The following is a 57,436-nucleotide window of genomic DNA, read 5'->3' as shown; positions in this document are numbered from 1 at the left end:
AAATATTTGTAATATAAATGTTAATAGAAGTCCAATAAGTGTTTTTATCAATATTCTTTTTACTTTTCCTTTTTGCAACCTTCAAAAAGTTATCTTCTCTTTTTTTCTTGCATTCTGCAATTAATTTAGTTACAATTACCTGGTTTTAAATTTAATAATCAAAATCAAATTGATAATATAATCTGTCTGCAGGTCTATTTGCAATTAAAGTCACTTAAGCATTTTCATCTGTATTCTTGTTTAAATATGAATCCACTTCTTCCATAATCACTTTCCCTAGACCATTGCGTTGATAATCAGGATCTACCATAATATCAGAAACAACATATGTAATGCCTTGATCACCGACAATTCTTCCAAAACCAATTAATGATATGTTTTTTGAGATATGCTATAATCAAGTAAAATTCATCTGCCCTCATTGTAATAGTGAAACTGTATCAAGAAGCGGAAAATATAAAGATAAGCAAAGATATATTTGCAAATCCTGCAATAAAGCTTTTACCGACTTCACAAACTCTGCTACTTATAACAGCAAGAAACCATTAGATAAATGGCTTAAATATGCTAAATGTATGATAGCAGGTTATTCTATTAGAAAGAGTGCTGAAATTGTAGGAATCAACATTGCAACAAGTTTCTTTTGGAGGCATAAAATACTTGATTGTATAAAGTCATTTTTCGGTGTAGGCTCTGTTGAAGGTTTAATTGAGGCTGACGAAGTATTCTTCGCAGAAAGTTTCAAAGGTACAAAACCTTCAAAAATGACAAGAAAACCTCGTAAAAGAGGTAAACAAGTTAAAAAGAGAGGAATATCTAACGAGCAAGTGTGTATTGCCACTGCTATTGATAGACAAGGCAATTTAATTATGGAATTGCTATGTAAAGGCAGAATGACACACCAAGAGTTAGAAAGGCTCTATGAAGGTCGTATAGGTGATAACTCTATACTTTGTACTGATAGTCATAAGAGTTATATTCAACTTACTAAAGATTTTTCATTAGACCATAAGCGTATAAAAAGAGGAAAACATAAAGAAGGAGTTTACCATATTCAACACATTAATGCTGTGCACAGTAAATTAAAAAAGTGGATGAATAGGTTTAATGGTGTTGCAACTAAATATATCAGTAATTATATGTATTGGTTTAAATAGTTACAAGTATTTGAAAATGATAAGGAAGTAGTGAAAATCAAAAACTTTATGGTTCAATGTAATCTAGCCCATGCTTATACAAAGATAATGATTTTAAAGAAAGAGAGCCGATATTTGTTTAATTATTACATTGAATATAAATTAAAATTGTAATCAGTATATAACTAAAGCATAACGCAATACACATTTGTAAAAAAACAGTATAAAATAGAGTATCTCAAAATGAATATTAAAAACTTTTGAGACACCCCATTTATGGACTATTCAATATTAATGCTATTTTTATTTATCAAGAATAAATAGTTCTTCTACTGGTACTCCTAAGAATTTCCCAAGTTTCATTGCTAATTCAAGAGTTGGATTATACTTGTCATTTTCGATTGCATTTATCGTTTGTCTTGTAACTGATAAATTTTCTGCTAATTGTTCTTGTGTTATTCCCTTTTGCTTACGGTAAAAATTGATTTTATTTTTCATTATTTACCACCAAGTTTCTTTTTTAAGTAGAAACGGTAAACCATAAAAGTAATACTCTGTAAGAAGAACAAGTAAGATGCTAAACTAAGGTCTGATTTTACAGAAAATGGAGTGATATATTTGTTGAAAAAGTCAATAACAGCCAGTCCAAGCATACTATAGAACATAACCCAATAAGCCATGTTTATACTTTTATATGCTATAAATTTTTGCATTTCATCCATTTTATCATATTTAGTTTTCATGTTGAAATCTCCTTTCTATTTATAAAAATGTAAAATAGTCTTTACATTAAAAATAATAATATTAGCACATAATGTCAAGAGGTCTTTACATTTTTATTTATGATATACAGTTTGATAAGAAATTATAACTTTAATAGGCATAAGTTAGCCCTGAATTCAGTTGGAGTAGTAAAATTTGCTGATTATTTTGTAGTTGTATGTAAAACAGAAGAAGAAGCTATAAATATGTATGAAAAGCTTAAACCTTATCTTAATAAAAGAGGGCTAACACTTGCCGATGACAAGACTAAAGTGACGCATATTAGTAAAGGATTTGATTTTCTTGGATTCAATCTAAGACAGTATAAAACTAACAAAGGTATGCGATTACTAATAAAACCATCAAAGACAAGTATAAAAAAAGCCATGGAAACAATAAAGAATGTATTTATACAACTGAGAGGTAAACCAGTTGGAGACTTAATAAATAAATTAAATCCCATAATAAGAGGAATAGGAAACTACTGGTCAAGCCAAGTTGCAAAGAAGATATTCAACAATATTGACAATTATATATGGATTAAGGTAAGAAAACATTTGAAACTATTACACTCCAACAAACCGTTTAAATGGATTTACAGAAAGTATTTCAAAGCAGATTATACAGGAGTTAGTAAAGATAAATGGATACTAACAGACCCTCATGATAAAAAAATCCAGTTATTTAAAATGAGTTGGATACCAATAGTGAGGCATGCTGTAGTTAAGTTTAGGAATAGTCCTGATGATGGTAGTTTAAAAGAGTATTTTGAAAAAAGAGATAAAAAAGATTTCATAAGAGACAATGTCTTTAGTAGAAGGAAGTTAGCAAAAACAAGTAATTACAAATGCAGAGTATGTAAACAATCATTAGTTGGAGAAGAACTTTTTAAAATTAATCTAATTGTACCTCATAAATTGGGTGGAGATGAACGGTATGACAATTTGGAATTATTACATCAAAGTTGTCGTAAATATCATCAAACACTACTTGAGAAATATGGAGGAGGAAGAGATTTACCTAAAATTGCAATCTACTTCCGAAAAAATCAAGTAGAACCCAACAGTAAAAAAGGATACGAACTGATTAAGAAGGCTTTTAAGAAATTCAAATACCAAATTGTTTGAGATAAATGATGGCTTGAGCCGTATGTTTCGAGAGAAACAAGTACGGTTCTTAGAGGGGAAAGGAGCCGTAAGGCTCCCTACCTACTCGACCCAATAATTATAAAAAATAGCACCTACTTTTTATAATAGATGCTATTTTATATTTGTATTCGACGTCATATATCAAGAATCCTTTTTTCCACTGAAAAGGTCTTATTGATTTACAATGGGTGAGTGGTAACGGTGTTTCTCAATATATGTTGTTTAACTTATAACTTAATAGAAAATTTTATAATTATCCTTCGACATAAACCACCAGATAGCAGGTAGCATTGTTTCTTTATTTTGTTAACATTTTATCTATAGCTTTAGCGGTTTTTTTGCCAATTTAATTCTTATAGTTTTCACTATTATAAATCCTAATAAAATAATACCTACATAACCATTTATTACATAAATTATATTTACTAGTCTGTCAAATGGTATTTTTAGGCCTGCAAAAACACCAATTGTAGCTAAGGCTACGGTTAATGTTCTAAATTTACAGGTTTTTTCCTCAGAAAATCTAGCAACAACTTGCCAAAGAAGAGAAACTGATGTTGTGTATATACCAGCTATTACTATAAATGAAAATACAATAGCCACTAATGGATGTATATTTGCTGCTAGTGTTAATGAGGGCACCATTGTTCCAGCTAATTGTTCAATATTTGCTAAGATACCTAATGAAATAATTAATAAAGCCATGCTAAATCCTATAGTGCCAAAAATTATTCCAAGAACTAAATCCTTTTCCCTTTTACTAGATTTCCCCATGGATGCCATAAATGCAGCCAAATACAACATACAAAACCCAACATATGAAGCAGCAGCATAAAACCAATTAGAGGAAGCTTTTAATAAGTGAAGTTTTGGCAATACCTCATTTACTTTAGTAAGTCCCTGTGGATTTTTTAATATGGCGGATACACCTAGAGTAATTATTAATACAACTATAACTGGTGCCATCTTTCCTATAACATTTACTAATTTTTCTAGACCAAATATTACTGTGCATGCTCCGAGTATCCCAATGATTATTCCACCAACGTATGTAGGAATCCCATATTGCTGATGTAGCGTAGCACCAGCTCCTCCTATCATAACAATGTATGACATATAGATAAATGCAATAGAAAAATAATCATAAAAACTCCCTACTATATTTCCACAGTAATATTTATATATGTCACTGCCCTTAGGAAACTGATGCTTTTGCCCTACAGTTACAAAATCAACACCTACATAAAGGAATAGTAAAAATACTACTATTTCTCCTAGCACACCTTGGTAACCATATGCACTAAAATATTGTAATACCTCTTGCCCCGTTGAAAAGCCAGAACCTATCAAACATGCTATAAATGTACCTGCATAAGTAATAACTCTTTCCCATCTTATCTTCTTATTCTCCAAAACTAATATATTAACATCTCCTAACAACATTCACTAAACATATACTTAAGGTACATACAAGCAAGCGATATTTAAAATAAAAGTACTGATAAAGTATCATACAACATTGTTTTAAGTGTGAATTTTAAATCTATGAGTTTGTTTCACTTTTGTTTTTCATAATAATATAATTATAACAGAAATTTATGCATATATAGTTTGTAAATGATTCCAACATACTACATATTTTTTTTATGCATATTCGTAAAATATGTAAACTAAAATTTCAAATAGAGATAGTAACAAAATAGTCCTATAGGATTAAATCCTATAGGACTATTTTGTTACTATGACTGGCCCACTATTTTACTTAATAATATCCTCCCGCTCACTTGCTAGTAATTTAATATTATGTTTTATCATTTTCTTCTGATTTTGCATTAAATACGTATCTAATTAAAATATTCATTACAATACCTACTGTAACAGCAATAAATATACTATTAGTTACATACATTTTTCCAAATGAACCCAAAGTATTTGCCCATTTGGCGCCTGTTGTTGTAGCATAAAATGGAAGCATAACGGCAAAGCCTATTGCTGTTCCTGAAATAAGATTATTGGCAAAATCTCTAGTGTCTGAAATAACAACGTCAATTCCTGAAAACATTATTAAGCTGGCACTTATTGCAAAAACACCACCAACTACAGATCTTGGCATACATGCAAGCATCATAGCTAGTTTTGGAGATAATCCATATAATAAAAACATAACCGCAGCTACTTGAGTAACAAATCTACTGGCAATTCCAGTTGCAGCAATAATACCAATATTTTGAGTATAACTTGTAACAGGTAAGGCACCTAATAATCCACTAACTATACATCCAGCGCCTTCAGCAGCAATACCTTTATTAATGTGTTTAACTTTATATTCTTCTCCACAAACAGCACATGTGGCAGCATAATCACCAATCGATTCAAATATTGAACCTATATAACCTGTAAAACCTCCTAGTATTGCAATACCAATAAAAACAAATGGCTTTGTGGTTCCACCAAATCCTTTAAATGGGAATAACTTAGGCATAGCAAACCATTGAGCAGCACTTACCTTAGCCCAGTCATATTCTCCTACTATAGTTGAAATTAAGACACCAACTACAAGGACTGAAATAAGAACAAATGCATTTGATAAAATGCCTTTACATTTAAATTTGAGGAATAAAGCAAATAGAAAAGCAATCAGTGCAAGAACAAGATGTATTGGTTTTCCACTTCCAAAAATCCAGGTTAGCGATATTTTGGCAGCAACAAAGCCAATTGCAGTAACTACAGAACCCGTAACCACAGGTGGTATGAATTTTCTTATACTACCTAATAATCTTGAAGCCCCAATAAATGTTTCTAATATACCACCAACTATAACAGCACCCCACATTGCAGGAAATCCATATATAGCAGCTACGGGTCCCATAGCAGTTAGAACCGAAGAAGAAGGACCCTGCACAATTGGTAATCTATTACCCAATATTGTTTGTATCAAAGTACCTATACCCATTGCTAGAAAACAAGTACTAATCATTATAGGAATAACACTGTCAGGTAACCCTGCAAGAGCTACAAATGCTCCTGCCCAAATAAATGGAGTAAAATCAACTAAAGTTACTTGAAAGGCATATAAAAGTGTTACCCCAAAACTCTTGGGCCTCTCATTAATAGTTAGTATAGGCTTTATAGAAGTTTTTATTTCTTTATCAAATACTGTTTGTTCGGGATCGTATTTCTTGAAAAATCCCTTAGGCCTTATAGGAGTTTTTATTTCTTTATTAGATCCTGGTTGTAATGGATTATTATTCACTAAATATTCCCCCTCGTAAATTAATTTTATAAGGACAGTTACTAAGCAACTTGAGAGCCATGTTCTCTGACAACCAATACATAGTAACTGTCCCTAATGATAAATAATTAAAAGACTATTGTTATTCTATTTAAAAATAAATCCATAATGGTCGGCACCGATGCCTTCTTTTACAACTCCCACTGTTGACATAAGTTTCATTCCTATCTCAGGGTTTTGGGCTTCAAGTTGTCCAGTTACAACAAGTCCATTTGTGAATTTAACAATTCCAAAACCAATATATGGTTTCATATATCCTTCAGGAAGATTATATACTTTTGTATAGGTTACAAGGGTTACCTCTCCATCTAATACAACTTCATCAAACTTTCTATTTCCACACTTCTTACATACATAGTGCTTAGGATGGTGAAGCTGACCGCAAGCTGTACATTTATAAGCATACATTTTCTCCTCCATAATTATGCCTCCTCTCTCGTGAGTATCGTCGCAACAACATTATTGCCGAAACCACCAAAGTTAACGCAAAGACCAGCTTTAGCACCCTCTACTTGACGTCCTGTAGCTTCTCCCCTTAGTTGCTTTACAATTTCTACAACTTGTGAAATTCCAGTTGCCCCAAGTGGATGCCCCTTTGCTTTTAAGCCTCCTGAGGTGTTAATTGGCATTTTACCGTCAATCTTTGTTTCTCCATTTCGAGCTGCTATATGACCCTCACCCCTCTTGAAAAATCCAACCTCTTCGGATTCAACTATCTCTAGTATTTGGAATGCATCATGAAGCTCTGCAACATCAATATCCTTTGGAGTAAGTCCTGCCATCTTATATGCCATTTGTGCTGCAAGACGAACAGCAAGTAAATCCGTAGGTACTTCTCTTTCAGCCACTGCATGAGTGTCTGTGGCAGAACCTATGCCCGCTATTTTTATTGGTTTTTTAGTAAATCTATCTGCTTTATCCATGGCACATAATAAAACTGCTGCAGAACCATCAGATACAGGACAACAAGCATATAACCGAAGTGGTTCTGCAACATATGGATTCATTACATGTGCATCTTCATCATCTGTTATACAATAAAGATTAGGCACCACCTGTATATGTGCTACTGGATTATGCATTGCATTCTCATGGTTTTTAACTGCTACTATTGCTAAATCCTTTTCAGTTACTCCATACTTGTCCATACATAATTTTGTAAAGAGTCCTGCAAAGGCTGGAAGTGTTAGTCCATAATTATATTCTGCCTGGGGGTGAAGCATTGTTGCAACGAAATCCGTGCCTTCCCATCCACTAACAACCCTCATCATTTCTCCGCCAACAACAAGCACACAATCACACATACCACTTGCTATAGCCATGTACCCAAGTTTTATCGCTGATGCTCCTGAGGCTGGACCATTCTCTATTGTTTCAGCCATTGCTGGTCTTAAATTCAAATAATCCACAAGTGCTGATGCAATACCGCTTTGTTTATTAAGGATACCTGCACCCATTGTTGATACAAAAACTTGATCAATGCCATGGCCTACACCTGTTTTTACACCAGCATCATCTAGTGCCTGCACAGCCGCCATACTTAGCATATCAGTAAAGGTTCCGCCCGACATTTTACCGAATTTACTATGGCCTATTCCTACAATACCAACTTCTCTCATCTTTTATACCCTGGAATTTGAGAATAGGTTTCTGGAAGAATTGGATCATCTGCAGTTTTAAGTAATTCGTCCGATACAGGACGGCGGCCACCTAGTTTAGCACCTTTATGTTTTTCCCACAGTGCTTTAGTTAATACATACGTTGGAACTCCGCCTAGTTCATGCCAAATTTCTGGTCTTGATTCAAGTTCATATTCAATCATCCATCTCTTAAATCCATTTGGACTCTCAGCAACAATCCAAACTTCTTCTTGCTTCAAGAAATCTAAATGGTATTCCATTTTTGCAGCAAATAATTGTGCTCCAATTCTAAGTCCTTGTTTTAGTGTCATTGTATGATAGGACATTCCAACCTTATCATCAACCATGCGACCATTAACAATACCAACTAAGATTCCATCTATTGTTCCAATTAGGCAATATTCATCTTTTACTCTATATCTGTAGTAACCCAAAAGCTCTGAGTATATTCTGGATGCAACAATATCATAAAAGTCAGCTTCCACAGTCATAAGAGGCTTTACAGCTTCTAAAATATGAGGCACTTCTTCTCTTCTAATTTGACGAATTACTAATTTTTCTCCAGTAGCCATAGTAATATACTTTGGTGGATAATTAACTAGTGCTGTCTCAACTGGTCTAAGGCTTTGCTCCATTTTATCTACGATCATTATTTATCATCCTTTCGATTTTAATTTTTTTTATAGGATTAGCAAATAGAGCTTTTAATTATCTTTATCAAAACTCTATTTGTTAAATTCTCCTATAGAATACTATTCAGCATCAAATGCTACAATACGGGATATGCAGGATTCTCCACCTTCAAATCTCCATGGGAAACATCCTATTATTAACCTCTTGCCAAGTACCTTATCAATATCTCCACCAAGATTTTCGGCATGAATAATATTTAGTGGAAATAAATCATAATGCATAAATTGATAATCATCCTCTGGCCAGAAATCTTCAATACCTTTACCATATTTAGCTTTTAAATATCTATCTGCTCGTCTTGCTTCTTTCGGAGCCCATTCACGAATTTTTGTATTCATTGGATGGTCTGCAGAACCACAATCAACGCCAATCCATTTAAATTCCATTAGCTTACACCAATCCGAAAATTCTTTTGTAGGCCCTGGGTGTCTCATCATTACTCTTTCCTCATCTGCTTCCGGTTCATCCCAGCCATATTTATGATAGCCAGTGTGTATAATTAAAATATCACCTTTCCTAACATCTGCTCTATCCATTATGTCTTTTGAAGTATATATTCCATAATCCTCTGCTATATCTGATATATCAACAACAACTCCAGGTGCCACAAGTTCTTCCAGTGGAATACTTGCTATATCTCTTCCATGTGTACAAAAGTGTAGTGAACCATCAAGATGAGTACCAACATGATTTGAATGAGTTAGTACCTGCCCATTTGCACCATTGGATGACAGTCTTTTGAAAAACTTGATTTCAAGTGGCTCATAGGTTGGCCATGCCGGTGTTAGATGACTAATCTTTTGAGTTAAATCATACATTTTTACATTTTTAAAAGCATCAATAATATTCATAATATACCCTCCATTTATAATAAATTATTTATATTCTTCTTAATAAAAGAGGTAAGTGCATCTTCGAAACATTTCATTGGTGGATGAACTACGCCTGCCCCTACTTGTCCAATACCAGCTCTATTACATGCAATTCCAGTATTTATTACAGGTAATATTCTTGTCTCAATAACTTTTCTAATATCAATTCCAGTTGGTGTTCCCCTAAAATTCAAATTTGGCATCTTAAATGCACTATTTTCTGCGAAAGTAATCTCGTACATACTAGTTGTATAATTTATAGCATCCTTTGGTGTTCCCCCTACAAATTGAACAATTGCTGGAGCAGTTGCCATGGCAAAACCACCTATTCCTGCTGTTTCTGTTATACAGCTATCTCCAAGGTCAGGGTTCGCATCCTTTTCCTCAAAGCCTGGAAAATAAAGACCTTCCACAAGTTCACAAGGTGCAGTAAACCATTCATTTCCTGTACCAGCAGTTCTAATTCCAAAATCCGTACCATTCCTCGACATGGCACAAACTACTGTACTGTATTCTATATTTTCAAGTGGGTCTAAGCTGCATTTGCATGCTGGCATAGAGACATTTAAAAAGAAATGATCATTCTTATCAATAAATATGAGCACATCTGCTTTAATGTCATCCGAAAACTTAGTTTTGACTATAAATGGTGCGAGCTCCCTAAATAATAGTGATGTTCCTGCTTTATTTCTGTTATGTCCTTCATCACCCATTTGAATCATTTGTGCTAATATAGTTTTAACATCGATACTCCCCTTTAAAATCATAGCGGACTTAAGTACAGGTGCTAGGATTTTTTCCATCCAGTCTAGTTTTTCAATTACCTCTGGGCTAAAAGCTCCAAATCTTAGAACTTTTCCTAGTCCTTCGTTTAGTGTACAATATGCATAATTTCCGAAGGTCTTGTTTTGAAGCTTCCAAACAGGCATTGAATAGGTTACAACCCCTGCCATAGGACCTACTGTATTGTGATGATGACATGGTTCAAATATTATTTTTCCAGATTGTGCTAGTTTTTTTGCTTCTTCTTCGTTTTTAGCAAGTTTTTCATATATTAAACCGCCTATTATAGCGCCCCTTACCGGCTCACTCATTCTATCCCATGTTATTGGTGGCCCTGCGTGAAGAATTGTATGTTTTGTCATTCCCGGGATATCAATACCCGCCGTACCTATACCAACAATTATTGGTTCTGCTGAAAGCAGTCTCTCCATTGCCACTTTATTTGCACTTTCAATTTTTTTACTAATGCTTACTTCTTCCAAAACAGAAAGTTTTATACTTGCCTCCGTTGGCGGTCTCCAATTAACATGTAAACTCTTTACCTTTTGCTCTTTTAAGTCTTTCTGAAAAGACTCTAGTCCCATATTTATAACAGTGAGTTTCTTACTGAATAATTTATTTATTGCGGTCACGTAACAACCCTCCTTTAAATTTTATTTAATCTTCCAAGAATTAACGAAGTTAGTTTAACAGCTTGAGCATTAGAAGGCATTAGTATAACTCCTTCCTTTTCTAGTTTTTCTCTTTGGAATTTGTAGTTTTGAGGGTCTCCATCTGTACCACATACATACCCAATTACACATAAATATTTATCTCTGTCTTTCATAGCTTTTTTAGCATTTATTATAGTTTCAAGCATTTCTCCTGCTGGATCTATATGTGATCCATAACCGAGAACAAAATCCATAAGCACTATGGCAACTTCATCGTCCTCTGATTCTTTTGGAAGTCTTTCCACCCTAGCTACTGGATCTATCATAGGATGTGGCTTTCCAACAGTGAAATCATCATCACCCAGATCAACGCATGTGTGCTCTACACTTTTGTGCACATCCGACAGTCTAAGCTCAGGTGATAATGGGATATTAGAGAATATCTTATAACCCTGCGTGCGTAGCATCTTCATTGCTTCATCTGCCAAGGTTCCCCCGGTATATAAAGCTCTTAAATATTTCTGACCCTTGCTAAACTTTTTGCATTCGCCTTGAACAATTGCATCTATTTCCTTGTCTGTTAGTGTAAATCCAGTAAAATCTTCTATTTTCTCTCCCTTTGAGAGTAGTACTGCCTTCCTTGCTGCGTCCTCTAAATCCACACTTGAATATGCACCATGCATTTCAATTTCGATTCTATCCCCGCCTATAAAGCTTGCAACAACTGGCTTGTGTGTATTCTTTACCATATTTAATATTTTTTCAGCTACCTCAGGTGCTGGTGGTTTAGAGATTAATACTATAACCTTTGTTTCTTCATCATCGATTAAGGCTTTAAACCCCTCGATCATCATAATTCCACCGATTTCACTTTTAAGATCTCTTCCACCTGTACCAATCACCTGGGATACTCCACCGCCCATTTTATCTATAATCACTGTAATCTCCTGTGTTCCTGTACCAGAAGCCCCCACTACACCTATATCTCCACGTCTTACAACATTTGCAAAACAAAGGGGTACTCCATTGATAATTGCAGTCCCACAATCTGGTCCCATAACTAAAAGTCCCTTATCTCTACCCATTTTCTTTAACTCAAGCTCTTCTTTCACTGTAATATTATCGCTGAAAAGCATTACATGAAGATTATTATTTAATGCTTTTTTCGCTTCATAGGCTGCATATTTTCCAGGGAGTGATATAATTGCCATGTTAGCTTCCTCTAGATGCTTAATTGCAGCACTAAGAGTTGTAGGTTTATACTCTACCGAAGAATCATCATTTTCTACCTTAGCATTTAATAATTCATCAACTTTTTTAACTATCATTTCCTTTGAATTCTTATCATCACTTGCTGCAGCAATGAAAAAATCATTAGGGGTTAATCCCCTTATATCATCATTTGATAAATTTAAATTTTCCGTTAGCTCTTTATTTAGGTCTGTTCCCATACCAACAATAACTTGTTTAACATTTGACATTCTTTTAATTTCCTTAGTTATTAACATGAGTGCAACAGAATCATAATAAGTATTTTTTCTAATATCAACACACAAATTCATTAACCAAAGCCTCCTATACTCTATATTAGTCATGATCCTAAGTCCCACGTAAATTCCAAGTGCCGTGTCAGTCCCTGATGTTTCACCGTATCCAATAACTTCCTTCAAATCTTTAATAATACTTATGTTATCATCATCATTATTGTAATTTAAAATCGACGCCATTAGATTACGTACAGCCTCATTTATCTCTCCCACTGATGAATGCTTTAACATCTCGGAGCTAACTCTAGTTGTTTTATGTAATCCTAAGCTAATGATTTTACTATTAAATTCATATATATATTTACTATCTAATTTATAATAACCTCCCATATATATGAATGCGGTCATTAGGCCACTAATAAAATCGTCCATTGATGGTGTAAGTCCACAACCAAAACCTATAACTCGCTCTGCTATACATCCTATTTCAACCATATCTGCTTTCATCACAGCATGAATAAAATTAATAAACCTATCTTTTATGAATTCAAAACTTTTATCAAAAGTACCTTCATAAAAAGGAACTAATTTAAGTTCTGGGTGTTTATCGTAAATCATATTTACTAGTGGCCCCATACCATTAAGTTTTCCTAGTTTTAATAATACTTGCTCTATGATATTGATGTTGTCTAAAAGTTGCCGCTTCGAACATTTTGATGTAATGAGCCTCGCACATGAAGACCACTTTTTAGCATTATTCATGCTTATATATAAATTCTTTTGTGTACAATAAATTTCACTTTCCGTAAATTCAAATTTCAATCCTTGTTTTATGTTTAGAACATTAAAATCAACTTGTTCTAAGCCTTCCACAATTACACTCATTGGAGACATATATTTTCCTTTACTTAAAAGTGTTATAAATAAACCATCACATTCAATATTACATGCATTCTTAAACACAGAATGAACACGTCCGCTTAATATACCTCCTTTCAAAATGATCTTCTCGAGATCTTCACATATACATAAACCCTTCAATAAAACCATCCCTTTACTTAAATCTTATTAATACATTTCTATATTTATCCATTATTTCCTTTGTATGTAATATCTAAACATTCTTATATTGTATTGTTAATAATTACCAACCGTATTGAAATCACTGACTTAACTAACTGTAAAATTTATTGTTAATTAAATACATTTTGTTAATAGTCAACAAAAGCTGACTCACTAGGAGTCAGCCTTCTATTATATTTTAATTAAATCCATTGCCTTAAGAGCAATTTCAAGATTAAGTCTACTATCACCATTCTCTAAATCAAGTCCCGTAATATCATTTATTTGTTGTACCCTATATATTATAGTATTATAATGCATGTACATCTTTTCAGATATTTTTTTCATATTACCATCACATTCAAAATACGCTTTTAAGGTTTTAATAAGTTCGGCATTATTTATCTTATCGTATTCTATAAGTGGTTTTATTGTATCACTGCAAAATTCACTAAGTTCACCTTGAAGACCTTCAAATGCTAAAATTCTATATAACCCTAAATCATCATAATGTTTAATATTTCTTGTATTTGTTTTGCTTAAGTTTTCAACAATTAACTTTGCTTGCTCACGACTTTTATATAATTGATTACACTCATCATAGGAACGTCCTATTCCTATTGTTACCATATTTACAACAAATTTCTTCAAAGCTTCATCTAATATCTTCTGACAAAAGTTAATGGCCTCACTCTTTATTGTTTGTGGACTCTTACTCCTCTCACTTCCATAAAGTATCAATATTCTATCACTTTTATCAACATATACTATTCTCTCTTTCTGAAGTTTTGCCACCCTACCCGTTATAAAGAGTATTTCACTTATTCTCTCATGCAATGAATTAACCTTATCAGCTGTCAATTTGTTTGAATCATCTATATCCCTTAAAAGGATTACAATAACTGAATATTTAAGGTTTTTGTAAAAGTTAAATGTTTTTGCTCTTTCTATAGCTCTCTTTTGCCTATCTTCATTATCACTAAGCAAATCATCAAAAAACTCAAGTTTATAATTACTCTCCATATTATATAAAGAAAGCTTTTTAACAAAATCCAAAGCTATAATATGTACATATGACTCTATAAGCATGTTATCCAGGGGAGTTATATCCTTTTTATCAAACCAAACAAAAATACACCCATACTCAACATTTTCTATCACTATTGGAATAACTACCCTTTCAACAACCCTTCCTCTAATTTCGTCCCTATGTACTTTATAACTTACTTCATCATAATAATTAATATCCTCAATATGATTAAGACTTATATGTTCATATATAATGTTATCAATTATATTTCTATCATCTTCATTACAAATAACTTCACAGCTATCGCTCATATTCTCATATATGGCTAAAGAATTACCTATATTTTCATAAAGTTTTTGGGCTATTTCTCTTAAACTGCCACCCATCATCATTATATTCATCACTTCTCTGTTTAAAACATTAATTCTTATTAACATATTCATTTGATCGTTAATCACTTCAGTAAGTATACCTGATATAACATCAGTATGTGAAACAGCAAATGGGACTTCGATAAGTGGAAATCCCAATTCATCTGCTAACTTAATAACGTCCCTAGGAAGTTCACTAACATATCTACCTACCTTAATACCAAGACCAGCTACACCTTTTGCATTTAATTTAGGGATAAGTTCAAGAAGTATATTAATATTATCCTTTATAGAATAGGCTGTTGTAATTAAAAACTCTCCCTCGCTAACCCATTCTATAATATCTGGCACCTCCATAACATTTACTTTTGTGACTCTTTTAGACGTGCCCGTAGCCCCACCTAAAATTTTAGCCCCTCGAAGTGTCTCTAGGGTTAGTAATCTTTCTAAAGAAATCCCCGAATAACGATACACCTAATCACATCCTTTATACATTTAAATAATAGTATACTTAAACCTAAAATAAGTAAAACGTGCATAATGCTACTGAAACTCCATCCCCCTACTCCCGCCATGCCATGGGTTCCTCCACGCCTAACATATCAATAATCAATATTTTATTCTATGTAATAATTTTACAATGTTGTATTTAAAATGTCAATCGTTTATGAATTTTATAAAAGATAATAAAAGAAGAAGACTATACCAGTATTAAATTGTATAGTCAGAGAAAAAACACCTATAAAATTTTTTGATGAAACATTCTATAATTATCCTTCGACATAAACCACCAGAAACCACCAGATAGCAGGTTACATAGCGAGTAGCGAGGAATTAAAGAATGACTATTCCACCGTAAACCACAGGGCCTCTGATTATATTTGAAGCAGTGGAAGCCTCCGTAAAATCTCTAAATAAAAATGATATAAACCTTCCGATACTAAATATTATAAGAAATACAGCTGATGTTATACCTCTTTTCACTTTTTTTCTTAACAATAATACTGCTATTAGCGCTGACATTATGGCGAAAAACACTTCATATAGTTGGGTTGGATGTCTTAAAATAGGTGAACTGTTAAACAAAATGTTTGTGAACGTATTATTGCCGAATACGTTTTTGAATGGATTCTTGTCAGCATTTTCAAATGCAACTCCCCAAGGCATTGTAGTAGCTACACCGTAACAACAACCATTAAAGAAACATTACCTTCGAAGATTTCTACGGATTGACTTTCTATATCTGTACTTGTAAATGTTACTTTTCCTTCCTTATATTTTACATTGTATATCTGATTCTTGTTTTCCTCACACTCATATTCTGGTCCCATATTCTAAATTTCCGTATTTTAGTTCCTTCATTACTTCTTCTGCAATCTTATTTATTTCCGATTTATTTCCGATTTATTTTTAGCATTAAATTGATTCACTAAAATGCTTTCAATCATATCACGAGTATTAGCTCTAACTTCATCTTCAAGCTGCGACTCACCCCAGCTCTTCAAAGCCTTATCCTTTATAACCTCTCCTTTTCATTCTCCCTCTGTAAGCTCCGCAGTACCCCATAATGGATTGTTGTAAATGTTAAAAGCAACATATCCTGCATCAACATTAACCTCTATTGGGTCAGTATAGGTCTACCCAGTTTCTTTAGTATAATGAACCCCTTTAAATCCTTCGTATCCTTTCAAATTTTTCAAAGCCTCTTTATCAATTGCAATCTTAATAAGTAGCGGCATATTACTTCTATGGTCTTCGCCTTCAATTTTAAATTCAAAAGGAGATCCATAGGGTGCCATACCATTTTCACTATATTGAACCCCCTCGCTAGGCCTTGAAATGCTGAGTTTTGTTCCTTTAGAAAAAGATCCCATTGGAACATTAACCTGAATACCATACATCTCTAAATCCCCAAGTATATTATCTTTATCATAATTATCCAAAATAATATCCTCTTTAAGCTTAGACTCTGATTTCCATTTCTGATCACCTACCCCATCATTTTTGTTGCTTTTGTTATTGCATGATGAAAATAAAAATATAAAAACAAGCAATAAAGTTATGATATTAAAAAGGCACTTGTGTCCTTTTGCACCAACTAACATATGACTAAGTGCTTTATTTTTCATATTTATAATCTCCTTTATATGGATAGTGGATATATAATATATATTTATCAACAATTTTTTCTTATAAGAATGGTTATAAAAATCCTGTTAAAATAAGTTATCAACAGGATTTTTAGTAGTTATTATATTATTTTTTTTTATTTTAGAGATTCGCAGATGAGAAATCTTGTTTTATTCAAGTCGCTTAAGATCCTTTATTGTTAAGAAAATGAAAGGTATTGGTAAGGAAAAAATGCTTAATACTGTATATAACACAGCCTGTTCAGGTTTATAAAGTCTATAAAGCTTATTTAATGCAAATAGTATAAGAATAAAATTTGCAACAGCTAATAGAGAACCTATAACTGGGACGTCCCTAAGAAGCATAACTAAAATAGTAGCTCCTGGTAGGATAAATTCTAAATTAGGTATTTCATACCCGGAAATTTGCAAAGTTTTTATTATTTTAGCCAAAATGTAGAATTGAACAATGGGAATACATGCAAGCCATGGATTTTCAATTCCTGCATTTACAGTTATTCTGTAAAATGATAATGCAAATATTACATATAAAACAATACCAATAAAAGTAAAAAAGAACAAAACAATTCCGAAAATAGCTAAGATAGAAGCCATTATATATTTCCTCCTAAAAATATTTTCAATAATTATATATATTAAAAAATCATAATAAATATTCTATTATATGAAAATAACTGAAAAGTTTAAAAGTGTAATTTCTCGTTCACACTTGAATATAACATTTGATAATTATTGTTTTGGGTTATTTTTATATTACTGTAACAATAAGCACCCAGATTATCTTATGACATGACTAGAAATTAGATTCTATATTCATTATCTTCCGACATAAATCACCAGATAGCAGGTTACATAGCGGCTGCCCAAACCCCGTTGTAAAATCTGGAAGCGCATGCGGGCAGGTTTTACTTTATAGTTGAATATAAAAAAGCAGTCACATCGGTTTATCGATATGACTGCATTCTACATGAAGTGTTATAAATCAAATTAATTTACAAACTATCTTTCCATAATCCGTGAACATTACAATATTCTCGTACACTTAAAACTTCTTCATTTATAATAAATAGAGCTTGAGGTATTTCGCCAGGGTTTAGATATTTTCTATACAGTTTATTTGCGGTTTGAACTTCTATCCATTCAATATAATGAGTTTCTAACATTGGATGTTCAACAGCACCAACTTTAACAAGAACTCCACCTTTAACCTTTTCAACAACTGGCACATGCTTTTCTTTTGCTGCATCCACTGTATTTTCAACTTGTAGTGTCATTGGCTGCCCACAACAAACTAAAACTCCCGCAGCTGCATGTACAATCTCTACGATATTACCACAAATCTCGCATTTATAGACCTCTTTAAGTTTAGTCATAATTTATACCTCCAAAATTTTATATTTTAATTTACGCGTTAACTAACTAAATCTCTTTTTCTTGTCCTTTTACATTATCGTATACAAAATTGCAAGGTTTCCCTTCACAATTTAAAACCTCCTCATCATTGTCCCCAGTATAAACATTTTTACTATTTACGTCACTTTCTTGTTTGTCATTTAAGCGATTATGATTATCCCAATATTTTTCAGCTTTATTTTCCATCTTTTCTAGTCTAGTATAATAGTCAGGAAATTCTTCTAAATGTGCAAGCGCTATTTTTGCTGTAACTATTGGATCATTATCTGAAACATTTGTATCTGGAGATATCTTACCATGTTCAAGTTCAACCACCAATCCCATCCTGAACTGTTCTACATTAAATTCAGTCCAATTAATTCCAATACTTTCACCGATTTCTTTAGCTCTTTCACTCGAAAATAATGTTTCTTCTAACATAGAAAACACTTCCTTTTATATTTATTTAATAAAATCAAATTTACTCAGAGGCTACATGCCTTCTTACTTTTAATAATTTTCTGAGAACATCTCGAAATACGATTGTGGAGTTTCATTCTAAATGTTTTTAGCTAGTTTTCAATACTCTTAATTTTCAATAAATGCCAACAAATCTGTGTTGACCTTATCTTTATGTGTAAAAGTAAGCCCATGAGGTGCACCCTTATAAACTTTTAGTATTGAGTTTTTTATGATCTTGGATGATTGAAGAGCCGCCGCACCAATTGGAACAACTTGGTCATCATCACCATGAATGATAAGAGTTGGCACGTCAAACTTCTTAAGGTCTTCCTTAAAATCAGTCTCAGAAAACGCCTTTATGCAATCATAAGTATTCTTGCCACCTGCCTGCATTCCCTCAAGCCAAAACAAGTCTATAAAACCCTGAGAAACTTTTGAGCCAGGTCTATTTGCACCGAAAAATGGGCCACTTGCCAGTTCTTTATAAAATTGAGAACGGTCAGCGATAGATCCATCTCGTATTCCATTAAACACATCAATAGGCAAACCTCCTGGATTGGTTGTTGTTTTCAACATTAGGGGTGGAACTGCAGAAATTAAAGCAACTTTTGCCACCCGTTTAGTGCCATAACGCCCTATGTAACGAGCCACTTCTCCACCACCTGCAGAAAAACCAACTAAAACAACATTCTTAAGGTCAAGCTTTTCTATAAGTTCAGAAAGATCATCAGCATATGTATCCATATCATTGCCATCCCATGGCTGACTAGACCTTCCATGACCACGGCGGTCATGTGCAATACAGCGATATCCTTTTGAGGCCAAGAACATCATTTGAGCTTCCCAACTATCTGAATTCAGTGGCCAACCATGACTAAATACCACCGGTCGACCAGTGCCCCAGTCTTTGTAATAAATCTGCGTACAATCTTTTGTAGTAATCATTCCCATTGATTTGCCTCCCCTTTTTTTATTTTTTATATTATTTTGAATATTCTGTTGTTACATCATATCATGTTTTCAACTAAATTTCCACATTTTTCGACAATTAGTCATATAAATGGTCATGTAAGCAACTTTCGGGAACTATTATAAAAGAAAGTTTATTAGGTTTAACTTCAGATACTCTCAAAAATGTTATTATTATTGACGATTCATTTTATGGCAGATTAAAAAGCAAAAATTATTCTCTTCCTCCTCTAAATGTTTAAGTAGAAAAATAGTGCCCTGCAGGGCACTATTTCCTAAGCTACTTCAACATTACTAGTATCCGTAGTAACTATCTTAGCATCTTTCTTGCCAATTAAGCTACCATTAGCTGATGCAAAAATGTTCTTTGCAATGACTAAATCCATGAGAGCATTTACCTGTGCTTCTGTTACCGTTGGAACTCCATCACCATCAGCTTTGATGTCATCTACAGTTAAAGTAAAATATTTACCTTCTGTAGCTGTTAAAAATCTCATAACTAATTTATGCATATCACTTTTCCTCCTTTAAATTATTTAGATTACATCTCTTAATTCTCTACTTTCCCTTCAATTCTCATCTAAAACCTACTCATTAACTAAACTGTACTGGTCCTCTCTGTCTAGGCCAAACAATGGATAAGTTTTGATGTTGGATATAGCTTGTCCTACAGCAAAAATGTCCGCATCTGTTGCTACAACTTTTAGATTACTTAATCTTTTTGTTGCATATTTGTCTTTACCTTTGATGTCAACACCTACCTTCATAGTAAGTTTTAGCGCACTGGCTACCTTTGTTGATACTACTGCCATGTTAATCACTCCTTTCATTTTGTTTTCATTGAATATATATGCCGCTGAAAACTTTTGTGCGGAGTTTTTTAAAATATATAAATTTACATTAAGCACCTGAGTTTTTCTAGAGCTTTTCTCTTAATTCTTGCAAATTGATGGTAATTTTTATCACTATCACAAGCTATTTCGGAAAGAGACTGGTCCATAAGATTAACGGGTTCCGTTTTGAAGTTCTTTTGAATAAATATCATTAATATTCACTTAAATAAACGCTATGATTTAATCATAGCGTTTATTGTTGGTATGACTATATTAGGAGTAGTTTTATTACACTATATATTTATATTATCATGAGTTTTCACATAAAGAATCACACTGTTAATAAATTTATTAACAGTGTGATTCTTTATGTGAATATTATCTGAAAATATATCTTCCTTCTTATTTGTACAACTCATTTTTTGAAAAAAGGTCGCAATATTCTAGCTGCTGCTGATAAAATACATCATTGTGTTTAAATTTTGACTTTATATTCTTATCTAAAGTTTTATCTTGTCCTACAATATCTGGATAAGTATAAGCATAAAAATAAGTACGTTTCTTCCAAACAGCTTCTACACTGACAGGGTATTTGAAGTCCACGTCCTGACTTTCAAAATATGTAGCCTTATTTTGAATCTTTAGTGGTTCAAATCCATTATTTAGAAAACGCTTTGTTTGTTCATAAAAATGTCCTGAGCCGCATACAACCAAAATTTTTGAATTCTCAGGAATTGTATTCAACTTATTATCAATATTTGCAAATATCATATCATCACGCTTATCATTTGTTGTATTTGGTTTAAAACTATTATCCACAACTCCCCAATCTATCATTTCTACCGCAATATCGTTATCTGTGCAATGACTATATACAACGGTCATATCTATCGGTCCATCCACCACACCATAGTCTTTGAAATACTGTTCTCGTGCTTCAATAAAGACAACGTCTGGCTGTACATTCTGAACGGCACTCAAAAGGTCTTCCATCGAATAATTAACCCATTTATTAAAATGACTTGTATGAAATGTTCCCAATAAATAAACTTCTTGATTTTGTGTTGTTTCAAACTTTTTTAGGAGGCTGTTTTTATTCAAATATCTATTCCACAGCAAGCCTAACACCACAATTGCCACTATGAGTACAATTGATAGTCCTATGAATATTCTTTTTATTATTTTTGACTTTTTCTTAATAATACTAGTCATTCTCTCCCCACCCCTTTACATGTTGGTTTGGAATTTGACACAGCGTCAAATTCCTATTTATGTTTCTGTTATAGAAATAATTTTTGTTACACATAAAAATATAATTATGTAGCAATTAAAGCTAATCTTTATACTAATTATAACATAAATTTTATATATTAAAAATTATAACATAATCTGTTAAACTTATTTGCAATATATTTCTTACACCTAGTATCGGCTCATATTAAATTAAACTCAAAGAAAACACAGATTTTTAGCCTGTGTTTTCTTTCTTAAATAGTATATTAATAGCTTATTATATTAGTGTGACTATATATGATAATGTTAATGATATTTCAGTAAAAGAACTTCAAAACGGAACCCGTTATCCATAAGATAATATCTTTTTACAATATCACACTCTAAAGGATCAAGTTTATCAAGAGCTGCATATAACTTTTCCACTTCATCAAAAGCTATTACTTCATCCTCTAAGGTAAATTCATAGTCTCCACAGGTATCAAAATCTAACATATCATTGTTTGTCACCTCTCTAAAATGTTTTATTTGTCCTTTTAAAAGTGCTTTGAAATTCATTTTTATAGAACTTATGCAATAGCCATTAAAACTGTTGCTACCTAACTTATACATAGCTATAGCCTTTATTACCGAAAGGTACCCGTGCTGAACTAAGTCTTCACAAGTAAAACCTGGAATGTGATATCTGCTGGCCTCCTTTACGATGAGATATTTGAAATTTTCTAGTACTTCCTCTGTAGCTCCAGCCTCGCTGGCTTTAGCCTTTTCAATTAATTTTTCTATGATATACACCTTCCTTGTATAATTTTAATTAAAATATTAAAAAACATATTTTCAGCCTTTAACATTACGCAGTAAATTAATATTGATTTTCAAGTACTTTAGTCTAAATCCTCAGTATCCAAATGTCCCAATAGCTTTTTTTCTAGGGCCTCATAATCATAATTCCTTTGTTCAAAATCACAGAATCCACCCTTTGTGACATTTTTGCTTCCACTGTTAATTTTTTTATCAGCCCATTTTTTTTGATATGCCTTTACCCCCTCAGCAGTTTTTATACCCTGACTAATCCAGCAATTAATTATTTTAGAAATATATTGCATAGTTTTAGCATTATAAACAACAGCTTCTTCTATTGCCATAAGAACAACATCTCAAGTTACATGTTTTGTAAACCCTAATACTTTTTCATATTCCAGTGGAGTTATATCATGTATGTTTTCTTCGAAAATTTTAGTTATATTTTTTAAGCCCTCATCATCATTAGCAGCAGCAGAATTATTTTTTATGAATATTTCCTTTTTATTTCTTACTTCTTCTTCTGATCTTTTATCGCCTAGTATTACTTAATTCCTAAAAACCTTTAATTGTGCAAAATTATTATTTTTCAAAAATTAAAATGTTGTTAGACAACATTTTTTTGAACATAACTTGAATATAATAGTGTTAGATTCATTATTTCCAGACCATCTTCAAAAATGATGATGAATTTTGCAATAATATTTCTTTTTAGCAGTAACACAATATTACAAAAAAAAATTATAATTTGTATTATAATTTATTATGTTGTTTAAAATAATTGTGAGTGAAAACTTATAATAAAATAAGGGTGGGAATGTAAAGATATGGGATTAAATGAATTAGAAAGTCAGATATTAATTGACATTTATGAGGCTGATATGTTGCCAGGAATGTCATTTGAAATTGAAAATTATAAATTAACAGAGAAAGACCCCAAAAATAAGAACCAAGAATTTGCTTTCTATTTAGGGAAATTAAAAAGATTAGGTTTTGTAAAATATGAAGAAAAAGAAGCCTTTCTAAAAGCTGGAATTGCTAGCACTAAATATAATAATAATGTAGCTATGATTTGTGAAGATAAAATACACATAGATTCCAAAGGAATACATTTAGTAGAGTGGTATTATCATGGAAATTCAGAAACTCAAAGACAATTGTCTATATATGTTTAAAGGATTAACCGAGACAGTAAGAAATGAATTTAATTTTTTAATATATTATAAAATCACATAAAAATGTAAACAATAGAACTCCAGTAATGGAGTTCTTTTTTATGCCTAATCCTTTTACTTATAATTGTATAACTTTCCAATATCAATATAGCACACACCTACTTCTACAAGGATAGCTTTAGTTAATGCTTTAATAATCTCACTTCTTTTACTATCAAAAACGTTATTATCATTTGTGTTGTCAATAAACCCAATTTCAACTAATACCGCTGAGGCCTTGGTTTCTCTTAACACATGAAAGTTAGCCGCCTTTACTCCTCTGTTTACAAAACCCATAGCTACAAGTGATGCTTGTATGCTTTTTGCTAACCCTTTTGACTTTGCACTTGGATTTAAGTAAGTGTAAGTTTCAACTCCTTTAGCTTGTTCAGGCAGATACGCATTTCTGTGAAAGGATATAAAAAAATCGTACGTGCTTCTATTTTCATATTTACTTCTATCACTAAGGCTTATAGCCACATCACTAGTTCTTATTTCATCTACAATAACTCCATGCTTTCTAATATCTAAAGCTATAGCTCTACCTAAACTTAAAACATCATTAGATTCTTTTCTTCCATTGTATAAGGCCCCACTATCTTCTCCACCATGTCCATAATCAAAACATAACCTAACCATTATTTTCTTCCTCCTTACTTAAATGTTTAAGTAGAAAAATAGTGCCCTCGCAGGCACTATTTCCCTAAGCTACTTCAACGATACCAGTATCCGTAGTAACTACCTTGGCATCTTTCTTGCCAATTAAGCTACCATTTGCTGATGCAAAAATGTTCTTTACAATGACTAAATCCATGAGAGCATTTACCTCAGCTTCTGTTACAGTTGGAACTCCATCACCATCAGCTTTGATGTCATCTACAGTTAAAGTAAAATATTTACCTTCTGTAGCTGTTAAAAATCTCATAACTAATTTATGCATATCACTTTTCCTCCTTTAAATTATTTGGATTACATCTCTGAATTCTCTACTTTCAACTTTGAGCTAAAACCTACTCAGTAACTAAGCTGTACTGGTCTTCTCTGTCTAGGCCAAACAATGGATAAGTTTTGATGTTTGAAATTGCTTGTCCTACAGCAAAAATGTCTTCGTCTGTTGCTACAACTTTTAGGTTACTTAATCTTTTTGTTGCATATTTGTCTTTACCTTTAATGTCAACACCTATCTTCATAGTAAGTTTTAGTGCACTGGCTACTTTTGTTGATACAACTGCCATGTAAATCACCCCCTTTCATTTTGTTTTCATTGAATATATATGCCGCTGAAAAGTTTTGTGCGGGATTTTTTAAAATATATAAATTTGTCCCATCTTCGCATATATTCCATGTAATATGCCCCATATTTCGTGCCTTTCGAGAAACTTGTACCAAGTAACTTCCTGTACCTGAGTTAATAGTGTTGTGAATGAATATTATGGGTGCTCCTATTGATACTGCTAATGGTGCGCCTGCTAAAGTATCTATATAGTTCATTTCTTCGCCAGAGGATATAAAAATGTTATTTAAATTTAATGATGTATCTGCTTTGAAATTATCTACAACTTTTGCATTTGTTTCATATCTTGTAGTACCTGCTAATTTAATTACTCCTGGAAGTACACGGGCAAGTGCTTCAGAAACCGTATCAGCTTCACCTATAACATAAGTGATTTTAGCTCCTAGACCTTTGATGTATACACTGGTAGCTGTATCTAATGAGCTACCAGTGCATACCTTTTGCTGCCGCTATGGGAGCTATTGATGGGTAATACCACCAAAGTGAAAGTAACACAATTGTACGTGTGTTACTTTCACTTTGTTTATACGTAATTTCATAACTTTTTTACAAATTTTGAATAGTTGTTAATTCCAACTTCCTGGTATTGGAATTAAAAAAAAGAACTTGGATATGATATTTGATAGATTTAAGCAGGTAGATAAATCGTTATCAAGAAATACAGAGGGGTCAGGTGTTGGTTTAAGTTTAGTTAAAACGATTGTGGAGTTACACGGTGGTAGTATATACACTGAAAGTGAATATGGGAAAGGAAGCAAATTTACAGTTATGCTTCCTTCAAGAAAGATAATTCAGGAAAATATGATATATAATAGTAAAGTGGAAAGTAAAAATCAAAGTATACTAGTGGAGCTTTCAGCTATTTATTTGTAAATCTTGGCCGTGTAAATAATTTTTATATTTTGTTGATACTTATTCAAAATTTTAGGTTCAAATTCTCCATTTCTACAAATACAGCTCTGAATTATTGCCAAATTTAATCATCAATAATAATGTCTGGAACAAGTAAGACTCCCGCTAAAAGCTGAAGGCTTCATAAGCTTCAAGCGGTCCTTATCAATAAGGTGCAATGTATCAGAAGTAAGTGGGCACTTGATGGTCACAAAATCACTTTGTTTAAGCAATTCTTCAAGTGAAGCAAAGTGTATGTTTGCGTTTTCCAAATAAAAAAGAGATCAGGAAATCTTCCTGATCATCTGTTTTTATTTAATTTTAGTTATCTATTATTTAACGCCCATCCATCCAGAGATTACCATCATTTGAACTTCTGATGTTCCTTCATAAATTTCTGTTATTTTTGCATCACGCATCATTCTTTCAATTGGATAATCGCTTGAATATCCATATCCACCAAATAATTGTAAGCAACGTCTTGTTACATCGCTGGCATTTCTAGAAGCAAATAATTTTGCCATAGCAGCTAAATGAGTAAATCTCTCATGATTATCCTTTGCACATGCAGCTTGATATACTAAAAGTTTTGCAGCTTCTGTATTTGCACGCATTTGAGCAAGTTCAAATTGTGTATTTTGGAATTTTGAAATAGTACGCCCAAATTGAACACGTTCATTTACATATTTTATAGTTTCTTCTATTGCGCCCTCTGCAATACCTAGAGCTTGCGCTGCAACACCGATACGTCCTCCATCAAGAGTTGCCATTGCAATACTAAAGCCTCTACCTTCTTCTCCTAAAAGATTTTCCTTTGGAATTATGCAATTATCAAAGAATAATTCACATGTAGAAGATGCCCTTATTCCCATCTTTATTTCATGAGTTCCAACAGAAAAACCAGGGAAATCTTTTTCAACGATAAATGCTGAAATACCCTTTGTTCCCTTACTCTTATCTGTCATAGCTAAAATAATATATATGTCTGCATATCCTGCATTAGTAATAAAAATCTTGCTACCATTTAATACATAATGGTCTCCGTCGAGTACTGCTGTTGACTTTTGCATAGAAGCATCAGTTCCAGCAACAGGTTCAGTTAATCCGAAAGCACCTAGTTTTTCACCTGAGGCAAGTGGTTTTAAATATTTCTCTTTTTGCAGCTCTGTACCATATGTATAAATTGGTCCTGCGCAAAGACTTGTATGTGCTGAAACAATAACACCTGTTGTAGCACAAACTTTTGATAATTCTTCCACACATTGTACATAACTTAATGTATCCATTCCAGCTCCACCGTATTCTTCAGGAAATGGAATTCCAAGTAGGCCCATTTCAGCCATTTTTGCTACATTTTCTGCTGGGAAGCGCATACTTTCATCAATTTCCTTTGCAATGGGTTTTACCTCTTTTTCTGCAAACTCCCTATACATTTCTTGTAATTGCTTACTATCTTCATCTTGTTTAAAATTCATATCAATTTCCTACCTTTCTTTTTTTTATTTGTGTTTGTCAATTGTATTTTATTAGTTAGCAGCATCTATTGCAGCGCATACTTTACCTGGATTCATAATAGAATTAGGGTCAAATACTTTTTTAATGCCTTTCATTAATTCCATATTTATTCCTCCAACGCACTCTAATAAATAATCAATCTTTCCACTACCAATTCCATGTTCTCCTGAAACAAGTCCGCCACAATCTATTGCTTCTTTATAAATAATATCAAAGTATTTATCAACTCTTACTTTAAATTCTGCTTCATCTAAATCATTACTACATTGGTATATGTGAAGATTTCCATCTCCTGCATGTCCAAAACTCCTAATAGTAAGTCCACACTCCTGCCCAGTTTTATTTGCAAAAGCTAGATAAGACGCGATTTTATTTATTGGAACTACTACATCACATTCATCGAGTAACTTTGTTTCTGCCTGAATTGCCTCTAAGAAACTAGAACGTGCAGCCCATGCATCTTTAATTTTTGCAGGTGTATCAGCTACAAGAACGTCAATTGCTCCTGCTTCTAATACTATTTCACTTGCTTGTTCAATAAGGTTATTTAATTCATCTTCACTACTTGCATCTATAGTAACAAGTAAATAAGCATTTGCAGTTACTCCATCAACTACTTGAGGAAATACGCTCTTTCCAATAAATCTTTCACTTGATAAAACAATTTCTCTTTCCATAAATTCCAATGCTTGTGGATTCATGTGTTCCATTTTAAATTTAGGAACAGCAGAAATACAATCATCTAGATTTTCAAAAGGAATAATTAAACTTGCAACTTCCTTTGGTGCTATCATGGTTTTCAAAGTAAGTTCTGTAATAATTCCAAGGGTACCTTCTGAACCAATCATTAAATTCAAAAGACTGTACCCTGAACTTGTTTTTGATACTGTAGCTCCAAATTTAGTAATTTCTCCTGTTGGAAGAACCACTGTCATTGCACGTACATAATCGCGTGTTGCGCCATATTTAACAGCTCTCATTCCACCAGCATTTGTTGAAACGTTTCCACCTAAACAAGCGGTCTTTTCACCGGGATCTGGAGCATATAATAATCCTTGTTTTGCACAATCCTCTGCAAGATCCTTGAGAAGTACTCCTGCTTCAACATGAACAACAAAATTTTCTAAGTCATAAGAAAGTATTTTATTCATCTTTGTAATATCAATTAAAACTCCTCCGAGTAGTGGAACTGCTCCTCCTACAAGTCCTGTTCCTGCTCCTCTTGGAGTTACTGGTATCTTATTTTCATTACATATTTTTACTACTGCAGCAACTTCCTCTGTTGAGTGTGCCATAAATACAACTTGCGGAGCTCTTTTTCCATAAATAGGCATTTCATCATGAGAATAATCATCATTGATATCATCACCTGTTAAAATATGTTTTGGAGCTGCCTGCTGTAATTGTAAGATTAATTCTTCTGTCAATTGATTATACTTAGCCATAATAATCCTTCCTTTCTAAACTTTTTCTTACTAAAGAACATTTACTTTGCTTTTACTTTCTTCATTTCTTCAATCATAACTGGAAGAATTTCAAGTACATTTCCAATAATACCTATATCTGCGATATCAAAAATTGAAGCTTCTTCATCTTTATTAATTGCTACAATATATTTAGAACCTGACATTCCAGATGTATGTTGTGTTGCTCCAGAAATACCACATGCAATATAAAGTTTTGGTGCTACAATCTTTCCTGATTGTCCAACTTGGTGTGTACGACAAATCCAATCACTCTCAATTGGTGGTCTTGTTGCACCTACTACGCCCCCAAGTACATGCGCTAATTCTTCAACAAGCCCAAAATTTTCTATATTTCCCATTCCACGTCCACCAGAAACAATAACTTGTGCATCTTCTAAATTAACAGCTTCACACATTTCTTTTATCGAATCAACAATTTTCGCCTTAATAGCATTAGCTGGAATTTCTACTTTTTTCTCTGTGACACCTGCATTTAAGCCCGCCTCTGGTTTTGAAAAGCTTCCTTTTCTAACTGTAATTACGGCTGTGCCATCTACTTCAATGTGTTCTAAGATTGTACCACCATAAGCTGGCCTTGTGTATATAACTTTACCATCAATTTTATTAATGCCTATAACGTCACTTACACATCCAAGGCACATACGTCCTGCAATACGTGGTGCAATATCTTTAGAAAGTGTTGTATTTGCAAGTAGAACAATATCCGGGCTTTGCTCCTTAACAGTTTGTGATAATACTTCTGTCAAAGTATCTCGATCTGTAGCAGTTTCTATAAAAATAACTGGAATTCCTAGAGCTGCTACAGTATCTGCCATAGCCCTGTTACCTACTATAAGAGCTTCTGCCTCTGCGTCTAATTCTTTTACTGCACTAATCAATTCAAGGCTTGCGCCTAATACTTTTTCTCCATCTGTTTCGATAAACAATAATGCTTTCATACTTTTGTTTTCCTCCTTAAATTAGATTGTCTTATCTTTTTTCATTTGCTCGATAGCAGCACTTACTGCTAGCGACGCATCTTTTTCTTGTATTCTGATACCAGCCTCTTTCTTAGGAGGTGCAACATATTCAATCAAACGTACTTTCGCCTTTTTTACCTCTCCAATTTCTGCTGCGCAATAAGTTGGAATGATTGCCTTACGGCTTGCCATCTTAGTTCTAATAGTAGGATAACGTGGATCATAATTTGGTTTACTAACTGTTACTACAGCTGGAGATTCTAAAGAAACTATATTATATCCTTCCTCAGTTTCTTGATGAACTTCCATTCCACCATCTTTTAAATCGATTACAATTGCACTACTAACAAAGCTTGTCTGCATTTTTTCAGCAAGTAATGCTCCTACCTGACCAGTAATTTCATCTGTGGATTCCTTTCCACAAAGAATTAAATCAAATTTTTCGCCTTTGTCTTTTTCAATTTTATGAATAGCATCTGCCAAAACATCAGCTGCTCCATTAGCATCTAAATCTGCATATAAATTATCTTTTGCAAAAAATGCTTCTTTAGCTCCTACAGAAAGACAATTTTTTAATGTATTTATAGAATCATCTGCTCCAACATTTAATACACTAACATCTCCTCCATTAGCTTCCACAAAACGAACTGCGAGTTCTAATGCATATGTATCAAATGCATTTGCTACCATAGTGACTCCATTCAAATTAGGTTTTTTAGTCTTATTATCCAAATGGATTTCAATAGAATCATCTGGAACTTGTTTTACACATAACATAATTTTCATACTTTCCCTCTCCTTTACACTTTTACATTATAAAATAGTTTTTTTTGATAGAACTATTATGTATTTAAATTTTCTTAATACTATTTGTTGTTGGTATTATGGTCCTACCACTTTAGCTAAGTTTATCACAATGTTTAAAACAACTCAATCATTTATACAATTTTCTTTATTTAATAATTTAACTTCTAGGCAAATCAATTGGATATAGCTATAACCATCTAATAATTTATTTTAAATCCTTTTAATATTTAAAACTTCGTCAATTTGTGTTTTATAGCAGAGATAAAAATTAATTATTTGCTTACTATTTATAAATGATTTGTTTGCATTGCTAAATAGTTTATATATATCCTTAAATATCAAAAACGCAAAATCATTTCCCATATATGTAACATAATAATTATTTAAGTTATAATTAAGAATTTTTTATTTATTTAATTAATTTTAACAAGATATTCTTTTTGTTTAGAATTTAAAATTTGTAACCTTATAAAAGGTAAATCATTTTTAGTTTTTCATAATCTAGTAATAAATCTTTCCTACTAAAATAGTTTTTTCAATAATAGATTTCAACCAATCTTTAGCCACATTATCATCTTTAAACTCTACTATATATTTTTATGTGTCTTCTCAAAATACGATAGCATATTCGCTATGCGCATAAATACCCTCGAGCCATGTGAACAAATTTTCTATTTTGTTCACATGGCTCGAGATATTTTGTAAATATATGGATGTAGTGTAGTGGAATATAGTTCTTTGCTTGCTATTTTTATCTTAAAATATTAATTAAATCGTAAAAATAATATTTTCTATTTCTTGGTTTTTGATCTGAATAAATTATTTTGGCCTCCACTAATTTTCTTAAATACCCATCCAAAGTTGTTGTAGGAATCTTTATATTACTAATTATTTTACCTTTTGTGAAAATAGGGAATTCAAATATAAGATCTATAACCTCTCTCATTTTGCTACTATCTATTATTTCTATACTTTTATTTATTGCTATACTGTATACTTCATTTATTTTTTCTATTTTAGCAATTAATTTGTTTGATTCATTTATACATGCAGATAAAAAGAAGTCTATCCAATCAGAATAAATTTTTCTTGCTACTACAATATCTTTTTTATATTGCTCTTCATCATCTTTTTTATCCATTACAATTACTCTAGTTGCATTTAAAAGATCATAATATTTAAACTTGTCTTTTTCTAAACTTTCACTAACAAATAAGTTAGCACTACTTATGAATCCCTTATTATATAAATATAAAGGAATAAGTATCCTTCCTATTCTACCATTACCATCTAAAAAAGGATGAATTGTCTCAAACTGTGAATGAATTAATGCTATTTTAATTAAATCATTAGTTTCATCATCTTCATTTATAAATTTTTCTAAGTTACTCATATAACTGTCTACAAGCTGTGGTTCTGGTGGAATATATGAAGCATTTTCTAGCGTGCAACCTTGTATTCCTATATAATTTTGAACAGTTCTAAATTCTCCTGGAGTTTTTCCACCGCCTCTCACGCCACCACCAAGTAGTGTCTTGTGTAAATTTTTTATTAATCTACTGCTTATAGGCAATCTTTCCAGACCATATACCCCTTCTTGTAAAGCAATATGATAATTTATTACTTCTTTAATATCATCCGTAACATTTTTTTCATCTGATCTATACTCTAACATATCATCCATAGTTGCCTGGGTACCTTCAATTTTGGAAGATTCTAAAGCTTCTTTTAATGAGAATAAATCCATTAAAAGAGCAGGTCTTACTTTTGAATTTTTTAGTTTTTCGTTATAGATAGCAATTTCTTTATTTGCTTTTATTACTTTATTAAATAATCTTTCCTTATCAATTAATTCTTCATTAGGTAATGTAAATGGTGCATACGGTTTTTTCATTGTTAAACCTCCTTATTTAAAACGATTTTATTAATATTATCGTTACTATTACTATAAATTATACCATTTAAAACTAAAAAGTATACTTTTTAGTTTTATTTTATTTTAAAAATTCAATTTTTTTAAATATTAAACTTGCCCTTAAATTTTGTAATAAGCTCAAAATCTTTAGTGGCTAAAAGTTTTGCCAAATTTTCATTCCCAGTGGCATTTAAAAATTCTATGAAATTAAGCGGATGCAAGTCCATAAAATCAACCTTACCCACAGGAAATGATGTGCCAGGATGGTGTTCCTCGCCAAGCAATGATCCTGCAGTGACTATATGATACTGCAGTGCATTTTCATAAAAATATTTTAATGACGTTAATGCACGAGGTACCTCTTGAACCTCATCAAAAATAATTAGTGTATTATTAGCTTCTATTGTAACACCCGATTTAATAGTATCTAAACATTTAAGTGCTTTTCTAACCTTTGAATAAATTAAATCAATAGTATCTTCTTTTTCTTTTACATAATCTCTAAATATTTCATTAACTTCTCTCAATTTTTTACCACCCCTTCACTTTTCTAAAAACGTTTTCTAGTTTAGGGACATCGTCCTTAAATATCATATACCTTATCCTTCCATATAGAACCTTATTAGACTTGGAAAGTTATGACCATCATCTAAAAAGTATTGTAGATAATCTGAAATTTCATCATAATTTTCTCTATATACTTCTAAAATTTGTATCAAATTCTTCCTTGCATCTTTTAATACATAATTATTAAGATTTAAAAGTTCAATAGTGTATGATGCTCTCTTGTTTCTTATATCTTCTGCATCTTTATATATTGGTACAATTTCTCCATTTGCTAAGTTATAGGTCATAAACTCTTTTGGATTTTCAATTACTGGATTAATAAATTCCTCAGAATATTTATTCTGTTTCATGCTACCACAACTATTTTTTTCATTACAAGAAACTATTAAATTATTATATTGTTGAAATAACCTTGGAAATAAATCTCTAGGCTCGATATGAATCAAATAAACTTTTTAGCAGAGTAGTCTTACCCGTTCCGTTATTACCGATTATAACTACAGTATTTAGAGGAATCCCATTACTATCACAAAAATCTACTTCTAAATTATTGAGTATCTCATGATTAACGAATTTAATTTTTTTCAACTTCATTTTTATTCACCTCCATTTCAAATTTCTCTTTTTATATCCTTCTATAGAAAACCCCTCAATGCTACTATCCCTATTTATATTTTTCCCTGTTTGTGTTTCAGTCAAAAAACTTATCCTCTTGAGCTCCTGCCATAATCTATACTCTTCTTTAGATTTAATGCAAAGCTCAGTTACAATCGCAGCATTATTAAGTAAATATTCCGTAGTGTACATCACCCTTACAACTTGATAGCCTTTTACTTCTATTTTCCTGTGAAGCTGCTTCCATTCTTCTATTTTGAAAATATAGTAATCCTCTTCTGAATCACTTGGAATGTCCGTTATCATATTTCTTTTCACAACTTTTATATCTAATATCTTGCCATAATAAGTTATGCCAGCCTCACCATCAAATTTCCTCTTTGACTGGGCTAAGGCTACAAACTTAATATTATGCTCTGCTAAATTAACGTTGCTACATTTGGTATGATAGAATTTCCCTTTAAGATTTATTTCAAGTTGCTCTTTATTTCTTAAAGATCCTACAAAAACTGTTATGTCCTTAAATTACTCATCTTTTATATAATTTTCTCGTCCTAAAGAATCAAGTGATCTTTCAAATGTAGAGTAAGATGATTGATTTATTAACTTATCTAAAAACTCTTCCATGAGCCCTGTAGCTTTCGGTAGAAATGGAATGCCACCTATATTTACTTCTTCTATACTCTTGTAGAAATTATGATTTTTGTATTGCAACTCATCTTTATATGGGAATAGTACAAAGGCTCCAAAAACAGAATTGTTATACGTTCCTGTTTTATGATTTTTATATACTATGGCATCTCTGTACCTGTGCATAGTATTTATATCCTCTTCCTTAGGCCCAATGCCACCATAACTATTCTGGTACTATTGATGTCTCTATCTTATACTTTGCGTCAAATACAAATTCGTAGGACTTATCGCTACCTAATTTATTTATAGCTAATAAGTTATCAGGCTAATGCGATATTATTTTGCTACCTTCATTTTTAACATTTAAGCTTCTGGATTTAAAAGAGTTATAGCAGACCTTAAAGGTTTCCTTTGTTTTGGTATTTTCGAATTCTAAAGCTTCCGTTACACCTTTATTAAGTGAAATAAATATCCCCTCTCTATTAACAGTTATAAAGTCTGAACTTATTAGCTTATACCTCTTTCTAAGTAGAGAACTTATCTTTATAAAACACCAATACTTATATAACAAACTAAGTTCCTTCATTGATAAGGAAAATATATTACTATTAATGCTTAATCCCTTTTGTAACATTAATCATCACCTTAAGTGCTGTAGTATTTATAAATTTCTATATATCCTCTTGCCATATTAAAGACTAAGGACATAGAAGTATTTCTATAATCACTATCTACATCCTTTAAAAATGAAGTTTTTAGTTTACTATTTATCGCTTTCTTCATGGTATTTAATTTATTTATAATATCTTCATTCTTTTTCCAAGGTGTGGCTGAACTTGATCCTATCTAATTAACTTACTGTTTACCCCAAATCATAGTTATCCAAGTTGATTAGGGTAAGAGATGATTACTTTAATGCCGTTAATCCTCTTTATGAATCCGTTCCTCAATTTCAAGTATCTCTCTTTCCTTATTTATCTCTTTCTTTAACTCCTCTTCCGTAGGCATATAGAGCATATACTTTGAGGCAAATATTTGTTTGCTTTCTTCTAAAATTGAGTATTTTACTATAGTCTCATTCTTTTCAGAGCATAATATAATTCCTATGGTTGGATTATCATCTTCTCCCTTTACTTCTTTCTCATAGTATCTAACATAAAAATCCATTTGACCTATGTCTTTATGAGTTAATTTGCCTAGTTTTAAATCTATTAAAACAAAACATTTAAGTAAGTAATTATAGAAAACTAAATCCACATAAAAGTGCTCGCCATCTGCCGTTATTCTTCTTTGTCTTCCTACAAATGAAAAACCTTTCCCAAGCTCTAACAAAAACTCTTGAAGATTATCTATTAATCCTTGCTCTAAATCCTTTTCTAAAAATTTTTTATTTTCCTTTAAATTTAAAAATTCTAATACATAAGGATCTTTAACTATTTCATTTATATCTCTAATAGGCTCTAGTTCTTTTATTTCATTCCTAACTTCAGTTTTATTTTCCTCTTGAGTTGATAACAGACGTTCATAATAAAAAGAATTAATTTGTCTTTCTAACTGCCTCGTACTCCAATTACTTTTAACACATTCATCTATGTAAAAATCTTTTTTTTCTGCATTATCTAATCGCATTAACAGTCTATAATGAGTCCAACTTAATTCGCTACGCAGTGCGTAACGATTGTTAAACGTTAAATAAAACTGTCTTATATTCCTAAGGTTTGATGTTGTAAATCCCTTTCCATAATCTTTAGTAAGTTTTTCTGATAAATTTTTCATAATGAACTCACCATATTCAGCTTTTTTTTCTCCTTTTTGCTCCTCAACTATTAATTTGCCTATGTTCCAATATGCTTCTACCATATAAAAATTAATAGACGAATATGTTTTCTTACGAGCTTCATTTAATGTATTTTTTATATTTTCATAAAAATTATTACTCAACTTTATATGATTTTCAGAAGCCATTTCAAATTCCTCCTATATTCTTACTTTCTCATCCTCTTTGAATTTTTATTTAACAAATATTTCGCCTAAATCAGTTAACTCTCTGCTATACATTTGTACTAAAAAATATTTTTATGTATCTTCTCAAAATACGATGTAGCAACTTATTAATTTAACAACCATTTTTATTCTTCTATACTACTTTTCATACCTATATAATATCAACCCATGTGACTTTGTCAATAAAAACATACAGTTTAATTAATACTTTAATTAATAATTATAGATTAATTAATAATTGGAGATCAATAATATACATTTTCATTTGCCACTCATGTTTTCAGATACATATAATTTTTCGTATGAAAAGCCTTGAAAATTCAAGTGTTAAATTATATTTTTTATAAACTTTACTACCCATGTTTCTAGTTTTTTAAGGGATGTCCTAATTAAGAACACCTCTCCCAATATTAAATATCCTCCCCATTACCTCCCTAGGCCTTCTACTAAATTCCGCCACACTAAAATCATACGTACTCCCCTTGCATTCTAGATGAATTTCTCCATCACTTATAAATATCCTCATTCCTTCTACAGAAAATCCCTCAATGCTACTATCCCTATTTATATTTTTAACTATCTCCGTTTCAGTCAAAGAACTTATCCTCTTAAGCTCTTCCCATACCCTATACTCTTCTTTAGATTTAATGCAGAGCTCAGTTACAATCGCAGCATTATTAAGTAAATATTCTGTAGTGTACATCACCCTTACCACTTGATAGCCTTTTACTTCTATCTTTCTATCTAGCTTCTTCCATTCTTCAATTTTAAAAACATAATAATCCTCTTCAGATTCACTTGGAATGTCCGTTATCATATTTCTTTTCACAACTTTTATGTCTACTACCTTGCCGTAATAAGTTATGCCAGCATCCGCTGCAAATTGTCGTTTTGACTGGGCTAAGGCTACAAACTTGATATTATGCTCTGCTAAATTAACGTTGCTACATTTGGTATGATAGAACTTTCCTTTTAGATTTATTTTAAGTTGCTCTTTATTTCTTAAAGATCCTACAAGAACTGTTCTGTCTTTAAAGTACTCATTTTTTATATAATTTTCTCTTCCTAAGGAATCAAGCGATCTTTCAAATATAGAGTAAGAAGATTCATTTATTAACTTATCTAGAAACTCTTCCATGAGCCCCGTAGCCTTCGGTAGAAATGGAATGCCACCAATGTTTACTTCTTCTATGCTCTTGTAGAAATTATGATTTTTATATTGCAGCTCATCTTTAAATGAAAATAATACAAAAGCTCCAAAAACACAGTTGTCATAAGCTCCTGTTTTTTTATTTTTATATACTATGGCATCTCTGCACAAGTGCATAGTATTTATATCCTCTTCTTTAGGTCCAATGCCACCATAAGTATTTTGATATTCCTCTGATGTTTCTATCTTATACTTTGCATCAAACACAAATTCGTAGGCCGCGCTACCCTCATTTTTAGAATTTGAGTTGCTAGATTTAAAAGAGTTATAGCAGACCTTAATCCTTTGCTTGTAATGTAATTATGAATATAAGTAACTTCCTCATTAATATTATTTATAGTTGAAAATTCATTATCTAACTCATCTTCTAATATCACTTCATCCTCCAATTACTCATCTTCTGGTTTACCCTTTGATTTGGAAATAAGATCAAGAATAAAAGTATCTATTTTATCACCCTTATAGAAATCTATGTATTCTTGATATTCCTCTGGAATTGTTGTAGGTTTCTTATCATTTTCTTTTTCATATTGAACAATGTAATCATAACTTACTTCTAGTTTTTCTTTTAAAAGTTCAAGCAATGCTTTATGGCTATATCTAAGCTGCAATGTCATTCCAGATTGACCTTTAGAACTTGGCCAGTAGACTATTGCCGGAAACCCTTTGTTACTTATAAAAATCTTTACTTTTATACTTTTTACAAATGTTAGTTTATCTGATAAGTTATCTAGAAAAGCCTTATGGTATCTCAGTGGTATTGTAGTTCCATATTTAAACGTACTCTTATCTGCTATTTTTCTTCCTAAAAAGTTCGAATTTCCTTTAGTTGTGTCAATCCATGGATCTTGTTTATTACACCCACTTTACTTAACATATGTTAATTATACCGTAATTAAGAATAATCTTTGTTGTGGTTTTTAATTCATTCAAGCTAATCCATTTAATTTGGGCATGTTTTAAGGGATTCCCATATTTAGAAATCCCTTTCAATACTTTCTATTCTTTTCATGTTTTTAATTTTCAAACGCAACTTCTTCTATTCTAAATTCACATAGAAAGTTCTATTTTCGCAATGCTTCCGTTTCAGTCCATTTTAGGTGTTGAAGATAGCTCTGTAAAGATTAGCTAAAAGTTAGATCTTTGCTAATCGACATAAACACCCTGATAGCTGGTTTCATTGTGAAGAAGGTATGACTGAACTTGCTCCGGGTATTTTCCGAAGGAGCTTGCTTCCAATGTTGCTATTGTTGTGGATTGAAATCATTTAATCCCCTTAAATTACTCCTCTTTATCCATCATTTCGACTAACATTTTATATTGAGTTGGGTGTAAAGCTTTAATCGTTCCAAGCAAAGCTCTAGATTTAGTAAACTTACAAAGCTCAGGAATATCGATTAAATCATGTAGACTTACAGGGTGCACTGCATCTTCAGTCTTCTTAATGTCAATTACCCTTCTACCATTTACACGATGCTGTCCGTTTGTAACTATTCCTTTAGCTACAATCTTCTTTTCTGTATTAATATTGTATCCGAGAATTAAATCATCTTTTTTTATAGCATCAAAATTAGGTCGTAACCCTTCTCTTTCGTCATCTTGGTCATATCTTTCAGCATTCCATTGCTCAACCTGACCTACAGCAACACTGGTAGTCCAACTCCGAGGACCTCCATCTTTTTCTTCCCGTTCTGGGTCTGCATTAATCCACCAATAATTCACTTATACCACTCCTTATATATTGTTACTTACTACTTTTATCGTGTTGTCTTGTAATAAAACTCTTAATGCCACTTTAAGGAAGAATTAATATCACCTCATGATATAAATTCAAGTTCTTTAGTATAAGGGTAATCATCTTCCTTTTCTTTTTAACTGTAGTAATTTAATCCCTCATATGTTATTTGTGTTGTTTTCTTAGGTAAATTCAAGCTGAAGTTAAAATCTCTATCGTCATATTCGTATTTAATAATTATCTCATTTTTCTCTAATTCAAACATAGAAAAATAAGAGAATTCGAATTTAATGTTTTGCCTTAAAATCCACCCTAACTTTGCTCTAATTTCAAAATTGAATTTAATCATCATCTCTCTTTGAAAATTAGCAAACAATAACTTCCAGCTATTGTAACGTCCCCCGAAGTCATAGCATAGCCATCAACCTAACAGAACCATAAAATGTAAGTAGTGATTTTTTTAATTAAACCTCTTGTAAATATGAGCAAAAGCAGGTTAAAAGTTATGACTTAAAATATTAATATTTATTTTAATAAAAGGTGCGTTTTATACCTAATTATGGGATAAAATACACCTTTTGTTTTTTTGATTTATTGTTAAATAATATATAATTAGTGTATATATAATTTTTATGTAATTATATATAAAGCTAAGCGAAAGGATGTTATTTACGATGAATAGGGAAAAAATAAAACGAATAATTCATGGCTTGGGAGAGTTGTACAACATTAGTAAGATTGAAAAAATGGCTGAAAAAAATTTGTTTATAAGAAGAAAAGGAAAGGTTTCTGCTAAAAGTTTTTTAAACCTATGCACCTTTTTAGGCGAAGATTTATGTTCTTCATCTTTATCGGATTTGTGTGCAAAATTAGAAGCTAATGAAAAGATATCAATTTCACCTCAAGCATTAAGTAAAAGATTTAACAAGGAAGCTGTGAATTTTCTTAAGAAAGTTTTTCATGATATGTTAAATATACAAAATGAAGTTTTAAGAAGTAATGAGTCTTTATTAAAAAGTTGTTTTAATAGGATAACAATAGTTGATTCAACGGGATTTAAATTAGATGATAAGCATGCGGATAAATATAAGGGGTGTGGTATAAAATCATCTGTAAAATTCAATTACAGTATGATTTATTGACTGGTGAATTTATTCATTTCGAGCTCGGAGCTGGCTCAGTTTCAGATGCTACATACCTTTCAACACTTCAAAGCACTATTGAAAAAGGTGATTTGTCTTTAAAAAATTCAGGATATTTTAAAACTGCTGATTTAAAACTTATTGAAGAAAAGGAAGCTTTCTATATTTCTAGACTTAAAGTTAATACTAATCTTTATAAAGAAGAGGAAATCATTGAATATGGATTTAAAGGAAAAGTTACAATAAGAAAAAGGTACTCCTACGTAGATCTTAAATCACTCGCAGAGCCTTTATCAGAAGGCGAAACCTTAGAGTTCAATAACATCCACATAGGAAATACCCTTAAAAATAGTACCAAATGTAGATTAATTTTAACTAAATTAACAGAAGAATGCAAGAGAAAAAAAGAAATTAATAATAAAAAAATGAAAGATAGATGTAAAATAAAAGGTCTTGAACAAAACAAATGGTGGCTTGAATTTAATTGTTACATAACTAATGTACCTTGTGAAATGATATCTATGGAACAAGTACATCTGCTGTACACCCTGCGGTGGCAGGTGGAAATAATGTTTAAAATATGGAAATCTCTTTTTAAAATTCATGAGGTAAAAAAAGCAGGTTTAGAAAGAATTCAATGTTTTATTTATGGTAGATTAATAATGTTATTACTCACTTCAACCATAGTTTTTACAGTACGTAAAATTACTTATTCTACAACAGGTAAAGAATTAAGTGAAATAAAGTCCTTTGGAATTGTTAAGCAATATTTTTATGAACTATACAAAAACATTTTTAAAAGCAAATTAATTTTATATGAAATATTTCAACGCATATCGAGGTCCATTCAACGATATGGTATTAAATCTAAGAAAAATCAGAAAAAAGCAGCTATTAAAATTCTGAAAACCACTAAAATGACCGAAAGTGTATTGTTAAAAATGACAGTTTAATACTGGGGTATAAATACTCATTTTAAACAATTTTACATTTATTCATGAAGGTCTGTTAAGTTTAGCTTAAAACAGCCAAAATCTACGATTAGCGCTTATAACTAAAAAGAATTATCAACAAGTAATACCAATTTGGGCTTAAATAAGCATTTTTATTATTTGGTAGATTATTGAGTTATAAGGTTGATGGCTATGGAGTTATCCCCGGTCCAATGTCCTCAATTTGACCCCTGGTCGGAACAACTATATCTTTTTCTTTATACTGTTTTACATATCTCTTTATTGTACTTGTACTTATCCCAAATATACTTTCTATATCTTCATAACTTAATAATCCACCTTGTTGATAAGCTTTCCAAGCCAACTGATGCACTTTAATCTTTTTTAAATGGCTCAGTCCTTTTTCTTTCTCCAGCTTTTCTTCACCATTAAAATACATTGTTAAATTCACTGGAACAAGCTTGCAGTCTCTTATTCTTTTACCTGCTGGTTCACCAAATGCAACCACTTGCTTAACTATCTGTCCGTTATCCCTAGCTCCGCTTTGTTGATCTTCTTTAAACTGTGCGACCCGCTTAACTAAAGCCTTCGCTTCTATTGGGCTTAACCATACTCTTCGAGTAATTCATTCATTAGCCCTTGGTAGAGGTTCTTTACTTCCATTCTTTCTGCTGCCATTATTCCCATCCGGTAACCCTCCAATTCATTAGCTTTTCGCTAATTTCATTATATCTTACCAGGGGTCACCTGACCTAATAGTATTATACCATAACTAAGGAGGTATAATGTTTTCTAAGGTTTTTAATTCATTCAAGTTAATCTATTTAATTTGGGCATGATTTAAAGGATTCCCCTATTTAGAAATCCCTTTCAATACTATATATTTTTTTCATAGCTTTAAATCTTCCAACTCAACTTCTTCTACTCTAACTTTACTTAAAAAGGTCTAGTTTTGCAGTGCTTCCGCTTCAGTTCCTTTTTAGGCCTTGAAAACCGCTCTGTAAGATTTGTCATTTGCGTACCACCAACAGGTTTCCTTGCTAATTGCTTCGAGAATTGAGGTACTTCTTAATATGCTTATCAAAATCCGATTGTATTAGCTGCGTTTTATTATACTCTTTATATTCATTCAAAGCTTTTTCATCAGCTTCAGTTTTAGAAATTTTACCCTTATCTTTGAGAATCTTATACTCATTGAATTCAAGAAATCTCACCACACTGTTTATAAATTCTTCCATAGTAAATGTTTCTCTATTTTCAATAATATTTTCAATGTAATCAAAAAATGCTGAGATGGTTCTTTCCAACCTTTTGATTTCTGATTCTGTCAGATAGTTCTTTGCAACTTTAACATCCGATGTTAAAACTCTCCCTTCTGGAGCATTTTTCCATGTTAACAATCCCATATGCAGTTCATCCTTGTTTGCTTTCGAATGAATGATTTCAGCTGCTGTTTTACCAGTAATTGCATAATGAAATTTGTTTTGTACTGTTGCATAAAACTCTTTGGTAGCTTCCGATTTAGGATTATAATCAATACTGCACTCAGCAAATATATCTGTAATCTGCTGATATATTCTTCTCTCACTTGCACGTATCGAGCGAATTCTTTCAAGAAGTTCTTTGAAATAGTCATTTTCAAAGACTCTCTCACCTTGTTTTAATCTTTCATCATCCAGGGCAAACCCTTTAATAATATACTCCTTTAAAACCTTTGTTGCCCAAATCCTAAACTGAGTAGCTCTCTTTGAATTCACCCTATAGCCAACTGCTATAATCATATCCAAGTTATAGAACACGACATCTCTCGAAACGTCTCTACTTCCTTCTGTTTGAACTACTCGAAATTTTCGAGTAGTTGCTATTTCCTCTAATTCGCTGCTTTTAAAAATCTCTTTTATATGGTAATTAATGGTATTCGGCTCAACTTGAAATAGCTCTCCAATCAGTTTCTGTGAAAGCCAAAGTGTCTCTTCTTCAAGAAACATCTTTAATTTCACATCTCCATCTACTCCTGTGTAGAGCACAAATTGGTTTATACTTTCCATTAAAACGCCTTCTTTATTTCATAAGATTTAAAACAATTACAATTGTCTTATTATAGCTTATCTACTTTATCTATTTTGCATCTATTAACAATATTAATTAGTTTCCCACCTAACTTTATTATATCCTGTTTTCTTACCTTATGCACTATTTACCTAAAGACTATAATAAATATTCTATAAATATTGTTAGTTCTAAACTTCACGACGAAAAAACCACTGGAACATTTACATATAAATTTCAATGATGACATCCTCATCTAAACATATAGCAAATCCATTTTCAATAAACCATCCTTTCTTCTTAAACCTTTCCATTAATTCACTCTCATTATGTTCTTTTAATAAAAATTTATCTAAGCTTTCACAATAAGCTTTATTGTCCCACAATCCCTCATCATCACAAAGACTACACGAAAGCTCATAGTAGTTATTAACATATAAATAATAATTACAATGGCACTCATTCATAATAATATCGTAAGCTATGGAAAATTTATTATTCACCATATTAAAAATAGCATTTAATACCATATGACTTTCAGTTATATCTAAATCCATATCTTCTTTTATTTTATCTATTAACCTATTAGTTTCTTTATGTTTATACAGCTTAATATCATAATCATCTTTTATACTAAATTCTAAATAGGATTCCTTATAATTATTAGATAGCTTATAACAAAAAATCTTATCAAATGATGTTTCCATCAAATTCTCACTTTGACTCATTAAATCATAAAATGCCTCTTTTTCATTTTCTCCATTAGATATCCCAATAACCTGTAAGTTTTCTATATTTGGTACATCTGATTCTGAATTCGGCATAAATGTGTATCCTTCATCGGTTAGAAATATATAATTATCCATACTATTCTCCTTGTCTTTAAATAATTGATCCGATCTTATCATAAAAATATATATGGATCAACTACTGATTTTAAAAACTAGAATATGCTCATATATATCTATGTAGATATTGATAAACAATTTTAGAAAAACATACTAATTAACTGGGCCCATCCTTCCCAATATTAATTATCCTCTCCATTACCCCTCTAGGCCTTCTATTAAATTCCACCACACTAAAATCATACAAATTCCCATTGCACTCTACATGAATTTCCCTATCACTTATACCTATCCTCATTCCTTCTATAGAAAACCCCTTAATCTCGCTATCCTTATTTATATCCTTCGAAGTTTCCGTTTCAGTCGTAGAACTTATCCTCTTAAGCTCCTGCCATAATCTATATTCTTCTTTAGATTTAATACAAAGCTCCGTAACTATTTCAGCATTATTAAGTAAATACTCCGCAGTGTACATCACCCTTACCACCTGATAGCCTTTTACTTCTATCTTTCTATCTAGCTTCTTCCATTCTTCAATTTTAAAAATATAATAATCCTCTTCAGATTCACTTGGAATGTCCGTTATATATTTCTTAAAGATCCTACAAGAACTGTTCTATCCTTAAAGTACTCATCTTTTATGTAATCCTCTCTTCCTAAGGAATCAAGTGATCTTTCAAATATAGAGTAAGAAGATTCATTTATTAACTTATCTAGAAACTCTCCCATGAGCCCCGTAGCCTTCGGTAGAAATGGAATGCCACCAATGTTTACTTCTTCTATGCTCTTGTAAAAATTATGATTTTTATATTGCAACTCATCTTTAAATGGAAATAATACAAAAGCTCCAAAAACACAGTTGTCATAAGCTCCTGTTTTTTTATTTTTATAGTATCCATACTTATATTCTTTAGGCTTTGATATTTACATACCCCGCTATCCTTTATCAGCTCATGATGAGGCTTTAATAATACTATATTAATAGCTTTGATTAATCTCTCATAAACATAGTTTAATATGCTGTAAAACTCGGTATAGCTATTAGCTCTTTTATTATTTATCTCAGTTTCCAGATAAGTTCTACTTAGAAATCCATAAGCTAGATTATATATCTCCTCGTTAACATCCCTTAGTATTGCTTCATAATCTTCTTTATACTCAATTTTACTTGGTAGAACTTCTATAATTATTTTCATGTGAGGCTTTCCATTGATATTCACATAAAGATCTGAGTAACCAATATCTCCTCTGAAATTTATTATTCCACTTAAGATATTGCCACCTCTACCTGTTGGTGTAACTTTATTTCTTATATTAGGATTTTCATGATAAAATATCGCTGAAATAATACTCCACTCTTGCCAAATTCATTTCATCAAGACGAAGAAAATAAGGTTTATCTAAGTTCTTCATGGCTTCATAGGCAGCCTCAAGAATAACACCTGGAATAAACTTACTTTCTATATTTCTATAACCAAGTAGATCTGTTGCATCTGACCAATCCGGTCTAACAGGTACTAGTTTAAATCTTTCATTATCCTTATTTGCACCAACTGCCTGAGCAAATAATTCTACTATCTTACTCTTCCCAGTGCCTGAAATACCTGAGAGAATAACAAAAGGTTTGGTTTTTAAACTAAGATAAAAATTAGTGATTAATTCTTTTGTATAATAAAAGCCCTTACTTGTTATGTAGTTATGAATATATGTAACTTCCTCATTAATATTATATATAGTTGAAAATTCATTATCTAACTCATCTTCTAATATCACTTCATCCTCTAATTCCTCATCTTCTGGTTTACCCTTTGATTTGGAAATAAGATCAAGAATAAAAGTATCTATTTTATCACCCTTATAGAAATCTATGTATTCTTGATATTGCTCTGGAATTGTCGTAGGTTTCTTATCATTTTCTTTTTCATATTGAACAATGTAATCATAGCTTACTTCTAGTTTTTCTTTTAAAAGTTCAAGTAATGCTTTATTACTGTATCTTAGCTGTACTGTAATTCCAGATCGGCCTTTAGAACTTGGCCATAAAACTACTGCTGGAAACTCTTTGTTGTTTATAAATAACTTTACTTTTATGCTTTTCCCAAAAGTTAGCTTATCTGATAAATTATCCAGAAAAATCTTATGATATCTAAGCGGTATTGTAGTTCCATATTTAAAAGTACTCTTATCTGTAGTTTTTCTTACTAAAAAGTCCTCATTTTCTCTAGTTATTTCAATCCATGAACCATGTTGTTTTTCTCCATTTATTACACCTACTTTATTTTAGCATATGGTAATTATACCATAATTAAGGAGGCATAATTTTTCCTGTAGTTTTTAATTCATTCAAGTTAATCGATTTAATTTGGGCATAATTTAAGGTATTCGTATATTTGGAAATACATTTCAATACTTTCTATTCTTTTTATAGCTTTAAATTTTCCAACTTAACTTCTTTTACTCTAGCTTTACATAAAAAGTTCTATTTTCACAACGCTTCCGCTTCATTTCCTTTTTAGGCGTTGAAAACCTCTCTGTAAGGATTAATTGAAATTTAGATCTTTGTTAATCATTATCTTTCGACAAAACCACCCAGATAGCAGGTAGCATTGTGAAGGAAGGATGACTGAACTTGCTTTTATTCTTTTTCCAAGGTGTGGCTAACTAAGTTCTAATGAAACTATCTATTTTTTCTAATCTACCTTTATTACCTTGTCCTTAATATCCTCCGGACAATATCATACAGAACTTGCAATTATAAAAGCACAATTGCTAAATAACAAGGATCATAATTTAAATGTACCTTATGTTCCAGGGGCTAATTTTTCAAGATAGATATAAATAAAAATAATGGCAATAAATTAATGTGTTAAGTTGAATTAAAATAATTTAAAATTCTCTACTAACTTTAGAATAAATTTCAATCCCATCCCTAGCAATTTGTTTTTCTATATTTTCATTTAATGAATTTAGAAAAACAATATCACAAGAATATATTCCTATTACATCATTAATTTCCTCTACAATAGTCCCTTTGCTTTTACCTATATAACTTACACATAAGTCTATATCTGAATTTATATTTTCTGTTCCTTTTGCTCTTGACCCAAATATTATTACTTTCTCTATATTATTATTATTCAGGAAATAATTAATCAAGCTTTTATATACTTTTTTATCTATTCCATACATATCATATTACCACTTTTGAAAGGTTACTTAATAGATCTTCTATCGCACCTGTATAATCACTAATTATCTTATTTTTAATTTCTTCATAATCTTGCTCATCATAAATATGAGATGTAGAATTTCTTGATAATAGAATATCGTTCCAAATTTCTATATCATTAATTAATCCTTCCTTGAATGCTTGTTTATAACACCCTCTTGGATTATTTATCTCTAAACCAGATGATTTAAATATCTTAGAAAGTAACTTCCAAGTTAAGTCTTCTAGTGTTTCATACTTTTTAATAATTGAATCTCTATATACTTCCATGGTTATATCATCCGGGGTTTTTATATTATTAAAATTATCTGTGATATTCTTTAAATGAACTAACATTCTATATGCATAATTATATGTTAATTTTATCGATTCATCATATTTATCTAGTATTCCCATAATATTTGATCACCCTTTCTAAGTTATATATATCTATTATTTTACCATATATAATAACATTTAAAACTAAAATACTTAAAAATAAGGCTATATTTAATTTTCTAGACCTCCAAGGTGTTAGAATGTAACGGATGGACCCTTTTGCTTACATTTTAAGGTCTTACCCTATGCAAAATAAGCACCAATAACATACTGATGCTCATTCTAAATTCCAACTAATCGTTATACTATTTTTCCCAAGTCACAGTTACCCTAGTGTCCCAGTGTCCCTTAAAAAACGAAAAAAAATGGAAACAGTTTCTTCTTTCTAATGCTAATCGAACTTCTTTAACATACAAAAGAGAACCATCAATTCTGACGATTCTCTTTTATCTCACTGCTTTCAATTTTGATATATCATTCCAATTTTTAGATGTTATCATTTCTACTGCTGTAATATCTTCTCTAATTCCTCTAACTTCACCCTCAACTCTTGCAACTGAATAATTAACCTTATCTATTTCTGCTTTATGAATCTCACTTGCATGTTCTAACGCTCTTAATATTTGTGTATGTTCATCAAGTTTGTTATTAATAGATTTAAGTATTTCTAAAATTTCATTATCCATTTTTTCACCACCTATATTTATATATATATTATCATTAATCTGATTTTATTTCAATATAAATCAACTTTGCTTAAAAAATAAGCACCAGTAGCCATTACTTTAGCCACTGATGCTCATTCTAAATTTCAACTAATCATTATACTATTTTTCCCAAGTCACAGTTTAATTTATTTATTGAAAGCAAAAATTTTAAAATTGTTATTGAAGTTAAAGTGGATGCAAATGATGGATTGTTTTTAATCATAATATTAGAACCGTGATATAAAATCATTGTATAGTACCCCCATTTTTCTTAGATACTATTACCATATCATCTATAGCATCTTCAATACTCAAAGTATGCTCTATCTCATAGTTATTCAACAAAAAATTAATAGCTTTATGCTTATTAAGATAATTAAAAGCTTCTTGACCATTTATATTTAATCTATCTGCAAATTCATTAACGCACACTACCATATATCTAACTACATTTAAATCTCTTTCCATTAGCATCTTAATCACTCCCCACTATTAAGCTATCTACTATATTATATCCAAATAAGCATTTTTAAGCAACAAAGCTTTGATTCCTTTATAGCTGCCATAATTGGATTAAATGAAATTATTAGTACTGATATCTATGATTTAGCAGAATACATAAACAGAACAGCCAGAGGAAATATCTTCGACTGGTGTATAAAATGTGGCAGGACTGATCTTTTTGAGGTTTGGACTTCAGACATAACAAAAATTATTGCAATGAAATAAATTATTCTTATTTTATAGAATTATGGTATACATCAAAATAAGCACTAATAGCTATTTCTTCAATCACTTATGCTTTCTCTAAATTCTAACTAAACAATTTACACATTAATATTCTTTAGTAGTTCTACAATTTTAAACCACCAGATAGCGGGTTACATAGGGATGTAGCTTACACCCACTTCTGCAAGAATAGCTTTAGCTAATACTTTAATAATCTCACTTCTTTTACTATCAAAAACCTTATTATCATTTGTGTTATCAATAAATCCAATCTCAACTAGTACCGCTGAGGACTTGGTTTCTCTTAACACATGAAAGTTAGCCGCCTTTACTCCTCTGTTTACAAAACCCATAGTTACAAGTGAAGCTTGTATCCTTTTTGCTAACCCTTTAGACTTTGCACCTGGATTTAAGTAAGTGTAGGTTTCAGCTCCTTTAGCTTGTTCAGGAAGATACGCATTTCTGTGAAAGGATATGAAAAAATCATATGTGCTTCTATTTTCAAAATTGCTTCTATCTCTAAGGCTTATCGTCGCATCACTAGTTCTTATTTCATCTACAATAATTCCATGCCTTCTAATATCTGAAGCTATAGCTCTACCTAAACTTAAAACATCATTAGATTCTTTTCTTCCATTGTATAAGGCCCCACTATCTTCTCCACCATGTCCATAATCAAAACATAACCTAACCATTATTCTCTTCCTCCTTATTTAAATGTTTAAGCAGAAAAATAGTGCCCTCGCAGGCACTATCTCCCTAAGCTAATTCAACGTTACTAGTGTCTGTAGTAACTACCTTGGCGTCTTTTTTACCAATTAAGCTACCATTAGCTGATGCAAAAATATTCTTTGCAATTACTAAATCCATAAGAGCATTTGCCTCCGCATTTGTTACAGTTGAAGCTCCAGACGCATCAGCTTTAATGTCATCTACAGTTAAAGTAAAATATTTACCTTCTGTAGCTGTTAAAAATCTCATTACTAATTTATGCATATGCCTTTTCCTCCTTTAAATTATTTGGATAACAACTCTAAGTTCTCTACTTTCACTTCTGAGCTAAAACCTACTCAGTAACTAAGCTGTACTGGTCTTCCCTGTCTAGGCCAAACAATGGATAAGTTTTGATATTAGAGATTGCTTGTCCTACAGCAAAAATGTCCGCGTCTGATGCAGCAACTTTTAGATTACTTAATCTTTTTGTTGCATATTTGTCTTTGCCTTTGATGTCAATGCCTACCTTCATAGTAAGCTTTAGAGCACTGGCTACCTTTGTTGATACTACTGCCATGTTGATCACTCCTTTCTTTCATTTTGTTTTCATTGAATATATATGCCGCTAGAAAGTTTTGTACGGAATTTTAAAAAATATATAAACCTACATTAAGGACCGGAGTTTCTCTAGTGCCTTTCTCTTCATTCGTGCAAATTAGTGGTAGCCTTTATCCATATCACAGGCTATTTCTCCTATTGGCTGCTCCAGTGATGTAGTATCAATACCATAACTAATTTGATCTTGATATGTTTTAAGGGATTCCCATATTCGGCAATCCCTTTTTTATAGTTGAAGGTTTAAGAAACAAACGATAATATGTTAAGTTTTACTACATTGCTATTAAAATAAAAAAGAGCCCTAAATGCGACTCTTTAAATTGTAATTTTAGCATGTTCTATGCAGTCTCTGTTCTTTTAGCATTTCTTTAGCAATTTTGCTCATTTTTTTATACTTATTATTATTATTATTATTATTATTATTATTATTAGCTAATATGAAATTGCTAAGTCTTGCTTAGATATATTTGGATTAGATTCATTAATCTTCATACCTTCTTTTAATAATTCTTTTGTACTTATATTACATTTTTCTAAAACCTGTTGTGTTATTTTTTCAGTGTTTTTATTAATAAAAACATTTGTCATACTATTACTAGAAACAATTTCTTTAGTTGTTAAATCTTTTATTTGTTTGTCGTAAGTAACTTGTAATTCATTCACCTGTTCAACTAATTTATTGCTTATCTCATTCAAATTTATTCCTTCTTAAGAACATTTTAATGTATATGTTTTATAGTCATTTAAATTCTCCCACTCATTAGATAGTTGCACATAACTAAATCATATTATAAGATCTTCATCGTCATTTTCAAATGCACTTGCAATTTGTGCAAGGCCTTTTAAAGGGCTTTCTTTAACTATTTTTTCAATACTATCTAGCGCAGCAATAACGATATTGTCGCTACCCTCATCTAATGCTTTTTCAATAAGATTAAACATCTTTTCAATAGTGTCTTTTCTAATGCTATATTCTTCTTCAAATGCTTTCGATAAAAATTCTTTTTTTGCATCTAATGTTTTTAGATATTTAATCATATCATTTTCTATTACTTTTCTTTTAGTTGTTTCTTGCTCTTTTGTGATTTCATATTCTTTTTTACTTTGAATCAAAACTTTTAATACATTTCCAAGATCCTTAGAATTCAATTTATCTGCGTTAGAGCTTATCTTTTTCTCATTTGATTTTGATATATCCTTTGATTTTAATATCTCCATTTGTTATACTCCTATAATTTTTTTATCATTATTTATACTTTGTAGGATGTCTCCAGATTCTTTAGTAATATTATTATTTGAATCAAGCACTTTAACAGAAATTATATCTTTCATTTTTCTTAAAAAATATGCTGACATCTTTATTATTGACTTATCCCCCATAGAGCACTCTTTATAATTGACTTTGCCCTCTGAATTTTTATTTCTATCATACGCATTTTTTAGTTTAGGGAAGATTTTCAACCTATAAATAGTTACTACACGAATAATTGTAGACTCTATTTCACTTAATCTCTTATCAACACCATTCTGTAAAAATAGAATCATAGCTTCCATATTTCCAGCTTCCTTACGAACAATTGAGTAATATTTACTTGCTTCTGTCAGCGTCTCTTCCGATTTTTTAGCATATTGAAGAGACAATATCATAGCTGTAGGAACAACAGTAAGTCCACCTAATACAGTAGATCCTAAAGCAATACCACCTCCACCTGCTTGTAAAGATCCTCCTCCAAGGGCTGCTAAAGTTGCTTTTTTTGCTGCCGCTCCACTCAATGAAGAAATTGCTGTTCCAGTTGACGAAACACCAAATGTGCTCATAAACCCAAAGCTACCACCTGCTGCTGCTTTCATAAATGACGCTCCATTAACAGTCTGACTTAATACTTCTCTTGTTTTAATTGAGTTGTTTTGTATTTCATTAATTTCATTTTTTTCAAATAGATAAGTAATGTCTTTTTCAGTAAAATCTACTTCTGTTTCTTTTGGGATTTTTATATTCTTTATTATTTGAATTGATTCTTCTATATCTTTTGAATATATTTCCATTTTATATAAATTTAATTTATCTATCTTTAAACTAGTTGCTTTTTTAGACTCTTCTAATTTAGCTGATTTTTTACTATATATTGATTTTGCTCTGTCTATTTTTTCTTTTGCTTCGCTCATATTAGAAAAACCTTCGCCTGCAGTTATACCACTATAAGTTAATCCTGCACCAATTACTGCAGATACACCTCCTGTACCAATTATACCGACTGTTGACGTAACTGCTCCAGCAGCAGCTCCGGCTATGGCTGTACCTGCTGCTGTGCCGGCTACCACTGTACCGGCAGCTGTAGCCGCTGTTGCCACTGCCGTTGCGGCTCCAACAACTGCTCCACCTACCGCGGTGCTTGCTGCTGCAGTGCCCACTGCTGCAGCTGCTGTCCCTACCGCGGCTGCAGCTCCAATAACTGCTCCACCTACTGCCGTACTCGCAGCTGCAGCTGCTGCTACAGCTCCAGCTGCAGCTACAGCCGGTAAAACTATCGGTGCAGCAATAACAGCTACCGCTCCACCCACTACACATCCTACTACTTTCCAGAACCCCATAATTTAGTCCTCCATCACAATTAAATTATCACCACGCTCAGCCCACTGTATTCCCTCAAATGCCCAGTCTTCTATTTGTTTTATTTTATAATCGCTTACACCTAGTTTTTGTCCCATTCTATAAATCATATCTTTTTCTGCTTGAGAATATATACCGTCGACATAACATATTTGAATTCCTTCTCTAATAAAAAATAATGATTGCTTTATGTTATCAAATTCAATATCCGAATTAATTTCTGTAGAATAAATAAGTTTTTCTATGTTTACTCTTTCTTCTTGTGATATATTTAAAGTTTGCATTGCGCCTTTTAATGATTCCATTTCTTCAGGACTAATTTCATTTGTTCCTTCAAAAATTTCCTGTGACTTAGATAGGTACACTAATCCTTTCATAAAATTCACTCTGGACTTTTCTGTTGTTAACACATCAAACACGTTTATCAATATAAATCCCCCTATTTTTATATAATTTATGTATGCTAAGTATTTTTCAAATTATTTCTAATACTTTATCGTCTATTTCTTTCTAAACTTTAATTCTTAACAATTAGGGTGGCCGTATAGTAACAAAACAGAAACAGAGTTAACCTATACTATTAATTCCGCCTTTAGCTTATTTTTACATACATGTAAAAATAAACACCCCAGGGGTATTTTTGAAGGCGGAACGACTGAGATTGCTACTCCCATCTACATTCCAATATGGATAGATTAAAATATTCTTTATTTTACCATATATCTTATATCTTTTAAAATCTACATTCCAATATGGATAGATTAAAATAAGACGCAAAGGTCAAAGAAGTTATTGAAATTCTTCATCTACATTCCAATATGGATAGATTAAAATGATTATTTGATGGTGCATTTGCGCACTTTGTGCTGCATCTACATTCCAATATGGATAGATTAAAATTATTCCTACACCACTTATTGACAATCGAATTAACACATCTACATTCCAATATGGATAGATTAAAATCAAAACTTAGTTCCGAAGACTTTGAACTTATCTTCCATCTACATTCCAATATGGATAGATTAAAATTATTTGTTTTATCTGCTGGAATAACTTTACTTCCTGAATCTACATTCCAATATGGATAGATTAAAATATAAGAGCAATTACTTCAATTTCAGTAATTGTTGGAATCTACATTCCAATATGGATAGATTAAAATTTTTATAATTGCGTGTGTCTAGTCTAATTTTTTCTATATCTACATTCCAATATGGATAGATTAAAATACACTATACTAAATATGTATTTAGTTCCATGTTTTTAATCTACATTCCAATATGGATAGATTAAAATTTTTAATTTAATTGATATAGAATGGCTGCATGCTGATCTACATTCCAATATGGATAGATTAAAATAAGTTTTGATGGGTTAGATTATGTTTGCTTATTAAAATCTACATTCCAATATGGATAGATTAAAATACCATGCAGAAATTAGAAGATGCAAAACCTATTTTAAATCTACATTCCAATATGGATAGATTAAAATAAAATAAGTAATATAAGACTTCAATACACAGAAAATATCTACATTCCAATATGGATAGATTAAAATACTATATTACATACAACAACATACATCACTACTACCCATCTACATTCCAATATGGATAGATTAAAATAATTATTCTCTAATTCATATTCATTAATATATTCTTATCTACATTCCAATATGGATAGATTAAAATTTAATCATATAATTAATTAAAATATATTTACAAATATCTACATTCCAATATGGATAGATTAAAATATTATTAAATGACTTTGATTTTATTAATGGAACTGGATCTACATTCCAATATGGATAGATTAAAATTTAAAACCTTAAACGTTGTTGTAGTAGATTGCGTTTATCTACATTCCAATATGGATAGATTAAAATACCACCTAAAGGGTATGGACCAATTCACGAAGCTTAATCTACATTCCAATATGGATAGATTAAAATAAGACCATATACGGTACTTAGCTTATGCATTTACTTATCTACATTCCAATATGGATAGATTAAAATACTAATTATACTAACATCCTGTTACATGAGCTTATAATCTACATTCCAATATGGATAGATTAAAATCTACCGTTGTACCGATACCAACATTGCCTGTGAAAATCTACATTCCAATATGGATAGATTAAAATTCGCAACTTTAATATATTAGAGTGTGCAGGATATAAATCTACATTCCAATATGGATAGATTAAAATAAGAAACAATTATGTAGTTATAAATACTATGTGTAAATCTACATTCCAATATGGATAGATTAAAATATCTGCTAAAAAGGTAGTTTACATATTAAAAATATAATCTACATTCCAATATGGATAGATTAAAATGAAATATGGAGTTTAGGTGAATTGGTTTATGGAGTATCTACATTCCAATATGGATAGATTAAAATCTAATCGTTCAACCATGTAAGGGTTTGAATTTATAAAATCTACATTCCAATATGGATAGATTAAAATAAGAAGCTATTTCCTGCGATGGAAGAGGTCACTTCAATCTACATTCCAATATGGATAGATTAAAATTACTTGACCAATATGGAGACGACAACGCCTCATGCTTATCTACATTCCAATATGGATAGATTAAAATACTCCCACTCCCTCTATACTGAACTTTCATTCTTCGATCTACATTCCAATATGGATAGATTAAAATAGGATTAAGATTTGTATATCGTCAGCAAGGAAAAGAATCTACATTCCAATATGGATAGATTAAAATACTTATACAATTAATTACTACTCACTCAACTGCGGCATCTACATTCCAATATGGATAGATTAAAATTCTAAAATCTTTGATATTGATAGTATATATTTCTTAAATCTACATTCCAATATGGATAGATTAAAATTAAGTTGTCGAAAGGAGGTAATTATGGATATTAAACATCTACATTCCAATATGGATAGATTAAAATTAACGACAGAAACGCAAACTATGATATAATCTTAGATCTACATTCCAATATGGATAGATTAAAATTATTCAGCAGCCAGGAAGACAGCTCATGAAAACTCTATCTACATTCCAATATGGATAGATTAAAATGTTTATAAGTTAGTTCGCATTCGCTGACAAATCCGTATCTACATTCCAATATGGATAGATTAAAATGGAACTTAGAAAAGAGTTTTTAAGATTACACATTGATCTACATTCCAATATGGATAGATTAAAATTATTACTATTGCTGGAATAAAAGAAGCATTAACTAAATCTACATTCCAATATGGATAGATTAAAATCTTAGCAGCTGCAGTTATGATCCCTTGGCATGAGGTATCTACATTCCAATATGGATAGATTAAAATGGTAAATTCAATGATTTATGTGAGGATTTAGACAAGATCTACATTCCAATATGGATAGATTAAAATAATGAAAACATTAATTGATGGTATTTATACTTCATAATCTACATTCCAATATGGATAGATTAAAATCATTTGAGGGGTTTGAATCTCATGTAAGAAACGACAATCTACATTCCAATATGGATAGATTAAAATCTTTACTGTTGCCCTTAAATGCTATTATGCTTTTATAATCTACATTCCAATATGGATAGATTAAAATTAATCTGCCATTAACATACTTAAACATTCCGTTACTATCTACATTCCAATATGGATAGATTAAAATTTGTAAAGATGATCTATTGTTAATCATCTACATTCCAATATGGATAGATTAAAATGTGGGCCTAGTATTGATATAAAACCAATTAGTTTTGATCTACATTCCAATATGGATAGATTAAAATTGAGTTCTTTTAATCTCATTGTAGTGCGTCAAAATATAGCTTTATGTAACTGCATTCCTAAGTCAAATTATAACTATAATACTATTAATTATCTAGTGGTTATTTGCTTT

The 57,436-nt window shown here is 31.3% G+C and carries 67 protein-coding genes, 6 pseudogenes and 1 CRISPR repeat array; of the genes and pseudogenes, 6 read left to right on the top strand and 67 right to left on the bottom strand.

From position 1 onward, the window contains the following. Window positions 1-214 precede the first annotated feature (214 nt). Window positions 215-367: a GNAT family N-acetyltransferase gene (locus KPL51_RS24550; RefSeq protein WP_224853825.1), complete on the bottom strand. Its 153-nt coding sequence runs from the start codon at window positions 365-367 to the stop codon at window positions 215-217. A gap of 43 nt (window positions 368-410) precedes the next feature. Here KPL51_RS24550 and KPL51_RS17725 point away from each other — a divergent pair. Then, window positions 411-1,279 (top strand): annotated as a pseudogene (locus KPL51_RS17725) (IS1595 family transposase); the annotation flags it as partial. Between the two features lie 160 nt (window positions 1,280-1,439). Here KPL51_RS17725 and KPL51_RS17720 read toward each other — a convergent pair. Both KPL51_RS17720 and KPL51_RS17715 read right to left on the bottom strand, forming a co-directional pair. Then, a complete protein-coding gene (locus tag KPL51_RS17720) occupies window positions 1,440-1,634 on the bottom strand; it encodes a helix-turn-helix transcriptional regulator (RefSeq protein WP_216164246.1) in 195 nt (64 codons plus the stop codon). Further along, window positions 1,634-1,879 (bottom strand): hypothetical protein, encoded by a 246-nt coding sequence (locus KPL51_RS17715; RefSeq protein ID WP_216164242.1) that lies wholly within the window; start codon window positions 1,877-1,879, stop codon window positions 1,634-1,636. Before KPL51_RS17715 ends, KPL51_RS17720 begins: the two co-directional genes overlap by 1 nt. Before the next feature lie 111 nt (window positions 1,880-1,990). Here KPL51_RS17715 and KPL51_RS17710 point away from each other — a divergent pair, with 111 nt between their 5' ends. Continuing rightward, window positions 1,991-3,025 (top strand): group II intron reverse transcriptase, encoded by a 1,035-nt coding sequence (locus KPL51_RS17710; protein ID WP_244998126.1) that lies wholly within the window; start codon window positions 1,991-1,993, stop codon window positions 3,023-3,025. A gap of 339 nt (window positions 3,026-3,364) precedes the next feature. Here KPL51_RS17710 and KPL51_RS17705 read toward each other — a convergent pair whose 3' ends face one another. The 23 genes from KPL51_RS17705 to KPL51_RS17600 all read right to left on the bottom strand — a co-directional run bounded on the left by KPL51_RS17705 (window position 3,365) and on the right by KPL51_RS17600 (window position 23,110). Next, window positions 3,365-4,459, bottom strand: coding sequence for a YkvI family membrane protein (locus KPL51_RS17705; RefSeq protein WP_216164236.1), 1,095 nt, complete (start codon window positions 4,457-4,459; stop codon window positions 3,365-3,367). Window positions 4,460-4,847: 388 nt separating this feature from the next. Beyond that, window positions 4,848-6,299, bottom strand: coding sequence for a uracil-xanthine permease family protein (locus KPL51_RS17700; protein ID WP_224853760.1), 1,452 nt, complete (start codon window positions 6,297-6,299; stop codon window positions 4,848-4,850). A 126-nt stretch (window positions 6,300-6,425) separates the two neighbouring features. Further along, window positions 6,426-6,758 (bottom strand): Zn-ribbon domain-containing OB-fold protein, encoded by a 333-nt coding sequence (locus KPL51_RS17695; RefSeq protein ID WP_216164233.1) that lies wholly within the window; start codon window positions 6,756-6,758, stop codon window positions 6,426-6,428. A 2-nt stretch (window positions 6,759-6,760) separates the two neighbouring features. Continuing rightward, window positions 6,761-7,957 (bottom strand): thiolase C-terminal domain-containing protein, encoded by a 1,197-nt coding sequence (locus KPL51_RS17690; RefSeq protein WP_216164229.1) that lies wholly within the window; start codon window positions 7,955-7,957, stop codon window positions 6,761-6,763. Then, a complete protein-coding gene (locus tag KPL51_RS17685; RefSeq protein WP_216164226.1) occupies window positions 7,954-8,628 on the bottom strand; it encodes a hypothetical protein in 675 nt (224 codons plus the stop codon). The genes KPL51_RS17690 and KPL51_RS17685 overlap by 4 nt, the downstream gene beginning before the upstream one ends. 102 nt (window positions 8,629-8,730) lie before the next feature. Continuing rightward, a complete protein-coding gene (locus KPL51_RS17680; protein ID WP_216164223.1) occupies window positions 8,731-9,522 on the bottom strand; it encodes a cyclase family protein in 792 nt (263 codons plus the stop codon). A gap of 14 nt (window positions 9,523-9,536) precedes the next feature. Beyond that, entirely contained in the window at window positions 9,537-10,958 is a 1,422-nt protein-coding gene (locus KPL51_RS17675) for a YlbE family protein (protein ID WP_224853757.1), read from the bottom strand. Window positions 10,959-10,972: 14 nt separating this feature from the next. Beyond that, a complete protein-coding gene (gene fdrA, locus KPL51_RS17670) occupies window positions 10,973-13,516 on the bottom strand; it encodes an acyl-CoA synthetase FdrA (RefSeq protein ID WP_512699090.1) in 2,544 nt (847 codons plus the stop codon). A 204-nt stretch (window positions 13,517-13,720) separates the two neighbouring features. Next, the gene (locus KPL51_RS24375; RefSeq protein WP_216164217.1) at window positions 13,721-15,403 is read right to left on the bottom strand and encodes a PucR family transcriptional regulator; all 1,683 of its coding nucleotides are present in this window, start codon (window positions 15,401-15,403) and stop codon (window positions 13,721-13,723) included. Window positions 15,404-15,763: 360 nt separating this feature from the next. Beyond that, on the bottom strand, window positions 15,764-16,096 hold the full coding sequence (locus KPL51_RS17660; protein WP_216164214.1) for a prolipoprotein diacylglyceryl transferase family protein: 333 nt from the start codon (window positions 16,094-16,096) through the stop codon (window positions 15,764-15,766). Between the two features lie 8 nt (window positions 16,097-16,104). After that, window positions 16,105-16,260 (bottom strand): hypothetical protein, encoded by a 156-nt coding sequence (locus tag KPL51_RS17655; RefSeq protein WP_216164211.1) that lies wholly within the window; start codon window positions 16,258-16,260, stop codon window positions 16,105-16,107. A gap of 51 nt (window positions 16,261-16,311) precedes the next feature. Then, window positions 16,312-16,434: a hypothetical protein gene (locus tag KPL51_RS24115; protein ID WP_263628217.1), complete on the bottom strand. Its 123-nt coding sequence runs from the start codon at window positions 16,432-16,434 to the stop codon at window positions 16,312-16,314. Between the two features lie 132 nt (window positions 16,435-16,566). Continuing rightward, window positions 16,567-17,058, bottom strand: a complete 492-nt coding sequence (locus KPL51_RS17650) for a hypothetical protein (protein ID WP_216164208.1) — start codon at window positions 17,056-17,058, stop codon at window positions 16,567-16,569. A 171-nt stretch (window positions 17,059-17,229) separates the two neighbouring features. Then, window positions 17,230-17,673: a hypothetical protein gene (locus tag KPL51_RS17645; RefSeq protein WP_216164206.1), complete on the bottom strand. Its 444-nt coding sequence runs from the start codon at window positions 17,671-17,673 to the stop codon at window positions 17,230-17,232. Between the two features lie 398 nt (window positions 17,674-18,071). Further along, complete coding sequence (locus KPL51_RS17640) at window positions 18,072-18,452, bottom strand: desulfoferrodoxin (RefSeq protein ID WP_216164203.1); 381 nt, start codon at window positions 18,450-18,452, stop codon at window positions 18,072-18,074. 46 nt (window positions 18,453-18,498) lie between these two features. Beyond that, entirely contained in the window at window positions 18,499-18,912 is a 414-nt protein-coding gene (locus KPL51_RS24370; protein ID WP_312888720.1) for a DUF5661 family protein, read from the bottom strand. Window positions 18,913-19,059: 147 nt separating this feature from the next. Continuing rightward, window positions 19,060-19,878 carry an alpha/beta fold hydrolase gene (locus KPL51_RS17630; protein ID WP_224853822.1) on the bottom strand — a complete coding sequence of 273 codons (819 nt, stop codon included), beginning with the start codon at window positions 19,876-19,878 and terminating at the stop codon, window positions 19,060-19,062. A 299-nt stretch (window positions 19,879-20,177) separates the two neighbouring features. Further along, window positions 20,178-20,414: a DUF2922 domain-containing protein gene (locus KPL51_RS17625; RefSeq protein WP_216164197.1), complete on the bottom strand. Its 237-nt coding sequence runs from the start codon at window positions 20,412-20,414 to the stop codon at window positions 20,178-20,180. A gap of 75 nt (window positions 20,415-20,489) precedes the next feature. Next, window positions 20,490-20,714 carry a DUF1659 domain-containing protein gene (locus KPL51_RS17620; RefSeq protein ID WP_216164194.1) on the bottom strand — a complete coding sequence of 75 codons (225 nt, stop codon included), beginning with the start codon at window positions 20,712-20,714 and terminating at the stop codon, window positions 20,490-20,492. Window positions 20,715-20,797: 83 nt separating this feature from the next. Beyond that, on the bottom strand, window positions 20,798-20,947 hold the full coding sequence (locus tag KPL51_RS17615) for a hypothetical protein (RefSeq protein ID WP_216164190.1): 150 nt from the start codon (window positions 20,945-20,947) through the stop codon (window positions 20,798-20,800). A gap of 190 nt (window positions 20,948-21,137) precedes the next feature. After that, on the bottom strand, window positions 21,138-21,947 hold the full coding sequence (locus KPL51_RS17610) for a hypothetical protein (RefSeq protein ID WP_216164187.1): 810 nt from the start codon (window positions 21,945-21,947) through the stop codon (window positions 21,138-21,140). A gap of 327 nt (window positions 21,948-22,274) precedes the next feature. Continuing rightward, window positions 22,275-22,760, bottom strand: coding sequence for a sigma-70 family RNA polymerase sigma factor (locus tag KPL51_RS17605; protein ID WP_224853754.1), 486 nt, complete (start codon window positions 22,758-22,760; stop codon window positions 22,275-22,277). An 89-nt stretch (window positions 22,761-22,849) separates the two neighbouring features. Continuing rightward, complete coding sequence (locus tag KPL51_RS17600; RefSeq protein ID WP_216164185.1) at window positions 22,850-23,110, bottom strand: DnaD domain protein; 261 nt, start codon at window positions 23,108-23,110, stop codon at window positions 22,850-22,852. A gap of 483 nt (window positions 23,111-23,593) precedes the next feature. Here KPL51_RS17600 and KPL51_RS17595 point away from each other — a divergent pair, with 483 nt between their 5' ends. After that, entirely contained in the window at window positions 23,594-23,941 is a 348-nt protein-coding gene (locus KPL51_RS17595; protein WP_216164182.1) for a hypothetical protein, read from the top strand. A 144-nt stretch (window positions 23,942-24,085) separates the two neighbouring features. On the opposite strand, the pseudogene KPL51_RS17590 reads toward KPL51_RS17595, so the two are convergent. The 4 genes and pseudogenes from KPL51_RS17590 to KPL51_RS24545 all read right to left on the bottom strand — a co-directional run. Next, window positions 24,086-24,619: pseudogene (locus KPL51_RS17590) on the bottom strand (N-acetylmuramoyl-L-alanine amidase family protein); the annotation flags it as partial. 64 nt (window positions 24,620-24,683) lie between these two features. Next, a complete protein-coding gene (locus KPL51_RS17585) occupies window positions 24,684-24,920 on the bottom strand; it encodes a DUF2922 domain-containing protein (RefSeq protein WP_216164176.1) in 237 nt (78 codons plus the stop codon). 70 nt (window positions 24,921-24,990) lie between these two features. Continuing rightward, window positions 24,991-25,215: a DUF1659 domain-containing protein gene (locus KPL51_RS17580; RefSeq protein ID WP_216164173.1), complete on the bottom strand. Its 225-nt coding sequence runs from the start codon at window positions 25,213-25,215 to the stop codon at window positions 24,991-24,993. Further along, a complete protein-coding gene (locus KPL51_RS24545; protein ID WP_376770099.1) occupies window positions 25,154-25,582 on the bottom strand; it encodes a cell wall-binding repeat-containing protein in 429 nt (142 codons plus the stop codon). Before KPL51_RS24545 ends, KPL51_RS17580 begins: the two co-directional genes overlap by 62 nt. Window positions 25,583-25,886: 304 nt before the next feature. Here KPL51_RS24545 and KPL51_RS17570 point away from each other — a divergent pair, with 304 nt between their 5' ends. After that, complete coding sequence (locus tag KPL51_RS17570; RefSeq protein WP_216164170.1) at window positions 25,887-26,147, top strand: ATP-binding protein; 261 nt, start codon at window positions 25,887-25,889, stop codon at window positions 26,145-26,147. Between the two features lie 146 nt (window positions 26,148-26,293). Here the strand turns inward: KPL51_RS17570 and KPL51_RS17565 are convergent. From KPL51_RS17565 to KPL51_RS17480, 18 genes and pseudogenes are all read right to left on the bottom strand, one after another. Then, a pseudogene (locus KPL51_RS17565) lies at window positions 26,294-26,425 on the bottom strand (NAD(P)-dependent oxidoreductase); the annotation flags it as partial. A gap of 72 nt (window positions 26,426-26,497) precedes the next feature. Then, window positions 26,498-27,640: an acyl-CoA dehydrogenase gene (locus tag KPL51_RS17560; RefSeq protein ID WP_216164162.1), complete on the bottom strand. Its 1,143-nt coding sequence runs from the start codon at window positions 27,638-27,640 to the stop codon at window positions 26,498-26,500. Between the two features lie 51 nt (window positions 27,641-27,691). Then, on the bottom strand, window positions 27,692-29,125 hold the full coding sequence (locus KPL51_RS17555; protein ID WP_216164158.1) for a D-lactate dehydrogenase: 1,434 nt from the start codon (window positions 29,123-29,125) through the stop codon (window positions 27,692-27,694). A 41-nt stretch (window positions 29,126-29,166) separates the two neighbouring features. Continuing rightward, window positions 29,167-30,105, bottom strand: a complete 939-nt coding sequence (locus KPL51_RS17550; protein WP_216164156.1) for an electron transfer flavoprotein subunit alpha/FixB family protein — start codon at window positions 30,103-30,105, stop codon at window positions 29,167-29,169. A 21-nt stretch (window positions 30,106-30,126) separates the two neighbouring features. Next, the gene (locus KPL51_RS17545) at window positions 30,127-30,912 is read right to left on the bottom strand and encodes an electron transfer flavoprotein subunit beta/FixA family protein (RefSeq protein WP_216164154.1); all 786 of its coding nucleotides are present in this window, start codon (window positions 30,910-30,912) and stop codon (window positions 30,127-30,129) included. Between the two features lie 772 nt (window positions 30,913-31,684). Beyond that, entirely contained in the window at window positions 31,685-32,827 is a 1,143-nt protein-coding gene (locus KPL51_RS17540) for a Fic family protein (protein ID WP_216164152.1), read from the bottom strand. 122 nt (window positions 32,828-32,949) lie between these two features. Next, the gene (locus KPL51_RS17535) at window positions 32,950-33,375 is read right to left on the bottom strand and encodes an AAA family ATPase (protein ID WP_216164149.1); all 426 of its coding nucleotides are present in this window, start codon (window positions 33,373-33,375) and stop codon (window positions 32,950-32,952) included. A gap of 72 nt (window positions 33,376-33,447) precedes the next feature. Continuing rightward, window positions 33,448-33,765, bottom strand: coding sequence for a hypothetical protein (locus KPL51_RS17530; protein WP_216164147.1), 318 nt, complete (start codon window positions 33,763-33,765; stop codon window positions 33,448-33,450). Window positions 33,766-34,015: 250 nt separating this feature from the next. Continuing rightward, window positions 34,016-34,546, bottom strand: a complete 531-nt coding sequence (locus tag KPL51_RS24675; RefSeq protein ID WP_512699091.1) for a DUF8743 domain-containing protein — start codon at window positions 34,544-34,546, stop codon at window positions 34,016-34,018. Between the two features lie 9 nt (window positions 34,547-34,555). After that, window positions 34,556-34,879 (bottom strand): annotated as a pseudogene (locus tag KPL51_RS17520) (nuclease domain-containing protein); the annotation flags it as partial. A 7-nt stretch (window positions 34,880-34,886) separates the two neighbouring features. Beyond that, a pseudogene (locus KPL51_RS17515) lies at window positions 34,887-35,249 on the bottom strand (nuclease domain-containing protein). A gap of 59 nt (window positions 35,250-35,308) precedes the next feature. Next, window positions 35,309-35,509: a DUF2357 domain-containing protein gene (locus tag KPL51_RS24540; protein WP_376770098.1), complete on the bottom strand. Its 201-nt coding sequence runs from the start codon at window positions 35,507-35,509 to the stop codon at window positions 35,309-35,311. 75 nt (window positions 35,510-35,584) lie between these two features. Continuing rightward, window positions 35,585-36,628: a PDDEXK nuclease domain-containing protein gene (locus tag KPL51_RS17505; protein WP_224853748.1), complete on the bottom strand. Its 1,044-nt coding sequence runs from the start codon at window positions 36,626-36,628 to the stop codon at window positions 35,585-35,587. A 424-nt stretch (window positions 36,629-37,052) separates the two neighbouring features. Beyond that, window positions 37,053-38,084, bottom strand: a complete 1,032-nt coding sequence (locus KPL51_RS17500) for a DUF8743 domain-containing protein (RefSeq protein ID WP_216164136.1) — start codon at window positions 38,082-38,084, stop codon at window positions 37,053-37,055. Next, entirely contained in the window at window positions 38,060-38,254 is a 195-nt protein-coding gene (locus KPL51_RS17495) for a hypothetical protein (RefSeq protein WP_216164134.1), read from the bottom strand. Before KPL51_RS17495 ends, KPL51_RS17500 begins: the two co-directional genes overlap by 25 nt. Before the next feature lie 12 nt (window positions 38,255-38,266). After that, window positions 38,267-38,494 (bottom strand): hypothetical protein, encoded by a 228-nt coding sequence (locus KPL51_RS17490; protein ID WP_216164132.1) that lies wholly within the window; start codon window positions 38,492-38,494, stop codon window positions 38,267-38,269. Between the two features lie 664 nt (window positions 38,495-39,158). Then, the gene (locus tag KPL51_RS17485; protein WP_216164130.1) at window positions 39,159-39,599 is read right to left on the bottom strand and encodes a hypothetical protein; all 441 of its coding nucleotides are present in this window, start codon (window positions 39,597-39,599) and stop codon (window positions 39,159-39,161) included. A gap of 149 nt (window positions 39,600-39,748) precedes the next feature. Continuing rightward, window positions 39,749-39,988, bottom strand: a complete 240-nt coding sequence (locus KPL51_RS17480) for a hypothetical protein (RefSeq protein ID WP_216164128.1) — start codon at window positions 39,986-39,988, stop codon at window positions 39,749-39,751. A 298-nt stretch (window positions 39,989-40,286) separates the two neighbouring features. On the opposite strand from KPL51_RS17480, the gene KPL51_RS17475 reads away from it, so the two are divergent. Together KPL51_RS17475 and KPL51_RS17470 are read left to right on the top strand one after the other, a co-directional pair. Beyond that, window positions 40,287-40,754: a hypothetical protein gene (locus KPL51_RS17475; RefSeq protein WP_216164126.1), complete on the top strand. Its 468-nt coding sequence runs from the start codon at window positions 40,287-40,289 to the stop codon at window positions 40,752-40,754. Beyond that, window positions 40,751-41,707, top strand: a complete 957-nt coding sequence (locus tag KPL51_RS17470; protein WP_216164124.1) for an IS4 family transposase — start codon at window positions 40,751-40,753, stop codon at window positions 41,705-41,707. The genes KPL51_RS17475 and KPL51_RS17470 overlap by 4 nt, the downstream gene beginning before the upstream one ends. A gap of 190 nt (window positions 41,708-41,897) precedes the next feature. Here the strand turns inward: KPL51_RS17470 and KPL51_RS17465 are convergent, their stop codons facing one another. The 19 genes and pseudogenes from KPL51_RS17465 to KPL51_RS17380 all read right to left on the bottom strand — a co-directional run bounded on the left by KPL51_RS17465 (window position 41,898) and on the right by KPL51_RS17380 (window position 53,958). Beyond that, window positions 41,898-42,305 carry a DUF1670 domain-containing protein gene (locus tag KPL51_RS17465; RefSeq protein WP_224853811.1) on the bottom strand — a complete coding sequence of 136 codons (408 nt, stop codon included), beginning with the start codon at window positions 42,303-42,305 and terminating at the stop codon, window positions 41,898-41,900. Between the two features lie 442 nt (window positions 42,306-42,747). Beyond that, window positions 42,748-43,755, bottom strand: coding sequence for a virulence RhuM family protein (locus KPL51_RS17460; RefSeq protein ID WP_216164122.1), 1,008 nt, complete (start codon window positions 43,753-43,755; stop codon window positions 42,748-42,750). Between the two features lie 225 nt (window positions 43,756-43,980). After that, window positions 43,981-44,622 carry a hypothetical protein gene (locus KPL51_RS17455; RefSeq protein ID WP_216164120.1) on the bottom strand — a complete coding sequence of 214 codons (642 nt, stop codon included), beginning with the start codon at window positions 44,620-44,622 and terminating at the stop codon, window positions 43,981-43,983. A gap of 139 nt (window positions 44,623-44,761) precedes the next feature. Next, a complete protein-coding gene (locus KPL51_RS17450) occupies window positions 44,762-45,082 on the bottom strand; it encodes a hypothetical protein (protein WP_216164118.1) in 321 nt (106 codons plus the stop codon). A gap of 104 nt (window positions 45,083-45,186) precedes the next feature. Then, window positions 45,187-45,420 (bottom strand): hypothetical protein, encoded by a 234-nt coding sequence (locus tag KPL51_RS17445; protein WP_216164280.1) that lies wholly within the window; start codon window positions 45,418-45,420, stop codon window positions 45,187-45,189. Continuing rightward, entirely contained in the window at window positions 45,384-45,863 is a 480-nt protein-coding gene (locus KPL51_RS17440; protein ID WP_224853808.1) for a DUF2357 domain-containing protein, read from the bottom strand. Before KPL51_RS17440 ends, KPL51_RS17445 begins: the two co-directional genes overlap by 37 nt. 64 nt (window positions 45,864-45,927) lie before the next feature. Continuing rightward, complete coding sequence (locus KPL51_RS24365; protein ID WP_224853742.1) at window positions 45,928-46,377, bottom strand: AAA family ATPase; 450 nt, start codon at window positions 46,375-46,377, stop codon at window positions 45,928-45,930. Window positions 46,378-47,490: 1,113 nt separating this feature from the next. Next, window positions 47,491-47,793, bottom strand: a complete 303-nt coding sequence (locus tag KPL51_RS17430; protein WP_216164116.1) for a nucleotidyltransferase family protein — start codon at window positions 47,791-47,793, stop codon at window positions 47,491-47,493. Between the two features lies 1 nt (window position 47,794). Beyond that, window positions 47,795-48,232 carry an HI0074 family nucleotidyltransferase substrate-binding subunit gene (locus KPL51_RS17425; RefSeq protein WP_216164252.1) on the bottom strand — a complete coding sequence of 146 codons (438 nt, stop codon included), beginning with the start codon at window positions 48,230-48,232 and terminating at the stop codon, window positions 47,795-47,797. A gap of 365 nt (window positions 48,233-48,597) precedes the next feature. Then, window positions 48,598-48,837, bottom strand: coding sequence for a hypothetical protein (locus KPL51_RS17420; RefSeq protein ID WP_216164114.1), 240 nt, complete (start codon window positions 48,835-48,837; stop codon window positions 48,598-48,600). Between the two features lie 136 nt (window positions 48,838-48,973). Beyond that, the gene (locus tag KPL51_RS24110) at window positions 48,974-49,108 is read right to left on the bottom strand and encodes a hypothetical protein (RefSeq protein WP_263628216.1); all 135 of its coding nucleotides are present in this window, start codon (window positions 49,106-49,108) and stop codon (window positions 48,974-48,976) included. Beyond that, on the bottom strand, window positions 49,105-49,332 hold the full coding sequence (locus tag KPL51_RS17415) for a DUF3791 domain-containing protein (RefSeq protein WP_224853736.1): 228 nt from the start codon (window positions 49,330-49,332) through the stop codon (window positions 49,105-49,107). Before KPL51_RS17415 ends, KPL51_RS24110 begins: the two co-directional genes overlap by 4 nt. Before the next feature lie 419 nt (window positions 49,333-49,751). Continuing rightward, a pseudogene (locus KPL51_RS17410) lies at window positions 49,752-50,282 on the bottom strand (N-acetylmuramoyl-L-alanine amidase family protein); the annotation flags it as partial. A gap of 64 nt (window positions 50,283-50,346) precedes the next feature. After that, window positions 50,347-50,583: a DUF2922 domain-containing protein gene (locus KPL51_RS17405; protein ID WP_216164109.1), complete on the bottom strand. Its 237-nt coding sequence runs from the start codon at window positions 50,581-50,583 to the stop codon at window positions 50,347-50,349. 70 nt (window positions 50,584-50,653) lie between these two features. Then, window positions 50,654-50,878, bottom strand: a complete 225-nt coding sequence (locus KPL51_RS17400) for a DUF1659 domain-containing protein (protein ID WP_216164107.1) — start codon at window positions 50,876-50,878, stop codon at window positions 50,654-50,656. Window positions 50,879-51,351: 473 nt separating this feature from the next. After that, window positions 51,352-51,615: a hypothetical protein gene (locus KPL51_RS17395; protein ID WP_216164105.1), complete on the bottom strand. Its 264-nt coding sequence runs from the start codon at window positions 51,613-51,615 to the stop codon at window positions 51,352-51,354. Window positions 51,616-51,702: 87 nt separating this feature from the next. Next, window positions 51,703-52,137 carry a hypothetical protein gene (locus tag KPL51_RS17390; protein ID WP_216164103.1) on the bottom strand — a complete coding sequence of 145 codons (435 nt, stop codon included), beginning with the start codon at window positions 52,135-52,137 and terminating at the stop codon, window positions 51,703-51,705. Window positions 52,138-52,140: 3 nt separating this feature from the next. Further along, complete coding sequence (locus tag KPL51_RS17385; RefSeq protein ID WP_216164100.1) at window positions 52,141-53,511, bottom strand: hypothetical protein; 1,371 nt, start codon at window positions 53,509-53,511, stop codon at window positions 52,141-52,143. A 3-nt stretch (window positions 53,512-53,514) separates the two neighbouring features. Next, complete coding sequence (locus KPL51_RS17380) at window positions 53,515-53,958, bottom strand: tellurite resistance TerB family protein (RefSeq protein ID WP_216164098.1); 444 nt, start codon at window positions 53,956-53,958, stop codon at window positions 53,515-53,517. Between the two features lie 244 nt (window positions 53,959-54,202). Further along, window positions 54,203-57,326: direct repeats of the CRISPR family, unit length 30 nt; unit sequence ATCTACATTCCAATATGGATAGATTAAAAT. Window positions 57,327-57,436 lie beyond the last annotated feature (110 nt).

Source organism: Clostridium bowmanii, from assembly GCF_018861315.1.
GTDB classification, from domain to species: domain Bacteria; phylum Bacillota; class Clostridia; order Clostridiales; family Clostridiaceae; genus Clostridium_AD; species Clostridium_AD bowmanii.
This window is presented reverse-complemented; position numbering and strand designations above follow the sequence as displayed.

What these genes read in the sequence shown, in the direction of transcription:
- KPL51_RS17600 (WP_216164185.1), bottom strand. Translation starts at nt 23,110, where the DNA reads ATGGCAATAGAAGAAGCTGTTGTTTATAATGCTAAAACTATGCAATAT.
- KPL51_RS17720 (WP_216164246.1), bottom strand. Translation starts at nt 1,634, where the DNA reads ATGAAAAATAAAATCAATTTTTACCGTAAGCAAAAGGGAATAACACAA.
- KPL51_RS17620 (WP_216164194.1), bottom strand. Translation starts at nt 20,714, where the DNA reads ATGGCAGTAGTATCAACAAAGGTAGCCAGTGCGCTAAAACTTACTATG.
- KPL51_RS17615 (WP_216164190.1), bottom strand. Translation starts at nt 20,947, where the DNA reads ATGATATTTATTCAAAAGAACTTCAAAACGGAACCCGTTAATCTTATG.
- KPL51_RS17415 (WP_224853736.1), bottom strand. Translation starts at nt 49,332, where the DNA reads ATGCTAATGGAAAGAGATTTAAATGTAGTTAGATATATGGTAGTGTGC.
- KPL51_RS17420 (WP_216164114.1), bottom strand. Translation starts at nt 48,837, where the DNA reads ATGGATAATGAAATTTTAGAAATACTTAAATCTATTAATAACAAACTT.
- KPL51_RS17715 (WP_216164242.1), bottom strand. Translation starts at nt 1,879, where the DNA reads ATGAAAACTAAATATGATAAAATGGATGAAATGCAAAAATTTATAGCA.
- KPL51_RS17625 (WP_216164197.1), bottom strand. Translation starts at nt 20,414, where the DNA reads ATGCATAAATTAGTTATGAGATTTTTAACAGCTACAGAAGGTAAATAT.
- KPL51_RS17540 (WP_216164152.1), bottom strand. Translation starts at nt 32,827, where the DNA reads ATGAAAAAACCGTATGCACCATTTACATTACCTAATGAAGAATTAATT.
- KPL51_RS17695 (WP_216164233.1), bottom strand. Translation starts at nt 6,758, where the DNA reads ATGGAGGAGAAAATGTATGCTTATAAATGTACAGCTTGCGGTCAGCTT.
- KPL51_RS17430 (WP_216164116.1), bottom strand. Translation starts at nt 47,793, where the DNA reads ATGTATGGAATAGATAAAAAAGTATATAAAAGCTTGATTAATTATTTC.
- KPL51_RS17580 (WP_216164173.1), bottom strand. Translation starts at nt 25,215, where the DNA reads ATGGCAGTTGTATCAACAAAAGTAGCCAGTGCACTAAAACTTACTATG.
- KPL51_RS17630 (WP_224853822.1), bottom strand. Translation starts at nt 19,878, where the DNA reads ATGATTACTACAAAAGATTGTACGCAGATTTATTACAAAGACTGGGGC.
- KPL51_RS17550 (WP_216164156.1), bottom strand. Translation starts at nt 30,105, where the DNA reads ATGAAAGCATTATTGTTTATCGAAACAGATGGAGAAAAAGTATTAGGC.
- KPL51_RS17545 (WP_216164154.1), bottom strand. Translation starts at nt 30,912, where the DNA reads ATGAAAATTATGTTATGTGTAAAACAAGTTCCAGATGATTCTATTGAA.
- KPL51_RS17390 (WP_216164103.1), bottom strand. Translation starts at nt 52,137, where the DNA reads ATGGAGATATTAAAATCAAAGGATATATCAAAATCAAATGAGAAAAAG.
- KPL51_RS24110 (WP_263628216.1), bottom strand. Translation starts at nt 49,108, where the DNA reads ATGATTTTATATCACGGTTCTAATATTATGATTAAAAACAATCCATCA.
- KPL51_RS17560 (WP_216164162.1), bottom strand. Translation starts at nt 27,640, where the DNA reads ATGAATTTTAAACAAGATGAAGATAGTAAGCAATTACAAGAAATGTAT.
- KPL51_RS17650 (WP_216164208.1), bottom strand. Translation starts at nt 17,058, where the DNA reads ATGAAAAATAAAGCACTTAGTCATATGTTAGTTGGTGCAAAAGGACAC.
- KPL51_RS17505 (WP_224853748.1), bottom strand. Translation starts at nt 36,628, where the DNA reads ATGGCTTCTGAAAATCATATAAAGTTGAGTAATAATTTTTATGAAAAT.
- KPL51_RS17530 (WP_216164147.1), bottom strand. Translation starts at nt 33,765, where the DNA reads ATGAAACAGAATAAATATTCTGAGGAATTTATTAATCCAGTAATTGAA.
- KPL51_RS17645 (WP_216164206.1), bottom strand. Translation starts at nt 17,673, where the DNA reads ATGGCTTCTATCTTAGCTATTTTCGGAATTGTTTTGTTCTTTTTTACT.
- KPL51_RS17660 (WP_216164214.1), bottom strand. Translation starts at nt 16,096, where the DNA reads ATGCCTTGGGGAGTTGCATTTGAAAATGCTGACAAGAATCCATTCAAA.
- KPL51_RS17585 (WP_216164176.1), bottom strand. Translation starts at nt 24,920, where the DNA reads ATGCATAAATTAGTTATGAGATTTTTAACAGCTACAGAAGGTAAATAT.
- KPL51_RS17405 (WP_216164109.1), bottom strand. Translation starts at nt 50,583, where the DNA reads ATGCATAAATTAGTAATGAGATTTTTAACAGCTACAGAAGGTAAATAT.
- KPL51_RS17555 (WP_216164158.1), bottom strand. Translation starts at nt 29,125, where the DNA reads ATGGCTAAGTATAATCAATTGACAGAAGAATTAATCTTACAATTACAG.
- KPL51_RS17680 (WP_216164223.1), bottom strand. Translation starts at nt 9,522, where the DNA reads ATGAATATTATTGATGCTTTTAAAAATGTAAAAATGTATGATTTAACT.
- KPL51_RS17655 (WP_216164211.1), bottom strand. Translation starts at nt 16,260, where the DNA reads ATGGGACCAGAATATGAGTGTGAGGAAAACAAGAATCAGATATACAAT.
- KPL51_RS17475 (WP_216164126.1), top strand. Translation starts at nt 40,287, where the DNA reads ATGAATAGGGAAAAAATAAAACGAATAATTCATGGCTTGGGAGAGTTG.
- KPL51_RS17460 (WP_216164122.1), bottom strand. Translation starts at nt 43,755, where the DNA reads ATGGAAAGTATAAACCAATTTGTGCTCTACACAGGAGTAGATGGAGAT.
- KPL51_RS17685 (WP_216164226.1), bottom strand. Translation starts at nt 8,628, where the DNA reads ATGATCGTAGATAAAATGGAGCAAAGCCTTAGACCAGTTGAGACAGCA.
- KPL51_RS24370 (WP_312888720.1), bottom strand. Translation starts at nt 18,912, where the DNA reads ATGTTAGAAGAAACATTATTTTCGAGTGAAAGAGCTAAAGAAATCGGT.
- KPL51_RS17490 (WP_216164132.1), bottom strand. Translation starts at nt 38,494, where the DNA reads ATGACATTGCAGCTTAGATATAGCCATAAAGCATTGCTTGAACTTTTA.
- KPL51_RS17610 (WP_216164187.1), bottom strand. Translation starts at nt 21,947, where the DNA reads ATGACTAGTATTATTAAGAAAAAGTCAAAAATAATAAAAAGAATATTC.
- KPL51_RS17400 (WP_216164107.1), bottom strand. Translation starts at nt 50,878, where the DNA reads ATGGCAGTAGTATCAACAAAGGTAGCCAGTGCTCTAAAGCTTACTATG.
- KPL51_RS17595 (WP_216164182.1), top strand. Translation starts at nt 23,594, where the DNA reads ATGGGATTAAATGAATTAGAAAGTCAGATATTAATTGACATTTATGAG.
- KPL51_RS17455 (WP_216164120.1), bottom strand. Translation starts at nt 44,622, where the DNA reads ATGGATAATTATATATTTCTAACCGATGAAGGATACACATTTATGCCG.
- KPL51_RS17570 (WP_216164170.1), top strand. Translation starts at nt 25,887, where the DNA reads ATGATATTTGATAGATTTAAGCAGGTAGATAAATCGTTATCAAGAAAT.
- fdrA (WP_512699090.1), bottom strand. Translation starts at nt 13,516, where the DNA reads ATGGTTTTATTGAAGGGTTTATGTATATGTGAAGATCTCGAGAAGATC.
- KPL51_RS17640 (WP_216164203.1), bottom strand. Translation starts at nt 18,452, where the DNA reads ATGACTAAACTTAAAGAGGTCTATAAATGCGAGATTTGTGGTAATATC.
- KPL51_RS17690 (WP_216164229.1), bottom strand. Translation starts at nt 7,957, where the DNA reads ATGAGAGAAGTTGGTATTGTAGGAATAGGCCATAGTAAATTCGGTAAA.
- KPL51_RS17385 (WP_216164100.1), bottom strand. Translation starts at nt 53,511, where the DNA reads ATGGGGTTCTGGAAAGTAGTAGGATGTGTAGTGGGTGGAGCGGTAGCT.